Below are 57,671 nucleotides of genomic sequence, written 5' to 3'. Positions count from 1 at the left end.
CAGTTCTTTTGATTCGATTTCAGCATTATAATCCAGCGTGACAGGGCAGAAGCTGAACTCACCTGTCAGCCGTGAAAGAACCATATACAGATCCACGGATTCCTCATGCAGATCATGGACGCTGCTCCGCACATTGGTCATAGCATCATCCAGTGTGGTTTTTACAGAAGCAAGCTGTTCGGAAAGTTCTTTCTGACTTTTCCATATAACCTGCATGGCTCCTATCTGGAATAGGGAACGTGTCAGGAGATGCCCCACATTGTCGTGTATTTCTCGGGCAATCCGGTTTCTTTCCGTCAGGGTGGCAAGCTGGATTTCATATTCCTGTTTCTCCATCAGCTCTCTGTTTTTCTCTTCCAGATGGAGCGATTCTTCCCGGGTGCTGTCCTGGGCAAGATGGAACTCTGCCATCATATTTTCATATTCCGTTGTCCGCCGGGATATGTACAGTGCCAGCAGACCTGTAAAAAGAAACATGAAAAATGATGAGACCGTGAAGCTGTGGAAATGGTACAAATAAAGGGGAACCCAGGCAAAACGCAGATACCATTTCTTTGATCTGAAGCAGTCGTAAAAAAACAGCGGAAGAAATAAAGCCAGATCAGGGAGAAAAAGGGAGAGAACAAGCCCTCCTGCACAGAGATATTCCATAGGCCGTTCCCTGTCAATATAGGAAATAAAGGAGGAGGCGCTGACGGATAATAACAGCGCTGAGATAAGAGGAATATCAATAGGATGTCCAAAAAGATTTAATGTACAGAGTATGAAAATAATGGCTTTATCCTGTAGCTGCCTCATACATTCCCTCCTTTCCCGTTCCTATCACATCAAAGTTTGTATATAGAGTGTATCACAGGAAGGTGTAAAAAGTAAGGTGCAGCAGAAAGAAATGACAAATGTCATATACAGAGGCAGGTATTTATGACACTGCTCACTGTCTCGGACAGAGGATCATTGCTAAAATGGTATCAGATAAAAAAAGACTAACTATTAAAGAAAGTCAATAAATAGTTTCAAAAACAGAGATGTTTTGAGTATAGTGGCGATGACTTATTCATCGCAATCAGTACCTTGAAAATTGCATGACAAATAGAGCATCGAGTATGATGCTCTGACAAGAAGATATGATGTTGGAAGAATTAGATTGCTTTTTGGTATTGCTGTCCAGTGCGTTCGAGATGATAAATTAGCCGAACTAGTTTCTTGGTCGCGTGAGACATTGCAACATAGTAATGCTTGCCTTCAGCTCGTTTCTTGGCAAGATAAGCCTTGTAGGTTGGATCCCATAGACAAACATATGCGGTTGCATTAAACAGAGCATATCTAAGATATCTAGAACCACGTTTTTCCATTCTGGCATAACAGTTATCTAACTGGCCGGATTGATAGGTAGAAGGCGACATTCCTGCATAAGCAAGGATCTTATCTGGAGAGTCGAATTGGCTAAAGTCACCTATTTCAGCAATAATCATGGCACCCATTCGATAGCTGATTCCAGGAATGCTAAGGATTGGAGAATTGATTTCATCCATGATGACTTTAATCTCGTTTTCAATCTCTTCGATTTCAGAATCTAGCTCTCTAATGAGCTTAATGGTGTGCTTTAATTCAAGCGATTTAGCTGGCATATTTGAACCGATAGAGGTTCTTGCAGCCTCTCTAAAAGCGATAGAGGTTTCTTTTGTGTAGTGGCCTTTAGATGCGGTTTCAAGAAGATTTGAAAGTCTTGTGAGATGTGCATTAGCTACCTGTTTTGCACCAGGAAATTCGTAGAGTAACTCATAAACAGAATTCTGATGAAGTGTTGGAACAAGCTTTTCTAACTCAGGGAAAAGGATACATACAAGACGGGATATAGATGTTTTAAGCTTCGCGCGTTCTTTAACTTTATCAAAACGATAGCGAGTAAGTGACTTAAGCTCTTCGTTGTGATACGATGTGTCTGAGTAGGACTTTAAGTTCACGTCAGACATTAGCATAGAAGCAATTGTATGGGCATCAACTTTATCCGTTTTCGTCTGTCTAAGGCTTAGACTTTTTCTGTACAGATTAGTATGTAACGGGTTGATAACAAAGGTGGCCAGACCTTTATCAAGCAGATATCCGAGAAGATTGTAACTATAGTGTCCAGTGGCTTCTAGGCCTACTTTTACTTTAGAAGCATCTTCCATAACGGATTCTATTTTCTGATAAAGCTCGTCGAACCCATCGAGATTGTTTTTGATGGTAAAAGCCTTGAAAAGGACTTCGCCATCAGAGTTTGTGATAAAGCAATCATGCTTATCTTTTGCGACATCAATTCCTACGTAAATCATATAGGACCTCCTGATATAAAGTATTGATACTGTCTTAAGATCCACAGGGCTCCTTGCAATCGTAACCTACTTCTTGATAAACCGTCATGCGGTAACTAACTGATTAACAAATAAACAAAGAGACTGTGGTTGGAGCCTTTTTTAAACCATCAAGTGGTAGGAGGTGATAACCAATCCACAGTATCTTAAAATAGCATAGTCAAACCTGTAGAAAAGGTAAAGAAAGACTATGACTTTATATAATAGTAGGAGAGGATAACTTATGATCATAGAAGTAAACAATCTTGTAAAACGATATAAAGACCTGGTAGCTCTGGACCATTTTAATCTTCAGGTAAACAAAGGTGAGATATACGGCCTGTTAGGACCAAACGGCAGCGGCAAGACCACAGCTATCAACTGTATGCTGTCTCTGCTGAAATATGACAGAGGTGAGATCAGGCTTTTCGGTGAACCCATGGTACCTGACAACCGCGCAGTCAAGCAGCGGATAGGAGTTGTCATGCAGAATGTGGCTGTCTTCAATGAACTGACCGTATATGAAAACATTGACTATTTCTGCGGTATGTATGTACCTGAAAAAGTGAAAAGAAAAAGTTTGATAGAGGAAGCATTGGAATTTACAGATTTAAAAGATTTCAGAAAATTTCTGCCTAAAAAACTCAGCGGCGGTCTTCTGAGACGTCTGAATATTGCCTGCGGCATAGCCCACAAGCCGGAGCTGATCTTTATGGATGAACCAACAGTTGCCGTTGACCCTCAGAGCAGAAACAGTATTCTGGAGGGCATCAAAAGACTGAATAAGAACGGCGCCACTATTATCTATACCACGCACTATATGGAAGAAGTGGAACAGATCTGTTCCCGCATCATGATCATGGATAAAGGCAGAGAGATCGCATCGGGAACAAAAGAGGAACTGAAAGGCCTGATCCGCACAGGGGAAAAGGTGACTGTGGAGATTTCAGAACTTCCGCCGGATCTTATGGTTAAAATGCGGAGTGCGGAAGGTGTTCTTCATGCAGAGTATGAGGACAGTCTTTTGAAAGTGCAGTGTGAGAGCGGCGGGCACAGCCTTATAGCTCTTTTGGATATTCTCAGGAAAAACAATATATATTTTGGCAGGATATTTTCTGAGCCGCCTACATTAAATGATGTATTTCTGGAAATTACAGGAAAAGAACTGAGGGATTAGGAGGGATTGATATGTTTTGGAATATTTACAGCAAACGTTTACTCAGTTCCATACGAAACAAAGACCAGCTCATATGGATCTGGGCGTTTCCGCTGATCCTGGCAACTCTGTTTTATTTCTGCCTGTCATCCGTGGCGGAGGCGGATCATCTGGAAGCGGTACCCACAGGTGTGGTCACAGATGCGGCGTATGAGGAAAACCCTATATTTGACCAGGTTCTTGACCAGGTGGGAAGCGGGAAGGATGCCCTGTTGAAAATAACAAAATATACACAGGAAGAGAAAGCGGACACCGCTCTGGAAAAGGGCGACATTGACGGATATATTCGTTTAAAGGATAATGCCCCGGAACTTGTGGTAAAGCAGGAGGGCATGAACCAGACACTCCTTAAGAGTTTTCTGGACCGTTATGTGCAGACAGAGGGCAATATAAGGGCGGTCATGGAAAAAAATCCCGGGTACGCTTTTGATGCAGAGGAGATCATGGAGGGGATTTCCCTGACGGAGAATATGTCCCTCTCCTCGCAGCCCAACAACCCTACACTGAACTATTACTATGCATTGATCGCAATGGTGTGTATGTATGGAGGGATGCAGGGGCTTATGAGTATCACATATCTCCAGGGAAATCTGTCATCTCTTGGAGCCAGGCGGATGATGGCGCCTCTGGGAAGAATGGGTGTGATCTTCTGTGACATGCTGGGAAGCATAACTGTTCATATGATGAGTCTGTTGTTCCTGCTGTTTTACATCACAGTGATATTAGGCCAGGATTTTGGTGACAGGCTGCCACTTCTTGTCCTGACCTGTTTGGTGGGCACCATCTTAGGCGTGGCGTTCGGCACAGCGGTGAGCTGTCTCACTAAGTTAGGTGAGGGGATGAAGGTGGGAATCCTGGTATCAGTCACCATGTTCTGCTGCTTTGGGGCGGGCATGATGACATCAGGCATGAAATACCTGTTGGATCAGAACGCGCCGGTTGTCTCCTGGCTGAACCCTGCCGCAAGAATATCAGATGCTTTTTACTGCCTGTATTATTTTGACGACTATCAGAGATACTGCCGGAACATAGTCGTAATCCTTGCTATGGCAGCGGTATTGTTTCTGGTGTCAGGAATATTTTTGAGGAGGCAGAGTTATGAGAGTATTTAAAGCATGTCTTTTGGTAATAAAACGCAGGATGGTTATGTTTGCCACCTATTTTTTCATATTCATAAGTTTGTCCATTTTACTCTCACAGTTTTCCAGTGAGGATCATACGGGCGGGTTTGAGGAGAGCCGCCCCACATTTACTGTGATAAACAGAGATAAAGAAACACCATATACAGAAAAAATGATGGATTTTTTAAAAGCTCACGGAACCTGGGTGCCCTTGAAAGATGATAAGGAAGCTCTTCAGGATGCCAGATTCAATGATGCTGTCAGTTATATCCTGATCATACCAGAAGGGTTTCAGGACGCCCTGCAGAGCGTAAAACCTGTGAAGCTTCTGGAAAATATGACGCAGGATTCCGCCTCAGGCTATCAGATGAGTAGTTATGTTAACCAATACTGGGAGTATATAAGGACCTGGGAAAAAATAGAGGGAAAACCGGACAGAGAAAAGACGGCGGATGAAGTTTTAAAACTGCTGAGCAGCAGTGTAAAAGTGGAAAAGCGGCAGTATTTAAAAACGCAGCCTGTTTCCCAAGGCTATGGAGCACAGTATCAGGTAGCGCCATATATTATCCTTGTCATCTGTGTGTTGTGCATTACATCTATTTTTCTCAGTTTCCAGCGTCCGGATATCAGGATGAGGAATTTGTGTGGGCCGTTAAAGCCATTTACGCGGCTGTGGCAGATGGGGCTGGGATGTGCCTGTGTGGGTATTGTATTTTGGATTCTGCTTACCCTGGCTGGGTTTGTCATCTATTATGATTCAGTGAAGAATATGGATATCAGGATAACGGCATTGATCCTATTGAACAGCTTTATCATGCTCCTGTTTGCAATGGCTGTCTCCGTGCTGGCATCACTTTTTGTAAAGGATTCCAATACCCAGAATGCTGCTGCCAATATACTGGCGCTGGGCCTGTCCTTCCTGGGCGGAGCCTTTGTGCCAACCAGCATTATGGGAGAAAGTGTTTTGAAGTTTGCCAAATGCCTGCCTGTGTACTGGTATGAGGAATGTCTCAGCAAGATCAGCGGACTGACCGGGTTTGGCATGGAAAATCTGCTCCCGGTGTGGAAATGCATGGGCATACTGCTGGGCTTTACCGCCGCGGTTCTCTGTGTCACTTTAGCGGTCAATAAGCAGAGAAGCGGGGCAGAGGAATCCTTTGGAAGTAACAAGACGGAAATAGAATGGTAGCGGTTAAGCTGCCGGACTTCATTTTCAAGAGTCTGTGAGTATGACCTTGATATTATGAAGTCCGGCCGGGCCGTGACTCCGGCTTAAAAAATACAGGAAACAGTCAAAAGAAGGAGCAGTCCCACTGTATTCAGCAACAGAAACAGCAGCAGATAGGATTTTAAATCCGCCTGTTCGGTTTTCAGATAAAATTTCAGAGATATCAGACTTGCAAGGGAGGCAATGGGAGTTCCAAGGCCTCCCAGATTTGTCCCGAGAAGAAGCGCTTTCCAGTTATCCGTAAAAGAAGATAAAAGCACTGCGGCGGGAACATTGCTGATGATCTGGCTGGACAGTACAGCCGTCAGCATTCCGTTTTTTTCCATAAGCGCTGATAAAAAGGTGCGCACAGACTCCATTCTTCCCAGATTTCCCGAAAAGATAAAAAAACACACAAAAGTAGCCAGCAAAAAGTAATCCACATTCCGAAATAAATCCCGGGAGAAAAGCAGCAGGCATACAAGAACGCATAAGGTCAATGCCTGATAAGGCAGAACGTGAAAGATAGTCAGCAGGCACATAAGGAAAAGCACTGCAAAGACTGCCAGAAGCCGTGGCTGTTCCAGGGGTGAGGACTCTTTAAAGTACACCCTTATGGGTTCCCGGCGCACAAAAAAGATACAGATCAAGAGAAGTGCCAGGCTTAGGGCCGCAAAGGGAAGCATGGTGAGGAAAAAACTGCCCATTCCCAGGTCATATCTGGAACAGAGGTAAAGGTTTTGCGGGTTTCCCGGAGGTGTGGCCATACTCCCCAGGTTCGCGGCAATAGTCTGCAGCACAACAACAGGTGAGGTATACTTATCCTGCTTTATAATATGCAGTACCAGTATGGTGAATGGTACAAAAGTAAGGAGTGCCACATCGTTTGTGATCACCATGGAGCTGAAAAAGGGGAGGAGGACCAGTACAAGGACAAGTCCGCGCATATGGTTCTGGGCACCCAGAAGCTTTTCTGCCAATATACGGAAAATGCCGCATTTCTGGAAACCTGCTGTTACAGCCATCAGACAGAACAGAAGGCATAAGGTGCGCAGGTCAATATAGCCGGCATATGCCCCGTCCGGTTTTACAACAAGCATGGAGAGCAGAGCAAAAAAGAAAGAGATACAGAATACGGTCTCTTCTTTGATAAGTCTATGTAGTTTGGATTTCATGATCATCAGCCTCACAAGAAAAGCCGTCTCTTGTCGGAGACCAAAGTAATGGTCTTCGGCAGGATGCGGCTTTTATTTTATACTTTGATATTCAAGCTTATGCATTCTGTGCTTTGATGGATTCCAGAGCCAGGGCAAGCTGATCCGGGCAGGATGTGCCGCGTCCGCCGCAGTCAGTTCCTTTCAGGCGTTCAATGACTTCGTCCACCTTCATTCCTTTTACAAGGCTGGCAATTCCCTTTGTATTGCCGTTACAACCACCATTGAACTTCACAGATGCAATGGTATCTCCGTCCAGTTCAATTTCGATGGAACGGGAACAGACACCTCTTGTTTTATATACTGTCATGATATATTCCTCCATTCGTATTATCCTGCGGATAATTATAGCAGATATGCGGGGAAAAGAAAATAGGTGATTTTGCAGAGAAATCTTGTCAGGGGTCTTCTGAACAGAGGTGAATCGCCGATCATTCCAAGACTTAAAAGCCATAGAATCCGGAGGTGATGCATATGACAATATTTTTATAATTGCATGCTAAATAAAAATTTGCCAAAATAAAGGAGAGATATGTATAAATAATATTGCCTATCAAAACAAAGACATTGTATCTAAAATCCTCGGAGAAGGAATGAAGGAAAAATCATTCTCAGTGATAGTGCAGTTATTTAATTTGCGATGTACTAGTGAAATGGCGACAGATAACCTTTTTAAATTGGAAGACAGCAGTTATGCGGTTGTGGACTACGAAAGCTCATTTTCGGAAAAGTGCAAAATTAAATATGTAAGCCACATAACCCGGATTCTGAAAAAGTACGGGAGCAGAATCCGTCTCAGGATGACCGTCCTGTGTACATCTGATATGAGCCGTATCAATACGGTACTGAACGTTGGATGTCTGCGGCTCAGTATTGAGGCGGGATATCTGTCTTCCATAGAAACGGACAAAGTGCTGGAAACTGTCAGGAAACAATCATTACCTTTTCAGATAAGATCATTGAACCGGAGTACGCAAGAAAAGTAGAGGAGTGGATCAAGATGACAAAATAAATAAATCCCCTTGCATTTCACAAGGCACTCTGCTAATATAATACCAACAAAGCACAAAACATCGACGGAGATGAATCTCCCACTGTTTTGTGCTTTTTTCTGTTTACTCAAAGGAAAGCAGCTTCCGGGGAAAATGCAGCGTCACTGCGGCTCCGCAGTCCGGTTCTCCGCTTATAGATACGGAGCCTCCATGTGTTCGCATGATACGCTCAACGATGGTAAGCCCTACGCCGGTCCCCTCAAACTCAGAGGCATCGTGCAGCCGTGAAAATACCTGAAACAGCCTGCCGGAATTTGCAGGATCAAATCCTACTCCGTTGTCTTTGATGGTTATTATAAGCCCGGCCGCGTCTGTTGTACAGGAAGTGGTTATCTCAGCAGTCTCCCGGTGCCGTGTGAATTTAACAGCGTTGCTGAAAATATTCTGGGCCAGCAGCTTCATGAGAGCGGGGTCAGCGTTCAGCATGGGCATCTCCTCCACAGAAATGCGAAATTTCCGTTCAGGTTCCAGTCCGGCCAGCTCTTCAACGGTCTTGCGAAAAATCCCGGCAAGATCCACCGGCTGGAGGTGGGATTCTATCTGTGCTGTGTGGGAAAGCTCCAAAAGCCGCTCCACCATTTCCAGGAGCTGGCTGCATTTTTCGTCCAGCAGACCGGAAATAGTTTCCGTTTCTTCATTTTTCCTGTCTGAGCAGGTGCCCGTCAGCATAGCGGCAAGCTGCCGAAGTACCAGAAGCGGGGACTTTAAGTCATGGGAAACGTTGTGGCAGAACAGGTCTAGTTCCTGATAGGCGTCCTTTAGTCTCTCTGACTGGCTGACAATGCGAATCTGGTTTTTTACTCTTGCCAGCAGTTCTAGAGGCCGAAAGGGTTTGGACACATAATCCTGTCCACCTGCCAAAAACCCCTCCTGTATACTGCGCTCGTCATCGCTGGCAGTGACAAAGATAATGGCAATATCCTCATATTCCTTCTCTGCGCGTATGGAGCGGCATACCTGGAAACCGTTCATGCCTTCCATGGACACGTCAAGAAGCACAACTGAGGGTCTCTGTCTCCGGATAAGACGCAGAGCATCCTTTCCGTTCAGGGCCACGCGGATAGGATATCCCAGCTCCCGGAGAATATTTCCGGCATTTTGCAGATGTTCCGGTACATCATCGACGATCAGAATATTTACGGGGGTCATAGGCCGGACCTTCTTTCCTTAAAATAATAGTATTTATAGTAACGATTCCACGGACTTTTGATTTATCAACCGTTACATATTATAGATTGAAGAAGGAGAAGATGCAACTGTGAAAAAGAAATTAGTAAAACAAAAGACTCTCAATGTCATGATATTTTCTGCCATGTTTCTGGTACTGGTATTTGTCATAATCAATACGGTTATCCTCAGGCAGTACATGCACAGGGAAGTGAAGGCAGAAAGGCAGAAGTCCCGCTGCGAAATGCTGTGCCGTGAGATTCTGGATGCATCCGACAGTATGACCAATGAGATGCGGTGTTTTGTAGTTACAGGAAATGCAAAATACCTGGAAAACTACTGGAAGGAGCGATACGTGACAAAATCCCACGACAATGCCATAGCCCGTCTGGAGGAGACAAACCTGACGGGAAAAGAGAGGGAAATGCTCACAGATATCAAAAGGAATCTGGATCTTCTCATGGATGTGGAGATACGTGCCATCCGTCTGGCAACAGACGCGGGCCATATAGAAGCTGAGATTCCCGGAGCAGTGCGCAGTTATGTGCTGAATATAGAGGACAGCCGCATGAATGAGGAGGAGAAAGCGGACAAAGCAAAGGAAATCCTTTTTAACGGAGACTATACCTTTGAAAAAGAAACCATACGGCAGAGAATAGAAAAATTCCAGGAAGTGATCAAGAACCGCCAGGAGGGAGAACTGGCCGTGGCAGAGCATCAGACAGACATTGTGCTTGGCATACAGGAAATACTGCTTCTTGTCATTTCCGCTATTCTGATCATGATTTTTATGTTGGTATACCGGTACTTTACCCGGCCTGTTGTACACTATTCCCATCAGCTTGAAACATACCGCGCCGACAGTGAGGAAACACCGGTGCTGCTGATACCCGAAGGATCCGCGGAGCTTCGCATGTTTGCCGGGAAATTCAACGAGGTCAGCCGCAGAATGCAGGAGGCATCCAAGGCGAAAAGTGAGTTTCTTGCCGGCATGAGCCATGAGATCAGAACTCCTCTCAATACTCTCTCGGGATACCGTTTCCTTTTGGGACAGACAAAGCTGGATGCAGAACAGCAGGAATATGTGGATGCCATGGAAAAAGCGGACCTGCTTCTGCAGCAGAATATCGGAAATGTCCTGGATTATTCCAGATTGTCGGCAGACATGTCTCGTCTGGAGCGCACAGAATTTGATATACGGGAACTGTTTGACAGCCTGGAAACTGTTTTCAGGTACCGGGCAGAGGAAAAAGGCCTGTACCTGAAAATGATCATAAGTGAGGAGCTGCCCCGGTATGTAAAGGGCGACATGGGAAAAGTCAGACAGGTGCTGACAAATCTCATAGGCAATTCCGTCAAGTTCACAGCAAAAGGCGGCATTACAGTACAGGCAGACAGATCCTCCTCCGCCTCTTTTCACGCAGAGGGAGAAACCCTTAAATATTATAATTTTCTCAATGAATCCATGAAAAAAGACGAAAGGTTGTTCTGGCTCACGATCACAGTGGCGGACACAGGGATCGGTATAGCAAAAGAGGATTGGGGACGTATCTTCCGGCCTTTTGAACAGAGCGAGAGAAATACTTCCAGAAAATACGGCGGAACAGGCCTTGGTCTTTCCATATGCAGAAAACTGACGCAGCTCATGGGCGGGCAGATTTATCTCACTGAGCGCAGTGTGGGGAGCTGTTTTGTGGTCAAGATACCGCTCAGGACTGCCGATACAGACTGCGTACCCTGTATGATATCGGATGACGGCACGTTGTTCCCCCAATATCCCAACAGAAAAATCCTCCTGGTGGAGGATAATCGAATAAACCAGAAGATGGAGAAAAAAATCCTGGAATTCTTCGGTCTGCAGGTCCATACAGCTTCGTCGGGGAATGATGCAGTAGAAAAATGCCTGGATGAGGAATATGAACTGATTTTTATGGATATCCACATGGAGGATATGGACGGCTATACAGCAGTGGAAAAAATCCGCGGCTGCGGCAAAAATATGATCACGCCGGTGGCAGCGCTGACTGCTGATGTGGAGAAGGAAAATCTGCGAAGATGTCTTCTGGAGATGGATGGCTATGTGCTGAAACCCATGCGTGCAGAAAAACTTCCCGCTGTCCTGAAGGAATTTCTCGGAGCACCTGCTGCTATCGTCCGCTCAGGGTCGGATTCCCGCAAAGAGGAAACAGAGATGCTGCTTAAAATGAGAGGGCAGTTTTCAAAACGCCATGAAACGGACATACAGGCACTTGTGTCCCTGGCGGCAGAGGGAGACCGGGAGGAGTTGAAAAAGAAAACACATATGCTGAAAGGTCTGACAGCCACACTGCAGATGGGATCTCTGAATGAAAAAATAGTCCGGCTGGAACAAATGCTGGAGGATCACGCAGATAAAAAAGAGCTGGAAAAACAGGCAGAGGACATTGAGCAGGAATACAAAAGTTTCGTCCGAATACAAAACCGCCGGCAGGATGCAGCAAAAAATATCACGGACAGACCCGCGGATATACAGCAGTCATATGATTCTGCGGCTTTTGAGCTGTGCGGACTTCTGGAATTTGCTGATTTTACAGCTCTGGAGTTCTGGGAACAGAAAGAAGAGATATTCAGAAACCATATGGATAAGGATTCATTCAGCAGTCTTAAAAGTAAAATAGAAAACATGGAATTTCAGAAAGCATTAGAGATACTGGATAACTGTGAAGAGAGAAAGGCAGGGGAAAACAATGCAGAAATATCAGGTCCTTTTTGTAGATGATGACAGGGCTGCCGGCTATATTGTATCGCGGTTCAAAGTATGGGAGGAATCGGATTTTACTCTGAAAAGCATAGCCAGCAGCAGCACAGAGGCATTGAAACTCTTAGAAAAGGAGTTTTATGATCTTGTCATAACAGATATACGCATGCCGGGGATGGACGGTCTGGAACTCATACGCGTCATAAGAGAAAAATACCGAGGGACCGTCTGCGTTATTTCCAGTACCTACAGCGATTTTCAGTATGCCAGGGAGGGAATGCGCCTGGGAGCAGCAGACTACATATCCAAACCCCTCACAGACAGGAAAATGGAGGAGGGCCTTGCGCTTGTAAAAAACATACTCGACGAGCAGCGCAGCCGGAATCTCACAGGCGCTGATCTTCTGATGACCATTGATCAGGGACTGGAAAACAGGCTGTTGGAGAAAATACTGAAAGGGGAGGAGATACCGGATGAGCTGCTGGAAGACGCAGCAGCAGGCGCTGAGGCCCGATATCCGAAAGAGCCGGAGAAAATCGCCGGTATCTTAGAGTGCCTGATCCAAAGGATAAAAGAACAGATGCAGAAAAAATATCCCTGGCTTCGGCATTTTACAGACAGAGAAAATAAATTGTGCCCGGAAAGCTGCAGGGAAGATTTTGCAGCCTCACTGGGAAAGCTTTCCGCCCTGTCCCGTCGTTTCCAGCTCTCCGTCCAGGACAACACCCTGAACCGGATCTGCACCTGCCTGTCCGCGTACATAGGGGAAGCCGATGCGCTGGACAGGGCGGCAGAGGAGGTGGAGCTGAGCAAAGATTATATACGTGTGCTGTTCAGAAACAAAACAGGCATTGGGTTTAACAAATATATGACCATGATGCGCATGGAATATGCAAAAGAGCTTCTGAAAACATCCAACTTGAAGATTTACGAGATTGCTGAGGCCTGCGGATATTCCACCATTGACTATTTTGCGAAAAAATTCAAAGAATACACAGGCGCAGCTCCCATCCAGTACAGAAAAAACCACTGAGCACAGATTGAAGAATGAGCGGAAAATAGATTTTGTCAGGTAAAATATCAGAAATGTGGGGTAGTGCCCCTTTCCATTTTCCGTTATAGTAAGGGTGTAAGAAAAAAGAGAGAATAACAGCTGACAATGCCGTCATCCCCACGGAGGGAATGGCGGTTTTTTGTTACTTTGGAAAGGGGAAATCATATGAAAAACAAATATCTTAAAAGCGCGGTATCATTTATGCTGGCAGGCACTATGCTGTTCGGCCTGACAGCCTGCAGTGGAGGCGCCATAGCAGAGGCAGGCAGCACCGGAAAAACAGATAAGACAGAAGAGACAGCAAAATCTTCATCCTCCGGAGACACAGTCAAGGTGGGAATCCTGCATTCTCAGAGCGGCACCATGGCTATGGCAGAGAAACCCATGATAGAGGCAGCACAGATGGCCATTGATGAGATCAATGAGGACGGCGGCGTTCTCGGAAAACAGATAGAATACGTTCTGGAAGACGGTGCGTCTGACGCGGCAGTCTTTGCGGAGAAGGCCACAAAACTTCTGACAAAAGACAAGGTGGCAACAATTTTCGGATGCTGGACCAGCGCCAGCCGAAAAGCAGTGCTTCCCGTGGTGGAGGGCAATGACGGACTTCTCTGGTATCCGGTGCAGTACGAAGGGCTGGAATCCTCCCACAATATCATGTACACAGCACCCTGTCCCAACCAGCAGGCCATCCCGGCAATGGATTATCTGATGGAGAACTGCAAGGGAGATGACGGAACACTTAAGATTTTCCTGTTTGGTTCCGACTATGTATATCCCAGAACCACCAACACCATCATCAAAGCCATGCAGAAGGATTACGGCTATGAGATCGTAGGCGAGGAGTATATTCCTCTTGGTTACACAGACTGTTCCACAGTCATAACAAAGATCCAGGAGACAAAGCCCGATGTGATCATCAATACCATTAACGGTGATTCCAATGTATCTTTTTTCAAACAGTACAAGGACGCAGGACTCAGTCCCGACCAGATCCAGACCATGTCTTTTTCCTGCTATGAGGAAGATATCCGGGGTATGGGGGCTGAATACGCGGAAGGCCATCTCTTTGCATGGAACTACTTCCAGTCTGTTGACACAGAGGAGTCCAAAGCTTTCACGGAAAAATTCAAAGAGCTGTACGGTGAAGATAAAGTTACAGGCGACCCGGTGGTAAATGCGTATGAAGGTGTCTACCTGTGGAAAGCAGCAGTGGAAAAGGCGGGAACCTTTGACGTGGAACCTGTGATCGAGGCCTGCGAAAGCGGGGAAATTGAGGCTGAGACACCGGAAGGCCTGGTAACCATCGCAAAAGGAACTACCCATCACTGCCTCCAGAAAGTATTGGTTGGAAAATGCGATGCGGACGGACAGATCCAGACACTCTGGGAGACTGAGGACAGAGTTGAGCCGGATCCGTGGTTAAAGAGCTATGACTGGGCAAAAGACCTGAGTGTAGATACGGAATAACATGGCCCGAAACGGGAGAGGAGGGAGAAAAATGGATTTATTCTTTATGCAGATGTTCAACGCCCTGAGTGTCAGCTCCATACTTTTACTGGCGTCTCTGGGACTGGCGATCACTTTTGGGTTGATGGGCGTCATCAACATGGCCCACGGCGAGTTTATAATGATTGGCGCCTATGCCACTTATGTGGTTCAGAATATATGGAAACAGATTTTTCCGGAGGCTATGTTTGACTGGTACTTTCCTGCAGCGATTCTGGTATCCTTCCTGTTCACGGCACTGCTTGGTGTTCTGTTGGAGCGTGTTATCATATGCAGGCTGTACGGCAGGGCACTGGACAGCCTTCTGGTCACCTGGGGGATCAGCCTTGTGCTGCAGCAGTTGGTTCGGTCCGTCTTCGGGCCGGCCAATGTGAGCGTATCCTGTCCGTCATTTCTGGATAAGAACATCCATATCTTCGGCATGTTCTCCATGTCCTGCAAACGCCTCTTCATCTTCGGCCTGGCGGTTGTGTGCTGTGCACTCATTGGGTTTCTCATGTACCGGACCAGACAGGGGCGGAATATCAGAGCGGCAATGCAGAACCGTCCCATGGCAGCCAGCCTTGGCGTCAATACAGCAGCCTGCGATATGATGACCTTTGCTGTAGGCTCCGGATTTGCCGGAGTAGCGGGATGTGCCATTACATTTTTGGGCAGTATCGGGCCTACTGTGGGGCAGTCTTACATTGTAGACAGTTTTATGACGGTGGTAGTCGGCGGTGTGGGAAGGATCGTGGGCTGCATTACAGGCTCCACTGTCATTGGCGTGGGCGGGCCTGTGTTTGAATTCTTTACGAGTGCGTCCCTGGGAAAAGTCCTGATCTTCATTGTTGTGGTCATCATTCTTCAGTTCAGGCCCAAAGGTATCTTTTCCATCAGCAGCAGAGTACTGGATGAATAAAATGTCAGGAATATTTGGAGGTGACAAAATTATGGCGAATCACGCAGCGGCGAAAAAGCCGCGGTTTAAAGTAAAAGGAGACACAGTATTGATCACTTTGATCTGTGTATTTCTGGCATCTGCACCCTTCTATATGTCAGCATTCCGAACTAATATGCTGGGAAAATATATGTGCTTTGCCCTCATAGCTCTGGGGATCGGCATGATCTGGGGGCAGACAGGAATCCTGAGTCTTGGACACGGAGTATACTTCGGGCTTGGAGCTTACTGTATGGCAATGCACCTGAAGCTGGAGGCATCCGGCGGAGCACTCCCGGATTTCATGGCATGGAGCGCGTTAAAGAAGCTACCTGTCCTCTGGAAACCATTTGCCAGCCCCGTTTTCACTATTTTCTGTGTCATAGCAGTACCTATGCTGGTGGCAGCGGTAATCGGGTCCCTTACTTTTCTGAACAGGATACGGGGTGTGTACTTTTGTATCCTGTCCCAGGTACTTGCCTACGCTCTGGCCACTTTCCTCATCGGAAGACAGGAGTATTTCGGCGGCTCCAACGGCCTGACTAATTTTACCACAGTCTTTGGCATGACCATCAATTCACCGGGGACAAAGCTCATACTCTTTTATACGACGCTTGCGGTTTTGATACTGGCCTTTTGTCTATGCCGTTTTCTGGTCAACAGACGTGTGGGCAGAGTGTTTCTGGCTGTGAGGGATGCGGAGAACCGGGCAAGATTTACAGGGTATTCCCCGGCAGTGTATAAAGTGTTTGTCTATTGTCTGTCAGCAGTTCTGGCAGGTGTGGCGGGGGCGCTGTATGTCCCCCAGGTGGGAATCATTTCCCCATCTGATATCGGTATCTCCCCGTCCATTGAGATGGTCATCTGGGCAGCCGTGGGCGGCAAGGCATCCCTTGCGGGACCTGTTCTGGGGGCGCTTGTCATCAATTTTTTGAAAAGCCTTATATCAGAACAGTTTCCGGCCTTCTGGCAGTTCTTCATGGGTGGTATCTTCATCCTTGTGGTACTCTTTCTTCCTGAGGGACTTGTCTCCATTAAGGATGTTCCGAAGAGAATCAGGGCTGGTGTGCAGGCAGCCAGGGAAAAACGCGGCGGTGCCAAGCTGAAAGAGAAGCAGGAAAAAAAAGAAAAGGTTACAGTCTGAGACAGGAGGTGCAGAAAGATGGCAAAACCGGTTCTGGAAATTCAGGACGCTAGTATTTCCTTCGGGAATTTTAAGGCAGTCAAGCATGTGTCCACCACGATCTGTGAAAACGAGATCCGTTTTCTCATAGGTCCAAACGGTGCCGGCAAGACAACACTGCTTGATGCCATTTGCGGGAAAAACAAGCTTTCCGGCGGCGATATCGTCTATCACAACAAAGGGCGCAGTTATGACCTGCCGAAGATCAGGGAAAATAAAATAGTAAATATTGGTGTGGGGAGAAAATTCCAGGCTCCCAGCGTGTTTTCCGGTATCACAATTTACGAGAACATGGAACTGGCAGCAGTGGAGAACAGGGGACTTTGGGCATCCCTGGGCAGCCGCCTGCCGCCTGAGACGAGAGAGAGGATAGACGAACAGCTTCAGTTCATCGGTCTGTATGAGCTGAAAGACGAGTACCCTTCTATCCTGTCACACGGACAGAAACAGTGGCTGGAGATCGGAATGTTATGTGTCTCCCGCCCGCGGCTCATGCTGCTTGATGAACCTGTTGCCGGTATGGGAAGAAGAGAGACGGAGCGGACCGCAGAGCTTTTGAAGATCATACAGAAGGACTGCACCATTATCGTAGTGGAACATGATATGAAGTTTGTGAAAGAGGTGGCATCCTGGGTAACAGTGCTCCACGACGGGGAAGTGCTCTGTGAGGGAACTATGGATGAGGTGCAGAATAACCAGCAGGTAATTGATGTGTATCTGGGAAGGGGAGGTGAATGATATGCTGGCATTAGAACAAGTGACAGCCTCCTATGGGGGCAGCCGTGTCCTGTTCGGCGTTGATATAAAAGCAAAAAAAGGGGAAGTCACCTGTCTTGTGGGCAGAAACGGCGTGGGGAAAACCACCACAGTGAAATCCATCATGGGTCTTGTGAGTACACCGTCGGGCAGCATTACCCTGGACGGGAAAAGTATTTTTAAGATGCCTGTCTATGCAAGAGCAAAATCAGGCATCGGCTATGTCCCCCAGGGAAGAGAAATTTTCCCCCAGCTCACAGTCCGGGAAAATATTCTTCTGGGGATGGAAGCCAACAAAAAAGTCCGAGAGATTCCGGAACACATCTATGAGATTTTCCCTATCCTGAAAGAGTTTCTGGACAGAAAAGGCGGTGACCTCTCCGGCGGCCAGCAGCAGCAGCTTGCCATTGCAAGAGCCATTGTTTCCAATCCCAAGGTGCTGATCCTGGATGAGCCTACAGAGGGGATACAGCCCTCTGTCATTCAGGAGATTGGCAGAACTATCACAAAACTGAAGGAATATATGGCGGTCCTGATGGTGGAGCAGTATCTGGAGTTTGTATTGGAAGTCTCTGACAAATGCTATGTTATGGAAAAAGGCCGTATTCAGATGAGCGGAAAAACAGAGGATCTGGATAAGAAAAAACTGCAGGAAATGCTTGCCATGTAAGACAGAGGGGAGGCGCGGCATATGAAAATGATACGGGCGGTCATTAGGCCGGAGAAGACAAGAGAGGTGCTGGACGCACTGGAGGAACAGGGCTTTGTATCCGTTACAGAGATGGATGTCTATGGAAGGGGCAAACAAAAAGGAATCACCATAGGTTCTGTAAACTATGATGAACTGCCTAAGACCATGCTTTTTATGATCATAGAGGATGAAGATGAGAGGCAGGTATGTACCACGATCATGGATGTGGCCAGAACCGGCTACGGCAATAACGGAGACGGGCGCATCTTTGTCCTACCTGTGGAGCGGGCTTATACCATAAGCACCAGGCAGGAAGGTCTGTAGTTTACCGGGAGGGATTCATATGAAAGAGATCATTGCCATCATTAGGCCGTCCATGGTTGAGGATACGAAAAAAGCCCTGGAAGCTGTAGGGCTTCCTGCCTTTACCGGCAGAAAAGTCGTAGGCAGAGGAAAGGCAGCAGTTAACATAACACAGAGCAACCTCACAATGGTGAAGTCGGATATGGTGCCGAAACGCATGTTCATCATTGCAGTGAAGGACGAAGACGTGGATAAAGTGATCCATGCGGTTACTTTGGTCAACAGCACGGGAATGCCCGGAGACGGCAGGATCTTCGTGCTGCCTATAACAGACACTTACAGGATAAGCGCAGGGCGTAAGCTCTGACACACAGTGAATTTTAAGGAGGAATCAACATGGGAAGTATTGGAAGCATGAACAAACCAGGCAATGGATTTTTAGCAGCAGCGGTCCAGTTTCCGGCACCGATCGTCAACTCCAGGGCAGACATTGATCGGCAGATACAGGAGATCGTGCGGACCCTTCACGCCACAAAAGCCGGTTATCCGGGTTGTGAACTGATCATTTTCCCCGAGTACAGCACCCAGGGCCTGAACACTTCAAAGTGGCTGACCGATGAATTTTTATGTGACATTCCGGGAAAGGAGACTGAGATTTTCGGGCAGGCCTGCCGGGAGGCAGGGGTTTACGGTGTTTTCTCCATTATGGAGAGAAATCCGGATCCTGACAAGAACCCATATAATTCGGCGGTCATTATCAATCCGGAGGGAGAAATCTGTCTGCATTACCGCAAGCTCTTTCCGTGGAATCCCATAGAACCCTGGTATCCCGGGGACCTGGGCATGCCGGTATGTGATGGACCGGGCGGTTCTAAACTTTCCGTATGCATCTGCCACGACGGCATGATACCTGAACTTGCCAGGGAGGCAGCCTACAAAGGATGCAATGTATACATCCGCATTTCCGGTTACAGTACCCAGGTAAATGACCAGTGGATCCTTACAAACCGATCCAACGCATGGCAGAACCTCATGTACACCGTATCCGTGAACCTGGCCGGATATGACGGAGTATTCTACTATTTTGGCGAGGGACAGATCACCAACTATGACGGGACTGTGCTGGTACAGGGACAGAGAAATCCCTATGAGATCGTCACGGCTGAGATCTTCCCCGAAAAGGCAGACGCGGCCAGAAAAGAATGGGGACTGGAAAACAATATCTACAATCTGGGACATCGTGGTTATGTGGCATACCCCGGCGGACAGCCGGATACCCAGCTCACCTACATTAAGGATCTGGCAGAGGGCAGATACTGCCTGCCGTGGGAGGATGAGGTGGAGATAAAAGACGGCTCCATCTATGGCTATCCCACAACCGGCGGAAGGTTTGGAACAGAGCCGTATGATGATCCGCATGGAATACACACCTACACAGGAAAATAGGGAATTCAGCATAAAGCCCGCCTCAGTCTGTCTCATGTACAGACCGAGGCGGGCAAATGCGTTTTATTTCAATCTACCATATGACCGGGTATCATTACCTTCCAGGTCCCGTAATCCTGTGAAAACAGGAAATCGAAATTTTCAAAAACAACAGAAAAAGGTTATAAAATGTTTATTGACTTCAATACACATTTCATGTAAGCTCTAATAACAGCGGAAACATGACCGCTGGTATCTGAATTTTTCTACATTGCAGGTTCGTTCTGCAATCCGGCATTTCGCCGTTTGTTTTCCCAATATTTAAATTTTAAAAGACTGAATTAGAATCCGGGGGTGATGCCAATTACGGTGTTTTTTTGATTGCATGTTAAGTAAAAATTTGCTAAAATAAAGGAGAGGTATGTATATGGGCGACGTTGCATATCAAAATAAAGACATTGTGTCCAAGATCCTTACAGAAGGAATGAAAGAAAAATCCTTCGCCGTTTATGGTGTGCCCATGTCAAGAATCACAGAAGTGCTTCCTGTAAATTTGCCGGTGATCGAGGCGAATGAGATGGCCACGGATAATCTATTCAGGCTGGAAGATGACAGCTATGCCATTGTGGATTATGAGAGCTCTTTTTCGGAAAAGAGCAAGATAAAATATGTATGCCACATAGCCAGAATCTTGAAAAGATATGGACGTGTTATTAAGATCAGAATGATAGTTCTGTGTACTTCCAGCGTCCGCCGCATTAATACGGTGTTGGATGCAGGGTGCCTGCAGCTCAGTATTGAACCCGGATATCTGTCTTCTATCGAAACAGATACTGTACTAGAGAAAGTCAGAGGACAGATAGAGGAGGGACAAAAGCTCAGTGATACAGAAGTTATGCAGCTGATCGTTCTTCCCCTGACAGTAAAAAAACGGGAAGAGCAAAAGGAAATATTGGAAGAGGTCATAAACCTGGCAAAGAAGGCCAAGGAGGAAGAACAACAGATGTTTATCTTGTCAGGAGTGATCACCTTTGCGGATAAGATCATAGAACCGGAGTATGCAAGACGAGTAGAGGAGTGGATCAAGATGACGAAAGTAGGAAGACTGTTTGAAGAGGAAAAGCAGCAGGCCGTGGCAGAGGTAAGGGAATCCCTGCAGAAAACCATAGCAGAAAAAGAAAAAGCTGTATCGCAGGCCATGGCAGAAAAAGAAAAGGCCGTAGCACTGGCTATGGCAGAAAAAGAAAAGGCCATAGCATTGGCCGAAAAGCAGTATGAGTCACTAAAATTTGTATCTGTGAAACTGCTGCTCAAAGGCAGCTCCCCGGAGGAAGTCTCCAAAACGACGGGACTGTCCATTCAAGAGATAGAAGAATTCCTCCGGTGAAATTACAATACATATTGACACATAAAACTTTTTTGTGATAAACTCATAAAGTAAGGCAAAGACGCCGTCAACAGGTGTCTTTGCCTTTTTTTATTTAAAAACGCAGTAAAAGGAGGTTCCTGAAATGCGATTAACACCAAAAGAGCAGGAAAAACTAATGCTCCACACAGCCGGAGAGCTTGCGGCGAAGCGGAAAGCCCGGGGAGTAAAGTTGAATTATACAGAAGCTGTTGCCTATATAAGTTCTCAGCTTCTGGAATATGCCAGAGACGGCAGAGATGTGGCAGAGCTGATGTCTCTGGGCAGAAAACTTCTCACCATTGATGATGTCATGGATGGTGTAAAGGATATGATACATGAAGTACAGGTAGAAGCCACTTTTCCTGACGGGACAAAGCTGGTCACTGTACACAGTCCCATACAATAGAGAGGAGCCAAATAGTGAAGATAGGAGAGATCATACCGAAAGACAGAGATATCATTCTGAATGAGGGCAGGCCGTCACTGGAGATATCTGTAACAAACACAGGAGACCGGCCCATTCAGGCAGGTTCCCATTATCATTTTTTTGAGGTGAACAGATATCTGGTATTTGACCGTGAAAAGGCATATGGATTTCGTCTCGACATCCCTTCCGGTACTTCCGTCAGATTTGAACCGGGGGAGACAAAGATGGTTTCCCTCACTTCCATGGGCGGTTCCGGGCGCATTTTCGGTTTCAATGACCTTACCTGCGCGCAGATTACAGAGATTAGTAAAAGAACGGCCTTGGACAACGCCGCGAAAAAGGGATTCCTGAAGGAGGCAGAAGAATGAGCAGTATCATATCCGGTAAAAAATACGCAATGATGTACGGGCCCACAACCGGTGATAAAGTAAGGCTTGCAGATACCAGTCTGATCATTGAAGTGGAGGAAGATCATACCCATTACGGAGATGAAATAAAGTTCGGCGGCGGCAAGACGATCCGTGACGGCATGGGACAATGTGTGAAGGCATCCAGAGAGGACAGCTGTCTGGATCTGGTCATTACCAATGCTCTGATCGTAGATTATACAGGGATCGTAAAGGCTGATATTGGCATCCGTGATGGGAAAATAGCAGGCATAGGCAAGGCGGGAAACCCGGATATTATGGATGGCGTCACACCGGGGATGACAGTGGGCGCATCTACAGAAGCTCTGGCAGGAGAGGGGATGATCGTCACAGCCGGCGGCATTGACAGTCATATTCACTTTATCTGCCCTCAGCAGATCTTATGTGCCCTGTATTCCGGTGTGACCACTATGATCGGAGGAGGTACAGGGCCTGCAGACGGGACAAACGCAACCACCTGTACCCCAGGCCCCTGGAATCTGGAAATGATGCTAAAAGCAGCGGAAGAATATCCTATGAATCTTGGATTTTTGGGAAAAGGGAACTGCTCTGACGAAAGACCTCTTATAGAGCAGATAAAAGCCGGGGCAATGGGGCTGAAGATTCATGAGGACTGGGGTGCGACCCCGGCAGTGATAGACCACTGTCTGAACGTTGCCGACCTTTATGATGTGCAGACGGCCATCCACACAGATACCCTCAACGAGGGGGGATGTGTGGAGGACACCATACGTGCCATTGCAGGCCGTACTATACATACCTATCACACAGAAGGGGCAGGGGGTGGTCATGCGCCTGATATCATCAAAGCGGCTTCGATGCCGAATATTCTTCCCTCATCCACTAACCCAACCATGCCGTTTACGGTAAATACATTGGATGAACATTTGGATATGCTGATGGTATGTCATCACCTGGATAAGAAAATACCGGAGGATGTGGCATTTGCCGACTCGCGTATCAGACCAGAAACCATCGCCGCAGAAGACGTACTGCATGACCTGGGCGTATTCAGCATGATGAGTTCGGACTCTCAGGCCATGGGACGCATCGGTGAGGTGATCACAAGAACTTGGCAGACCGCAGGCAAGATGAAGGATGAACGCGGCCCTCTCCCGGAGGATGTGAAGAACGGAAATGACAATTTCAGGGTAAAACGTTACATAGCCAAGTACACCATCAATCCGGCAGTCACACATGGAATATCTCAATATGTGGGGTCTGTGGAAAAAGGAAAGATGGCGGACTTGGTTGTATGGAATCCTGCCTTTTTCGGAGTAAGACCGGACATGATCATCAAAGGGGGGATGATCATTGCATCAAAAATGGGTGATGCCAATGCATCCATCCCCACAACAGAGCCTGTGATGTATCAGCCTATGTTTGCCGCTCACGGGAGAGCCAGATTTTCCTGTTGTGCCACATTTGTCTCAAAGGCAGCGGTAAAAGAAGGGATAAAAGAAAAATACGGACTGGAAAAACAGATCCTTCCGGTTTCCAACTGCAGGAATATCGGCAAAAAAGACATGATCTTTAACGACAAAACACCACAGATCACAGTAGACCCGGAGACATATGAGGTTACCGCAGATAAAGAGCCGCTTACCTCAAAACCGGCCAAAACACTTCCGCTCACACAAATGTACAATTTATTTTAATGCAGCTGTTCAGTATCCTGGAGTGTATTTGAGAATTCATTCCGACAATCTGCTCAGAAAAGGAGGATAAAAGACATGATGTTATGCCAGCAAATATTAGGTAACATAGAGAATTCCCGTATCCGGGACAAAAAAATCGACTATGTAGACATTGAGTGGCATGAAGCCTTCAAAAAAATCCATCGCAAGACAACAAGGGACGGCGCCGAGATAGGCATCCGTCTGGATGACGGAATCTTAACGAAAGGTATCCGTCAGGGAGATATTCTGTGGGAGGAAGGAGAAAATGTAATTGCAGTCAACATCCCCGACTGTGATGTCATTGAAATATGGATATCCAGAAATCACCCGGAGATGACAGCAAAGGTATGCTATGAAATAGGAAACCGCCATGCGTCCCTGTTCTGCGGCAGAGACAGGAACAGCTTCATCACACCGTACAGTGAGCCTATGCTGCGTATGCTGAATCAGATACCGGGTATAAGTGTCACTGTAAAGCAGTCAAAACTGGACTTCGACAAAAGAATCTCTGCCGGGGTCAGTGCACATGCCCATTGAGCGGGGTGACGGATTTTCTGCTGCTGCAGATCAACGATGCCCTGTTTCCGATTGGAGGATACTCCCATTCCTATGGGCTGGAGACATATATACAAAAGGGGATTGTCCGGGATGCTGATACAGCAGAAAAATATATCCTGCAGAACATAAAGACAAACCTTTTATATAATGAACTGCTGCTCATAAGACTGGCCTGGGAGTACGCGTCTGAGGATAATTTGGAGGCCATTCTGGAACTGGAGGAAATTGCGGAGGCCAGCCGCAGTCAAAAGGAAATCCGGGAAGCCAGCCGCAAATTAGGTTCCCGTTTTTTAAAAACCACAACAGGACTGGATATCCAGTATGCAAGCGGCATCTTTTTGCGGTATGCAGAGGCGGCAGGGGAACGTGTCTGTCACCCCTGCGCATATGGAGTGTTCTGTTTTGCGGCAGGGATAGAAAAGGAACCGGCAGTATACCATTTTCTTTATTCACAAATATCGGCTATGGTTACCAACTGTGTAAAGACCATTCCTTTAAGCCAGAGTATAGGACAGAAACTGCTGAACCACATGACGGGCTTATTTGACGAGACCCTGGGCAGGCTGGAGGAACTTACTGAGTCAGAACTGTGCATATCCGCGCCCGGCTTTGCAGTCCGCAGTATGCAGCATGAGTGCCTGTATTCAAGGATTTACATGTCATAGATAGGAGAAAGAGATATGTCATATGTGAAAATAGGGGTAGCAGGGCCGGTAGGCTCAGGAAAAACTGCGCTGATCGAGGCCTTGACCAGAAAACTGGCCTCGGAATACAGCATTGGGGTCATTACAAATGATATTTATACAAAAGAGGATGCGGAATTTTTAAGCAGAAATTCGGTTCTTCCCAGGGAGCGCATCATAGGAGTTGAGACCGGCGGCTGCCCCCACACTGCCATCAGGGAGGATGCTTCCATGAATCTGGAGGCAGTGGATGAGATGAAAGAAAGGTTCCCTGACATTAACCTGTTGTTCATTGAAAGCGGCGGGGACAATCTCTCAGCGACGTTCAGCCCGGAGCTGGTGGATGCGACCATTTTTGTCATAGATGTTGCGGAGGGGGATAAAATCCCCAGAAAAGGCGGACCCGGAATTACACGCTCCGATCTGCTTGTCATCAACAAGACAGATTTAGCCCCATATGTAGGTGCCAGCCTGGAGGTTATGGAACAGGACTCCAGGAAAATGCGGGGAGAACGGCCTTTCCTCTTTACAAATATCAGGTCAGGTGAACATGTGGATGAAGTGGCTGCCTGGATCAGGAAAAACGTATTTTTGGAGGAGTAAAATATGGCGGAGGCACCTCTTACGGCGACAGGATTTTATGAAGGCAGCGGGGGCGGAAGCTTTGGACGCAGGTCTGAACTGTTCCTTTCTACCATATTGCAGGGGGAGGAGGCTGTTTTAGATGAAGTACAGTTTACAGCACCCTTTAAGATCATGGAGCCGTTTCGGGAAGAAAAAGATTATTTGAAGGTCATGATACTGAGTGCCTCCCCGGGGATCATGGAGGGGGATATACAGGAACAGCGCATACATGTGGGCAGAGGAACAAGGCTGGAGGTCTGCTCCCAGTCATTTGAGAAAATACACAGGATGAAAAATGGATGTGCCAGACGATATATACGCATCTGCCAGGAATCAGATTCCTTCTTATATTATGTACCTCAGCCTGCAATCCCTTTTAGGGATTCCGCGTTTGACAATATTGTGGAAGTGGAACTGGAAAAGGAAAGTTCACGGTTTATTTTTCAGGATATACTCTCCTGCGGCCGGACTGCATATGGGGAATGCTTTGATTATAAATATTACAATTCTCTGGTTCAGGTGCGGCGGGAGGGAAGACTGATCTACAGGGACAACACCAGATATGATCCCCATACATTATGTATGGAAGAAACAGGTATGTATGAAGGGTATACGCATCTTGCGAGTCTGCTCCTGTGCGGCCTGTCAAAAGACAGTAAGTGGGCAGATAAGGCCAGAGAAATACTGGAATATACAGGGGAAGTGGAAGGCGGTGTCTCCTTTCTGGAATCAGGAGATGCTGTAGTGCGTATTCTGGGCAGACAGGCGCAGAAGTTGGAAATGTTATGTAAACAGATTATTGAGCCTTAATAAAATATTAAGAATTTCAGAAACAGGCATTTTGGCATAAAATCCCTGTTTTTTACGTTATATATACAGATATATCATTGACAGATGCAAACCTTTAGTAATATGATGGGAATATAAAAAATTTTGGCTAAATGCGCCTGTCAGAGGAAAGGCAGAAAATAAAATGCTGCAAAAGAAGAATAAAAATCAGAACCGGTGTCAGGGATTTACTCTGGTGGAACTCATTGTAGTGATAGTGATCATATTAATACTTGCTGCAGTGGCAGTGCCTTCCATTACACGTTATGTGCAGAAATCCAAGGTTGCCAAATGCGCGAATCAGAGACATGAATTAGCGACGCAGTTTCAGATCATGGGGACAGATGTTCCGGAAATCGCTTTGTGTAAAGATACAATTGAAGTGAAAAGCGTTCTTAACAGTGGGATTATTGATTATATGGTTAAGGGAGGATATTGTTCTGAAGATATTACCGTTTGTCCCGTATATAATACCCAATATGAAGTTGAAATCACCAGTAAGGACGGGCAGCAGCTAGTGACTTTTTCCTGTCCATGTATAGACAGCGTTAAAGGATATTTAGGACAGTGTGAGAGTTATTATAAATATTTGCTGGAACATAAGGAAGAGTGGGGAAGCGGCAGCTTTGACAGAAAGGATTTGCTAAAAAAGGTGGCTGATGAGAGAGGATTTATGAAGGTATCTGATTCCATGAAGAGCGGCACATCTTTTGGGGATGAAACTTTATACTGGAAACCTTACTTTTTAGCAGATGGTACAATGGTACTATACGGTACAGTTGAGGGTAATAATGCCTGGTCTAATTGGGATGCGTATCTTATATATTACGATGGACAAGTGTATCAAAGTACGAATAAAAACGGTAATAAACCGGATAAAACCAATATAGCGGGTATGAGTAGTACTAATTCAAATAGTATGGATGAATACCTTAAGAGCAAGAATTTTGAAAAGGTCCCTAAATAATATAGCATTTCAATAGTAATAGGGTTTGATAAATGGTACACATATAATGTTTTATGGGTGACTCAACTGCTGTTTTGTCGACGTATAAAGCATTGACAAAAAATAGGACAAATTATAAAATTAAGATTAATGATATGATAGGGCTATAAAACGAGCGGAGGCGTGCAGACAAATGGGAGAGAGTATGATAGAAGAAAAATTACCGGTGTTAAAAGTGCACATGTTAGGAGGCTTCTCCATGGAGTATGGAGATAAGCCCATATCCTTCCGCAGGAATACGGCAACCAAATCTATGAAACTGCTTCAGATTCTGCTCCACTGTGGTGAAGGCGGAATAGCCAGGGGCAAACTGCTGGAAAGTTTATATGGCAGAGAAGAACTGGCTGATGTTGCCAATAATCTAAGAGTAACTTCTCACCGCCTCAAGAAAATGCTGGTGGATGCAGGTCTTCCGGAGTATGATTATATACAGATAAAGTCAGGCATTTACCGCTGGTCCAGCCCTATGGAAGTTGAAGTAGATGTCCATGTATTTTCAAATCTTGTGGATTCAAGTAAAACGGAAACCAGTGAAGATAAGAAGATTCAGCTTTTGAAAAGTGCATGTGAGGTGTATCACGGAGAATTTCTCCCGGGTCTTTCCGGTGAGGATTGGGTACTTCTGGAGAGTGTACAGTATAAAAAGAAATACACACAGGCATTGAGTCAGATCTGTGACTCTCTCATGAAACAGCGTGAGTATGAGACAGTGCTGGATTTATGTGAAAAGGCCAGTGAGCTGTATCCTTTTGATGAATGGCAGTCTGTTCAGGTGGATTGTTTAATGGCTCTAAACCGTTATAAGGAAGCAATTCAGCTCTATGAGGATACTGCCAAGCTGTTTTTTGAGGAGTTGGGGATCAGCCCCTCAGAAAAAATGATGAACCAGTTTAATGAAATGAGTGCCAAGATGAGCCACAAACCGCAGGCGATCAATGAGATCAAAGGCGGTTTGAAAGAAGATGAGGAAGAAGACGGAGCCTTTTACTGTAACCTGCCGAGCTTTCGGGATGGCTATCGCTTGGTAAGGAGGATCATTGAGCGCAGCGGCCAATCCGTGTACCTTATGCTGTGTACAGTGACAGACGGAAAAGGACGTCCAATGGAAAACAAAGAAAAATTGGCGGCTATGACGGATGAGCTGTACGATGCGGTCAAACATTGTCTGCGCAGAGGGGATTTCTTTACAAAGTATAGTCCCACACAGTTTTTGATTTTACTGGTAGGCACGAATCAGGAGAACTGTTCCATGATTTTTGATCGTATTTCCCGCTATTTTGCCAGAGAACATAAATCATGGGAACAATATCTGGAATACTATGTATCATCTATAGCTGATGTGGAGAATGATAATTCCAGAATAAGTTTCCGAAGCAACGGGTTCCACTGGAATTAACAGAAAAGACCCGGAAATGACTGGAGAGTGTGGACTATGAATAAAGAAGAGGGTTTAAATATTAATATATCAGCGCCTAACCTGATCAGCGTCTGTGTAGATGCCAGTGACCGGGGCGAGTTCTCCGGTCGTCTGTACCAGTGTTATAGTCAAGAGCCGTGGCTCTTTGAAAATGTGGTGCAGCTTCTGCATCTCATGGATAAGCTTTATGACTGTATCTGCTATCCGCAGGCATCCACAGAAAGCCGCAGCTTCGTAAAAAAGCCAAAAGAGCCATCACACAAGCTGCAGAAGAAGATACCTCAGAAAAACATTTTAGAGCAGAAGGGCAGAGTTGCCACATTTGCAATTTATGTCCAATACAGACAGAATGCTACATGGCAGGGTGAGATACTCTGGCTTGAGAATAAAGTAAAGCAGCATTTCAGCAGCGCATTAGAGCTGATCAAACTCATAGACAGTGCGCTTGGAGAATATGATATCTGACACAATTGTGCCGCCGGTAAACCGGCGGTATTTTTTTGCCTTTTTTCATAAACTTCACGGAATCTTCACAGAACCATTACACAAGAAGAAACAACGAAAATTATTTTGAAAAAAGTAATGCATGTAATGCTTTCCGTAATGCTTCTTTAAGTACAATAAGTTCATAGTTAAGCGAGAGTGCAAAAATACCCCAAAGGAGGCGAAAATGTTGTGAGTGGCAAAATGATGAAAAAAGATAAAGGAACCTTCATAGTAAAAATACATGAATGTCAGAATGCCACATGGCAGGGCAGTGTCCTGTGGGTGGAAGAACAGCAGGAACAATATTTTCGCAGTGCCTTGGAGTTATTGAAACTGATAGATGGAGCGATTTCCGGAATAGAAGAAAATATAGCAGAGGGAGGAAGCCATGAAGAAAAATAAGAGTAATATAAATAAAAGAGTTTTAGCAATTGTGTTGTGCATGGCCCTGATGCTGAGTTCCGGTATATCTACTATGGCGGATAATGATGCAGGAACTCCAGTACCGGAAAATGGTTCAGGTCAGGGAACAGTAATGGACAATACTGATGGTGAAGCGGCTGGATCGGAAGATCTGATCGATCAATTATCAGAAGAAAAGTTATCTGAACCGGAGAAAGAATTATCAGATGATACTCAGGAAGCAGAACCTCAGGTGGAAGAGACAGAACCTAGTAATCAGGAAGATAACCAGAACACTTCTGATAATGAGCCGGAAGGCACAGAGGAGATTGAAAAAGTAGAATGGAGCCAGCAAGTAGGAAATTCTATTATAAAGGTTTCAGCTGATAAAGGGGCACTTCCGGAAGATGCCGAACTTCAAGTGACTGAGATTACAAATCAGAATGAAGTAGAAAATATCGAAAAAGCGGTAGAAGATAAAGCAATTGAAGAACAGTTTGCAATTGAAAATATTATTGCATATGATATTAAGTTTATGGTGGGAGGAACTGAGGTACAGCCTAGTTCGCCAGTGCAGGTTACTGTTAATACTTCTGATATAGAAACAAGTAAAAACACAGCAGTACTCCATGTAGACCAGGACAACACTGTTGAAGATATGAATGGTTCCGTGGATGAAGAAGGAAATGTTATCTTTGACGCACCGCATTTCTCTACATATGTAATAGTACAGCAAGGCGGTTCTGCAGTAGATATAACAGTTGAGCATTATAATATCTTAAATGGACAGAAGATTTATTCAAATGATGAGCTGACACTTCCGGTAGGTGGTAAAGTTAACGACTATGCAAAAGCAACAAATTGGGAAGTGCAGAGAGTCAATATAAATGGCAAAGATTTTTATGATGAGGCTGATTATAGTGAAATAAAAGTAGCCAGTGATACTGTAATTAAAATTTACTATACTCCTGAAAAAACAACGGTAACAGGAGCAACTACTTTTTATGATTATACAGTAAAAGCGGGTACTTCTGGTTCCGGCAATAAAACGAAATATTATTCAATCAATGCTCCGGAGAATTATGGAGAAGGAGTGAATAGTAATAAAAAACTTTCGGCTGGAACAGTAGGGCAGAATTATTCCACATATAAATATTCGTGGAAACCGGATGGTAGTAATAAGGAAGCAAATGTCTGGACCGGCAATGCATCAGTGGTAAAAGGACTTCTTAGAGGTTTGGATGAGAATGGAAATGTGGTTTTTAATTATGCAGACCCAGGTTTCTTTGATAATGATGATTTATCGGTAACGGTTGGTACTGGTTATAAAGCCGAAAAAAGAAATTTAAGAAAGGTATATAAAAACTATACATTAGAATTTAACCAGACAGGTGATTCTTACGAACTTAGTAAAGTGAAAAACGGAACAAATGTTGTAGCGTCAAGCGGAAATAATTTCTTCCCCCTGGATTCAGTAAAAGATGCAAATGAGGAAGCGGAGAATGCACATAATTATTACTTTGGTATGCGATACGATGTGACATTTCAGATTGGCGATTATGTTGGACCTTTGAATTACTCCTTTACCGGTGACGATGATCTGTGGGTTGTCCTTGACGGAAATCAAGTAGTTATTGATTTGGGAGGTATACATGATGCGGCGACTGGTTCGGTTGACTTGTGGAATTATATCGGCAATCCGGAAAATTTAACCAGTGAACAGAAGCAGCAAGAACATACATTGACTATACTCTATATGGAGCGAGGAGCTGCTAAATCTAATTGTAAGATGAATTTCACTCTTCCTTCAGCCAGAATTTCTGAGGTAACAGAAGTGCCGATGACAAATCTGTACCTGAATAAAGTGAATAAAGCTGGAGAACCATTGGAAGGAGCTAAATTTAAACTTGTCAACGATGATACGAATGAGACATTTACGGCAAGTTCATTAGAAAATGGTGCAGTTCAGTTTACAAAGCTTCGGGAAGGTGAGTATACATTAACAGAAACACAGGCTCCAACCGGTTACATTCCTTCTGTAGATACCTGGAAGGTAAAAGTTACTTTAGATAAAGATGGAAGAGCTGTAGCCAATTTATATTTGCATGATGGTGAAACAGAGGCAAAAATCGACCCTGATGAGGATGGTATCTATAAAATCCTAAATGTAACAGAACAGGAACTGATAGATAGTTCTATGAATTATGATAAGACAGCAACGGTAAAAGATTGGGATGAGCGTACATATGATATTAATATTACTGCTTCTTCAAAACTAACAAGTACAACGACGGAAGAAAAAGGCGGCGTAGCTGATATCATGATGGTTCTGGATAAGTCAGGTTCTATGAACTATGTTCTGAATGAGAAATCAACTCCTTCCTTTGTATATGCGGGAACAAGCCAGAATGCAAGTAAATTTTCTTCAGTCAAAGACAAACTGGATACAACTAAAATATATTACTATGGAACTAGTACCGGTTATGCCAGTTCTTCCGAGCATTATTATGCTAACAGACCAATGATTTATATAAATAGCGCATGGCAATATTGGGATGGAAGTAGTTGGAATAAAATTAATGCCACTGATAACAAAGTTATATACACATATGCATCACGTTTAACTGGTTTAAAGGAGGCATCAAACGCATTTATAAATTCTACATCGACTTCTTCTCCTGAAAGTAGAATTGGTGTTACTGCATTTAGTACCAGTAATTCGAGCGTTAATTCCTTAACTGAGGTTGGCAGTAATCCGGAAGGATTATTGAAGAATGTTAATAAACTTTTTGCCGATGGAGGAACTTCACCTGGAGAAGGATTAAAATATGCATACAATAAGCTGAAAAGCAGTAAAAGAGAGGATGTACCTCAATATGTAATATTGTTTACGGATGGTGAACCTACAGGAAACGGCGGTTCATGGAGTAATGCGGCTGCTGGCGAGGCAAAAACACAGGCAGAAAAATTGAAACAAGAAGGAGTCATTATCTATACAGTTGGCCTGGGATTGACAAGTACGGCGAAAGGCTGGCTTGATGGTTCACAACCAATCTGGGATGGCAATAAAAATATTTCTGGCATTGCATCGAAAGATTGTGCGCTTACGGCTGAAAGTATTGATGAGTTAAAAGAAATATTCAAAAGGATTCAAGAAACAATAACGAACAACTTGGATATTAAATCGGCTCAGATTAAAGATGTCATTGATCCCAGATTTGAAATATTAGATGATGAGGGGCAGCCTATCACAAAAGATTATCCCGGAATAAAGGACGGCATTAAACTGAAAAATGGAGGAACGGTATTTTACGATTCTGAAACCGGATATCAGTATATTGTTTGGAATGAGCAGACAATACCAAATGCTGAAAAAGGGAAATGGAATAAAACTATTACAGTGAGGGCCAAAGATACATATATCGGCGGTAACAATGTTACAACAAATATTTCCCCTGACTCTAAGATTTCTACAGGCTATGGCGATGCAGTACTTCCGCAGCCTCCGGTCAATGTAAAAGCGGAGCTGCAAGTAGGTAATAATGAGGTTACTGTTTATAAAGGTGATACAATTCCGACAGATGATAAATTGTTAAACACCTTATTCGATGTCAACCAGATGTTAGAAAAATATGAAGGTGTTATAGCTGACGATTTTATACTGGAATGGTACACAGATGCAGCTTGTACGGAAGAGAGTAAAATAACTAAAGAAAGCTTAACAAGCACAATCGCAGAATCTGGCGTCAGTTATTATTTGAAAGTGACTTATGATGCGGGACCAGCTAATTATAGGAGTACTCAAAATACTAAAGGGCATATCGCCGGTGGTGAGGATCATATAGTCGAGGCAGTTAACACAAAAGATGCAAATAAGCTTTACGGTATCTACAAAGTTAATGTGGTGGCTGGTGAAATACAAATTACTAAGAAGTTAGAGAGTCCGATCAATAAAGAACAAACTTTTAACTTCAAGGTTACTAAGAAAAATGATTCAACATTTGTTAAAGATATTAAAATTGTTATTCCCGCGAACAGCACAGATGCAGCCGTATATGATGGCCAGGATTTGAAAAATCTGGCAAGGGGCGAGTATATGGTAACTGAAAGTTCTGCAGATGGTTTTGCAGTAAAAGATGTTAGCATTAATGAAAAGACAGACTGTGCCAACAGCGCATCAGAGGAATCGGCAACATTCATCTTAGGTAGTGACAAGAAAAATAAAAATGTTATCAGCGATAAATGGGAATATACAGGCGGTGGTGTTCTGGGTGTTGTTGCTTATACAAATGAAAAGGTAATAACTAACTGGGATATTTTAAAAGTAAGTTCAAGCAATAATAATTTACAATTACCAGATGCAGAGTTTGAACTGAAATCCACTGATAAGACTTATTATGGTAAGACTGATAATACAGGTAAATTGATTTGGTATGAAACTAGTGATTTTAGTGAAAGCTCCATTGTCGCAACGATAGTTGCAGGATCTTACACTTTATCAGAAACAAAGGCTCCTTTAGGGTATGCGGTAAGCAATGAAAAATGGACCTTAGTTATAAATAAAAAAGGTGAATTAAAGTCCATTGAATCAAACAGCGGAGAAGTGAAAAAGAGTGAAGCCACAGAGGGAAACACAACGGTTCATTTCTACTTTGAAAATACCGCGGTATACGAACTGCCAAGTGCAGGCGGCCCTGGAATCTTCTTGTATATGGTTGGCGGAATACTGCTGATGATGGCAGCGGCCCTGCTTCTATATAAAAATAAAAGTAGGGAGGTGCTGGAAAGGTAAAATATGATTACATTTTTCAGCGGTCCCGGCACCGCGGAAGTGCGGAGAGCATTTAAGAACAAATGCATTAAAATAATGGGTATGTCCCACAAAAAGAAAAGGAGATAGAATTATGAAAAAAATCAGAAAGATTTTTGCAGTGTTATTATCACTGGCAATGGTGCTCGGAATGAGCATGACGACGTTTGCTGCAGAAGAAACAGGAAAAACAGAAACAACGAACGCAAAAGTTACGGTGTCTGGAAATGGTATCACAGATGTAGGAACAGGTGGAACAGCCGCAACAGTAAAATATTTACAGATTGTAGAACCTAATAGAACGTCAGTAGATGGTTATGCAATTAAGAATGAATTCGCAAGTTACTTTGGTGAAATAACAGTTAAAAATTTAATTGAGATGGCAAAGGGAGAGTCAGTAAATGAGAATGCAGCTGCTGGAAAATTAAATTCAAATAAAGATTTAGCTACAATTTTGCAGAGTATTGCTTCAGCAAAAGCAAGTGATATGATAACGGCAGATGAGGCGAGTTTTACAGCTGAACAGGGTGGCTTATATTTAATCACAGCATCCCTGACCGGTTATACCTATTCACCAATGCTTGTATATGTTCCGGTTAACTCAACAGATAGTATTAATGTAACTGCAAAAGGTGCTCCAGATGAGATTATTAAAGCTGTAGAAGAGGGTGGGGAATCTGTAGAGGAAGGTCAGGAAGTTCCTTATACAATTGATTCTACTTATCCATATTATGGACCACAGTACGAGAATGTAAAATATGTCATTACAGATAAATTGACAAATGCAACATTCATGCAGGATACTCTCCAGATTACAGGAGCAGGAACTGATAAAGACGCTTATAAAGTTGAATATAATACAGACAACAATGTAATGACAATCACTTTCAAGTATAATCGCACATTAGCAGGAAACGCAGTAAGAATTACATATAAAGCAAAGGTTGGCAAAGTATCTGTGGCAAATCCTTTGACAAATACTGTTGACAGAGATACAGCAACTGGAGAAGATGGTGATTCAATAACCAGAACAAGATATGAGGTAATTTCTAATCCAGTTAAATTGGTATTTAATAAAGTTGATGCATCTAATGTAGAACATTTACTTAATAATGCAGAATTTAGTTTATATAATGCGTCAAATGATAAATTGATTCGTGAAAAGATTACAGGTGTTGATGGTGTGTTTACTATTGATGGTTTAGATGCACAGGAAAAATATTATGTAGTTGAGACAAAAGCTCCAGACGGATACAAATTGGATACAACTAAGTATATGTTAGAAAGATCAACTAAAGACGATAAACCAGATGTTAAGCACGAAACAGTTACAGATACCGATGGAGTTGAGGTTAATGTTATAACTACAACACATATATTTGCGGATGATTTCCATGTAAATGCAAATAAGGGTGATGCGGCAAATACAATCCCTAATACTACACTTTCTTCCCTGCCATCCACAGGTGGAATCGGTACAACAATCTTCACCATCGGCGGATGCCTTATCATGATTGTAGCAGCAGGCCTGTTCTTCGCAAGCCGCAGAAAATCTGCTAAATAATCATTCCTAACAATATGCAGTAAATCTAAGCAACATCTAATGCCGGGGCGGTCGGCCCGCCCCGGCATTTTAGAAAAATACAACAATAAGGAGAGTCCGGATGAAAAAAAGAACACACATAATCATTGTATCCCTTCTGTTTTTAGCCGGTTTGTCCTTGCTGCTGTATCCCTTCGTATCCAATCAATGGAATAACTACAGACAGAGTAAACTGATCAGCAGTTATGAGGAAACGGTAAATGAAAAAAACGCAGCGGGTGAGATAGACTACAAAGTCGAAGAAGACCGGGCGGAAGCCTACAACAATGCTCTTCTTCCCAGTATCCTCCCAGACTCCTTTGCCGTAGCAGAAGCTTCCGAGGAAGACGAGGAATATATGTCTTGTCTTAACCTCACAGGTGATGGTATGATGGGATATGTAGAAATCCCTAAAATCAATATCAAAATCCCTGTTTTTCACACTACGGAGGATGAGGTACTTCAAAAAGCAGCAGGCCATCTGGAAGGAAGTTCCCTTCCCATTGGAGGAGAGAGCACACATGCTGTTATTTCCGCTCACAGAGGACTGCCAAGTGCTACTCTGTTCACAGATCTTGACAAGTTAAAGGAAGGCGACCATTTCCTTCTCTATATATTAGATGATATCCTCTGCTATGAAGTGGATAAGATATCAGTAGTAGAACCTGACCAGACAGAAAGCCTTGCAGTGGAGGAAGGAAAAGATTTAGTTACCCTTTTTACTTGTACACCATATGGTGTGAACAGCCAGAGACTTCTTGTCCGTGGACATCGTGTTCCTTATGAGGAGGCTGAGATGGAAGAAACACCAACTTCCCTTCTGACCGGTGTAAGTATGCACACAAGCTATTTGTTCTGGGTAATTGTTGGTCTGACAGTGACAGCAGCCTTTGTTATTTTCCTCTATATCCGTGAAAAGAAATTAAGAGCAAAACTTAATGAAAAGGAAGAACAGGAGAATGAGGAGCTGACGGACAAATAAATTATGAAGAGAAAAATTTCAACGATTCTGTTCGCGTTATTATTTCTGGCAGGGTTCGGAATACTGATCTATCCGACTGTTTCCGATCAATGGAACACATACCGCCAGAGTAAGCTGATAAGCAGCTATGAAGATGTTATCAATGAAATGACACCTGAAGACTTTACAAAAGAATGGGAGGCCGCAAGAGCCTTTGATGAATCCCTGACACAAAACAATCTATATGGCGATGTGTTCGGCGAGGACAAAGTAGAACTGGAAAATACAGAATACTGGAAAGTTCTTAACGTTAACAACGACGGAGTGATGGGATACCTTTCCATCCCCAAGATCAACATAAAAGTTGCTATTTACCATGGCACAGGAGATGACGTTCTCCAGACCGGAGTAGGCCACCTAAACGGAACAAAATTACCGATCGGAGGCGAAAGTACACATAGTGTGCTGGCCGCCCACAGGGGACTTCCAAGTGCCAGATTATTTACCGATATTGACCAGTTAAAACGCGGAGATTTGTTTTACATCCACGTGCTGGACGATACATTAGCCTATGAGGTTGACCAGATCCTCACCATGATAGACAAAGACGACAGGGAAACCCTGGATGGTGCAATGGCGATCGAAGAAGGTCAGGATTATGTAACATTGTTTACTTGCACTCCGTACGGTGTAAACTCCCACAGACTTTTAGTCCGCGGACATCGGGTACCGTATACCGGAGAGGAAGAAATAGAAAGCACACCGGTCCAGTCCATGCTGAAAGCAGTACAGAATTATTATATGCTGTATCTGATACTTGGATTGTCGGTAACATTACTAGTGATACTTTTAATGAGATTCCTGTTTAAACCACGGAAAAAGAACAAAAAGGAATAAGGTGGTCAAAGGGGAATGAGTTTTCAGAGGAGGGTAAAATGTGAAGATGAAAAAGACAATAAAAAAAGGAAGTGCATTGGCTCTGGCTCTGGCATTGATGCTTTCCGCAACCATACTGCCTAAGGTATATGCAGCCTTTGGCATTGATACAGAAAAAAGCTGTTCCCTGACCTTTGAACTGGACGGAACATATCAGGAGCTGAATGGTCTGACCATCCCCATTCATTTATACAGAGTGGCAGATGTAGAGGAAAATGGTGAGTACAAAGTATTACCCGGATATGAAGATTTGGATCTGGCATCCATAAATGACAAGACAACTGCTGAGGATTGGGAAAAACTTGCAGGAAAAGCATCTGAACTAGTGGAGAATCAGTCCGCTGTTCCGGACGCTGAGGTACAGATGCAAAAACCCGATGGTGGAGACAAATCCACAGTAACTGCAGATAATCTTTCTACAGGCATGTACCTGGTGATCGCAGAGTCGGTGCAGTCGGCAGCGTACACATATGATTTTATACCGTATCTGATTTCTCTGCCAAACAACTACTACGGCCAGACACAGGATGATACCTGGGTATATGATGTGACTACAGGATTAAAACCGTCACAGACACAGAGGTACGGAGATTTAGTCATAGACAAAACACTTACTGCATATAACGCCACATTAGGCGGAGCTGATTTCATTTTCCAGGTGGAGGCAGAAAGAGATTTTGAAGTGGTGTACAGCAATGTGGTATCTATTTCCTTTGATGCACCAGGAACCAAAAGTGTAAAAATTGAGCATATCCCGGCAGGAGCTGCTGTTACAGTAACTGAAGTGTACAGCGGTGCAAGCTATGAATTGACTTCCGACGGGACACAGCAGACAGTGATTGCCGCGGATGACACAGTGGGTGTCTCATTTGAAAACACATATGACCACCGCAATAACGGCGGCAGCAGTGTAGTCAACCGGTTCACATATAATGATGGCGACTGGGATTGGGAACAGCAGAAAGACAGTACAGGTGAGCAGGAGTAAAGGAGGATGGAGCGATGAAGAAGAAATTCAATAAGAAAAGCCTTTGTCTGGCAGCAGCAGCTCTTGCCCTCACTGCAGGTTTATCAGTGAACAGCGCTATGGCTTATTTCACTACCTATACGACTGCAGCAGGTGATGTGACCATTAGCCTTGGTTCTACCGTGACAATTCCGGAAGAGACAGTCAGCGACTGGACAAAACATATTGTGATCAAGAATACAGGAGATTATGAGTGCTATGTCCGTGTGAAAGTTTTTGCAGGAGAGAAATATCAGGACGGACTCCAATATCAGGGGAGCCAAAAGTGGTCTCCCGGAGAAAATGATTACTATTACTACAGTGATATAGTTCCGGCAGGCGGTGAAACGGAGGAACTCCAGGTTAAAATTGATTCTAAAGACAGTGAGGAAGAATTTAATGTTATCGTAGCCCAGGAGTGCACACCGGTATTATACGACAATGAAGGTAAGCCATATGCAGACTGGAACGCAAAGCAAGAGGAGGATGGTAAATAATGAAAAAGAAGAAAAAACCCTTTTCTGTTAAACCAGTTATCCTTCTCTCGGCATCAGCACTGCTTCTGTTGGGAAGCACCGTTGGAAGTGCACGGGCAGCGCTTACATATTACAGTGAAAATTATTCTGTCCAGATGAGCACATCCAATATTGGTGTGAGTCTGTTAGAAAATGGTGACAAAATAAGCTACAGGGATTATAATGAAGACAATGAGTGGAATGAAAATACAGGAACTCTCTTGTCAGATTTAAAGGATGAAAAACTGGTACTGGGCAAAACATATGATGAGAAACTCAGTGTCACAAACAGCGGATCCATTGACAGTTATGTCAGAGTCATTCTCTATAAGAGCTGGTCAAAAGCCGATGGTGAAAAGGTGGTCAAAGATACAACACTTTCTCCGGCCCTTATCGATTTAAACCTTACCGGCAATGGCTGGACAGTAGATCAGAATGCTTCTACAAAAGAACGTACGGTCCTGTATTATAACAGCATTCTTCCCGCCGGGGAAACCACTCCTGAGTTCGCAGATACACTGCGGATCGACCCGGCATTAGGCAAGAAGGTAACAGAACATGAGACGGTAGATGAAAATGGTTACAAGACGATCACCACAGTTTATGATTATGACGGCTACAGTTTCCAGGTGGAAGCCGAAGTGGATGCTGTTCAGACACATAATGCGCAGGATGCCATAAAAAGTGCCTGGGGCGTGGATGTAAATGTTGCAGCAAACGGAGATATCAGCTTACGATAGGAGGTACAGAATATGAAAAAGAAAATTTTGTGCCTTGTCATGGCAGCGATCATGACCGTAGGCACAGCGGCGACTGCATATGCAGAGGATTTTAAAAGTGATAAAAACTGGCAGGTAGATTTTGACGGAGACAAAATGAACAGCAATTTCAGTTCCAAAGATATGGCTGAGGAGATATACGGAATCCTTCCCGGTGATACCATGGAGCTGCAGGTAAAGATAAAGAATTCCGGTGAAGAACAGACAGACTGGTATATGTCCAATGAAGTTCTGGAAAGTCTGGAAGAGGGAAGCAAGGCAGAAGGCGGAGCTTACACATATGTATTGACATACTATGATCCATCCGGTGAAGAGGCAGTCTTGTTTGACAGTGAAACTGTAGGCGGAGAGGGTTCATCCCGTGTGGGTAAGGGCCTTGAGCAGGCTACAGATTCCCTTGATGATTTCTTCTACCTGGACAGACTGGATGCAGGAAAAGCAGCTTCTGTTCACCTGAGAGTTGTCTTAGACGGTGAGACACAGGGCAATGGCTACCAGGACACACTGGCTCGTCTGCAGATGAATTTTGCAGTAGAGAAGGTAGCGCCATCCACTGTCACAGTGAAGGGTAAGGATACTGTCATAAGAAAGACAGTTACAGGCGAATCCAATACCGTGAAAAAGACCATCACCCGTCCTAAGACAGGAGATACCACCAATATTCTCCTTTTCAGCACAGCAGCATTAGTCAGCGGATTGGTACTGCTGCTTCTGGGAGTTGCCGCAATGAAAAAACGCCATGAGAAAGGGGAGCTGAAGTCATGAAGAAGTTGAAAATGATTCTGACATCTTTGCTTACTGTCTGCATGCTCTTTGGTTCATCTGTGATCAGCGTTTTTGCAGCGGAGGAGGAATATACCTATACAGCAACCTTTTTTGCGGGCAACCAGGGCACGTTTTCCGGAATTGACGGGTTATCTGTGGAGAGTACAGGGACACCGGTTATAGATACGCAGAGTGACAAGGTTGTAGTGAGCGGTTTGAAATTAGGCGATAAAGTATCCTTTGATGTCCAGAACGGTGCTGTAGCACTGGGAGATTCCAGCAAGTATTATGTGAAAGGTGTCCGGATAAGCGGGCGTGACAATAATTCTCTTGAAACATCTGCATTTCACGTAAACGGAGACAGAGATTTTGTCGTTGCTTACGGAATCCAGGGCGATATGGTTGGCTATACTGTAAACTATCAGGATGAGGAAGGCAACCAACTGGCTCCCAGCCGTACCTATTACGGCAATATAGGCGATAAACCGGTGGTGGCATACCTGTATGTGGAAAATTACACGCCGCAGGCTTTAGCACTGACCAAGACGCTTTCTTCCAATGAATCTCAGAATGTATTTACATTCGTATATACACCGGTAACCACAGAAACCGTAACCGTACCCGGCGAGACAACAACTGTGACAACTGTTGTGCCAGGAACTACCACTACAGAGACAACTGTTGTGGAGACACCGGCGGCAGGTACTCCTGCAGCAGGAACAACAGGAGCAGCCGGTACTGAGGGCGCCGCAGGAACAGCCGGAGCCGCAGGTGAAGCGGGAACAGCCGGTGCTGAAGGAACCGCAGGTACAGCAGGAGCAGGTACCGAAGAGGGAACACAGGTTATAGAGCCGGAGGAAGTTCCCCAGGGTAATCAGGATGTTGTTGACTTAGATGAGGATGAAACACCTCTGGCAGATAATCCTGAAGAGACCAAAGAAAAGGTGAAAAAAGGTCTTCCCCTTGCAGCCGGTATTGCGATCGGAGTCGGAGCAGTTGCAGCCCTTTCGGGATTGGCAGTATTTCTGATCAGACGCCGCAGATGATTTGTAAGAAAAATGCATAGGTAACAGAAAGGATATCCTGTTTTGAGCAAGAAGAAGAAAAAGGATAAAAAAAGCCCAGTGTCTGTGATTTGCAGTGCACTGGGCACTGTTTTATTAGTAGGTCTGGTGCTTGTTTGCCTTCCCATTACAGCAACCAGGCTTTTTGGCTATGATGCTTATTCCGTGGTGAGCGGAAGCATGGAGCCTGCAATTCCTACGGGAAGCCTGGTATATGTACAGGAAGCAGCGCCGGAGGATATGGAAAAGGATGATGTAATCGCTTTCTACGGCGCAAAGGATTCAAACGCCATAATCACCCATAGGGTCGTAGAAAACAAAGTTGTCATGGGTGAATTTATCACCAAAGGCGATGCCAATAAGACGGAGGATATGAATCCGGTACCCTATAGTAATTTTATAGGTAAAGTGGTGTATTCCATTCCTGTTCTGGGAAGTATTGCGGAGGCACTTACCAGCACAATGGGAAAAATCATAGCAGGTGGTGTGATCGCCGCGGCCTTGATCCTGGAAGTTATAGCATCTGCTGTCCGAAGGCGTGAATAATATGAGTATAAAAGATGCAGCTGAGCAGCCGGAATTCAAGGATTCTAGCTGCGCTTTTTGCTGTTCTGCTGTATATTTATACCATTACAGCGTTTTGCTTTGCAGAAATAAAACTTCAATATAGTAATGATGTAATGCTTTTTGTAATGCTGTTTCAAGTACAATATTCTTATAATATTATAGATAGTCGCGATTCAGCAGCCAGTCAAAAAGCCCCGATACCAAAGGCGGTTTCGGCCGTATTCTTCTCTTTCACTGTAAGGGCGCTGAACCGTTATTTACCATAGATCATTAATCTAGATTGTAACAATACCTACCGGGTGTAATAAAATGTTGTGAGGGATAAAATGGCAAAAGACGCAGAAACCTTTGTGATCAAAATAGAAGGCAGTAAAGATGCCACATGGCAGGGTGATGTTACATGGGCGGAAGAGCAGAGTGAAAAGCATTTTCGCAGTGCACTGGAATTGATAAAATTTATTGACGGAGCCTTGATACAGGCGGAGAAAAGTAAGGATTAGTTATGGAATAGTTATATGACAAGGGAAAGGAGTGCATTATGAAACATAAAAGATTAACAAAGATAATCTTGCCGTTCACATTATGCATAGCAATAGCTCTTGGCAATATAACCATTGTTCGAGCAGAACAAGACTTGTCCGGTGAAAGTAATGTGAACAGTCAGCAGTCAAAACAGACAGACCGGACGAATCAGGCAGACCAGACAAATCAGACAAATCGGTCAGGGCAGACAGACCAGATAAACCAGACAGATCAGGAAGAAAGCACAGTCATAATAAACGGTGAAGAGGTGCCGCTGAGTGAGGGTGAAAACATAACAAAGAATGATAACACAGGCCTTTTGTGTGTGGGCGTATTTGCAGGAGTTCTTGTTCTGGCAGGAGCCAGGGAATTTAAGATCCGAAAACATATCAAGTAATTTTGTTAAAATACCTCCCTATATAGTCAAGTGTTTTTTCCTTATTTTTCAAGGAATTTTTAGTTACATATCTCAGATGAATGAGCCGTGAAGATGGGTATTTCTGTGTATCTGGTACGAAAATAGCTGATTTTGGGCATACAAAATAAAACGTCTCATTATTCCGCTTTATATGGCCTTGTGTATGCCCCTCCATCTATGGCAGCTTACCTCCCGTGTCTACCAGGATCATCCCACCTGTCGGTGTGAGTCCTAACTTCCTTCGTTCTGCCTGCCCATATCCAGGGTGTCAGCTTAGCTCCTTTGCAGGGTCTTGCCCTATGGTATTTATTTCTGCCGACTACTGGCTCATTCTTTATTTTAAGTCTTACTGACCTGTTAATATCCTTCCTGTACCGGCACCTTTCGGTGGACGTTTTTCCGGTCCATCCCTGATATTTCCAGCTTTTCTGTCATAGCTGGATTCAGCTTTCAATCCTCTTTGAAAGTTCAATCCAACCATGACAGAGCAGTGCTTTTAGTACTTGGATCGTTTGGTTTCGTTATGCTGTCTGCATCTGCGGATGCTTGATATCACCCAGCAGCCTTGCAGCGTCATAATCGACTCCTTTTGTCAGGATCGTATAAAACACCCTGATCACCTTACATGCCACTGCCACTACTGACTGCATCTTTTTCAGCGGATTCTCTTTTCTCGTCCGATAGTATTCATGGATCTCTCGAAATTCCGCATTCTTTCCGACTAGTGATATCGCCGCTTCATACAGTACATATCTCAGTCGTTTTCTTCCTCGGTAGCTGATACGGCTCTCTCCATTATGCTTGCCTGAATCGTTCGCCACGATCGCATAGCCTGCAAGCTTTTGCAGCTGTTTGGGGTTGTCAAAACGTCTAATGTCGCCCACCTCTGCAATAAATCCACTTACTGTCACCATACCGATCCCTTTGATCTCCAGCAGCTTATCTATATATGGTATTTCTTTCAGCTTACCTTCTATCTTTTGCACCAGTTCTTCCAGTCTTGATGTATATACATCCATGTCGTCCAGCAGATTTTTCAGTTCCATTCTCGCTGCCTCCGGTGCTTCCTTACTGCCTACGCTGTGCTCTGCAGCTGATACCAGGGTCTTTGCCCTCTTCATTCCAGCCCCTCTCAGCTTTGCGTCTCTCCAGATCTGGTTTACACCTTCCACGCCCAACTTCCCGATGTCCTCCGGCAGCGGCGCTGCCTTCAGTATCATCCGCCCGCTGACTGCCTTTAAATCCCTATAAACGTCTTTGTATTCAGGAAAGTAAATGGCAAACCATCTGGCAATGCGGTTCTTGATCCGGGTAACTTCCTCCTGTGTCTGGAAGCGTAGATTGGATAAGCTTCTCATCTCTGCATAAATCCCGGTTGGTATATAAGGGTAGGAAAAACGTCCCTCATTCACCAGTGCGGCAATCGTCTTTGGATCTTTGCGGTCATTTTTATTAGGATTGTTATCATCCAGTTCCTTGGATTTCTTGACATGATGGGGATTTACATGCACAGGTTTCATTCCGTTGTCCTGCAGGAACTTTCCTAAAGCGAACCAATAGTGTCCTGTTGGCTCCATTCCGGGAATTACAGCGGTTTTACCATTCTTTTCTTGTATTTCCTCGATCCATGCCTTAAATGTAAGGAACCCTGCTTGTGTATTGCTGAAAATCAAAGGTTTTCTGGTAAACTCGAAATTTCTCCAGTCAAATGCTCTCGCATAGTGCGTTTCGCTTCCGACATCAATACCAACGATCAAAGTTTTTTCAGTTATGGATGCAATTTTTGTGTTCTGTGTGTTACAATTCATTTTAGATACCTCTCTGTTTAATAAGATTTTATACTAACCGCCAAAGTCAGTAATCTTATTTTACACTGAGGTATTTTTTTCTCAACCTTCTTTCTTGGAATTCCCTATATTTGAATTATACAGGAAGCTCCTTTATGAAACAAGTACAAGAGCCGCAGAACAGAGTAATCTCTTTGTTCCGCGGCTTTTGTACTGTCATGATCCAATTTACAGTAGTCAAATCCGTTAAAAAGTTGTAATATGAAAGCATCAAATAATCTATAAAGAAGGGGTAACTGTTCAATACCCTCACGGTTACAAGAAAGGATACATAAACACTATGAACCACAAACAAAAAAGTGCTCCCCAGCGTCTCCTTTGGTCCCAGTTCGACGCCCTGCAGATGGGCTCCGGATGGGATGAGGAGGACGTTAAGAAACCTCAGATCCTGCTGGAAGATGTCTTCGGCGACAGCCACCCCGGCAGTACACACCTGTCGGGCCTCATGGAACAGGCAAAATACGGAGTCTTTGAAAAAGGCGGTTATCCGGCCCAGTATCACACTACAGATATCTGCGACGGATGTGCCCAGGGTCATGACGGCATGAACTATATCCTGGCCTCACGTGAAGCTATCTGCGACATGATAGAGGTGCACGGCTCTGTATACCCTTGGGACGGGATGATACTCTCTGCGTCCTGCGACAAGTCCATTCCAGCCCAGCTAAAGGCAGCGGCACGTCTGGATATGCCCACGATCTTCATTCCGGGAGGAAGCATGCGCCCTGGCCCGGACATGACTACATCCCTGGTTGCCGGCGATATTTCTCTTCGTCAGAAACGCCAGGGTGCAGTCACAGAGCAGGAGATCAGGGATTACAAACTGACAGGATGCCCTTCCTGTGGAGCGTGTACATTCCTTGGAACTGCCAGCACCATGCAGTGTATGGCAGAGGCCCTCGGCATGGCTCTGCCGGGTACTGCTGTTATGCCGGCTACCATGCGGGACATTTTTGCATATTCCAGAAAAGCAGGACGGAAGATCATGGAACTGGTTGAGAGGGATATCACGGCAGGTGCTGTTATGACAAGAGAAGCATTTGAAAATGCCATTATCATTCACAGCGCTATCGGCGGTTCCACGAATGCCACCATACATCTCCCATCTATAGCAAGAGAGCTTGGAATCATACTGGAACCGGAACTCTTTGACGATTTGAACCACAAAGTTCCCCATATTGGCAATATTAATCCAAGTGGACAGCATCTGACAGAATCCTTCTGGTTTGCCGGCGGAATACCTATGGTCCAGTTGTACTTAAAAGACATGCTGCATCTGGATGTCATGACTGTGACAGGCAAAACTCTGGGTGAAAATCTGCAGGATTTGGAAGAGGACAATTTCTTTGCCCGTAATCTGGGATATCTGCATAATTATGGTCTGGAGCGTGATCAGGTCATCTTCCCTGTGGAAAAAGCAGAGGAGAAGGGTTCTATTGCTGTTTTAAAGGGTAACCTTGCACCTGAAGGGGCAGTTATCAAATACTCAGCCTGCATCAGCACTATGCGGGAACACAAAGGCCCTGCGAAGGTCTATAACCGTGAAGAGGATGCCTATCAGGCTGTTGTGGACGGTAAGATAGACCCGGGTGATATTCTCGTTATCCGCTACGAAGGCCCAAGAGGAACCGGTATGCCGGAAATGCTCATGACTACAGAGGCGATCGTCTGTGATGAACGTCTTAACGGCACTGTTGCCCTGGTAACAGACGGACGTTTTTCAGGGGCGACAAGAGGAGCGGCGATTGGCCATGTTTCCCCCGAAGCTGCAGCAGGAGGCCCACTGGCTTTTATTGAGACAGGTGATATCCTGGAATACAGCGTAGAGAACAGGCGCCTGGATGTAGTGGGAATCCAGGGAAAAGAACTCTCTCCGGGAGAGATAGAGGATGTCCTTAAAAAACGTTCCGAATCCGGCATTCTGCCCCGCCCAAAACGGAAAGGGCTGTTTGGCCGCTACACAAGCCATGCGATGTCAGCTATGAAAGGCGCAGGTTACGAAGAAGCATAAAAATCGGCAGCGGCAGATATTCTGCCGCTGCTAAACATAAAATCAACTCAAGAATAAAATCAATTCAAGAATTAAATCAACTCAAGAATTAAACCAACTCAAGAATTAAATCAACGTAAGAATCAAATCAACGTAAGAATCAGATTAACTCAAGAATCAGATTAACTCAAGAATCAGTTCAACTCAAGATAATCCCCATAGCCAAGAGAATAGTCAAACAACCGGTCCAGCGGTCTGTTCTCATACAGGCACAAAAGACTGCGTATTACCCCTATATGAGTTACAAACAAAATCGTGTCATTTGCATCCGCATCTGCTGTGGCCCGGCAGACCATGGCATTTGCCCGTGTCTGCACCTCCCGGAACGTTTCTCCGCGCGGAGCCGGATGATCTGCCATTGCGCGTCCACGCTCCTCATAATGAAGGGGATATCGTTCTTTTATGGCAGAAAAGGTAAGATTCTCCCATTCTCCCATATGAATTTCTGCCAGACCTTCTGCAAAATAAATACCACAGCAGAAAAACTGACTCAATATGCAGACACTTTGTATACAGCGCAGAAGTGGACTGCAGTAAATGATATTGGGCATGTAGATGTTTTTCAGCCGTACTGCGCTTTCTTCCATTTGTTTTCTTCCGTAAGGAGACAGGGGATAATCCGTCTGGCCAATACATCGTCGGGAGTCCGGTTCAATATCAGGCATACCATGCCGCATGAAGATCAAATTCATATTTACCTCTAATTTTAACTTTCCGTTTCCCTGCACGGCAGTCTAAAATATGACTCAGACCGGAACAGGAAATACATACCTCGTTGAAATAGATATCTAATCCGGCGTCACTAAGAAGTTTATTTATCGTTATGTCTATATCGTTTCTATCGATATAACATCTATTCATACGGTTTCTGTAGTTATAGTTTTTGTAGTTACAGTTTCCGTCGCTGCAGTTTCCGTTGCTATAGATTATATTGTTACAGTTTCCATCAGCACAGTTTCCGTCGCTACAATTCTCATCGCTGCAGTTTTTGTGGTTACAGTTTTCGTCACTACAGTTCTCATCGCTACAGATTCCATCACTACAGATTCCATCGCTACAGATTCCGTCGCCGCAGTTCCCATCGCTACAGCTCCCATCGTTACAGTTTTCACTAGTAAAGTTTCTATCCATACAGTTTCCATTCGCACTGCTTATATCTATGCTATTTTTATCTGCACAGATCCTCTCCACACAAAACCTATCGTCCATAAACTTTAATCCAAGGGTAAGCCTTTTAACATCAGGTTCATACTCCGCATTATAATCGACCAGTAGATCCATGGAAAACAGGGCTTCATCCAGTTTTGCTATCATACCTCCAAAGCCCAGCCGTCCTCCGCATTCCAGCCGCTTTAACCGGCTGCCGCAGGCGCAGGTTCCCGGAAGCAGCCTGGCAAAATCGCCGGTCCGGTAACGCAGAAGCGGCATTCCTTTTCTGGTAAGTGTGGTGACCACAAGCTCCCCCCACTCACCATCTTCCAGAACCTCATGAGTCACAGGATGCACAATTTCCGCATAGATATCATTCTCCCGGATATGCATTCCATCATGCGCGCCGCATTCAAGGGCACATCCCAATCCGGTCTCCGTCATGCCAAAATGATTGTATACTTCACATCCAAGAGCAGATGCAATTCTTTCCCGCACCGGCAGAGCCAGATAGTCCGTACTTAAAAGTACAGCTTTTAAGGGCAGGTGTATCCCCCGTTTTCTGCAGTATTCACCAAGCGCGAGGAACTGTACAGGGATTCCCACTGCACAGGAAATCCGGTTTTCCAGTATGGCTTTTGCGCAGTTCGCCAAATCATCCATCAGTCCGTATCCAACCGGCTGCACACCCAGCCTTTTCAGTCCCCGGATCAGCAGATCTCCCACACACCCTTCTGCTTTGAATGGAAGAAATACCATCACGGCTTCCCCCTCTGAGGTCAGTTCAGACATTCCGTGATGAAAAAAGCTGACGGTTAATTCCTGGTCCCCGGCAGTATAAAAAATACGTTTGGGACGGCCTTCCGTTCCTGAAGTCTGTAAAGTCACCACCCGGCTGATATCTCCCTGAGAGACGCACAGCATAGAAAGTCCGGCATCTGCCAGGTCCTGCCCGTCCATCAGGGGAAAGGACGCAAACTCTTCCAGAGATTCCGGTAGTGCGTGACCCGAGAGTCTTTTCCGGTACCATGGGCTGTTTGCGCCTGCATAGACCAAAAGATTTCGGATTTTTTTGAGCTGCCAGTCAGACAGAGCTTTTCGGGAGGAGAGAGACAACATTTCTTTTTTCTCTATCCAGGTATCCAGTACACTTCTTTTTACGGGCATTTATGATATCCTTTCTCGTGTCCTCGGTATTTACAGGTGCCGTCCTCGGCGGTCAGGTTATAGGCACAAAATGGGATGAGACGTACATTTTCTTCCCCGGTAACCACGTGGATATAACATTCCTTCAGCCTTTCAAGATCCAGTGTCCAGGCGTCCATAAATCCCATGGCGGAGACTGCCAGGCTGTATTGCTCCAGACGATCAAGAAAGTTGTCAAGAGAACTGGTATCGCAGCAGGACGAAGTGCTCCGGGAGGGGGAATCCGTACAGCAGCAGTCCTTTTGAGGCGCTGACCACTGCTTTGCCACAAATTCCCGGGCCTTTTTAGAGGAATCGGCTGTTCCGCACCCGCATGATGTTCCAGTACGCCACGGCTGCAGTTTCCCGTCGGCCTGAAGTATAAAATTTCCGCTGAAAGAACAATAGGGATTTTCCGCGTTGCCAGGTGAAAAATCTTTAGCCTTCATCTGCCCTTTTGTCTGGACTTCAATTGCCCGAAGAAGTTCAGGAAGCGTATAACGGTCTTTGGGCAGCCGTTGGTCATACCTTCCGAAATGACTTGCAGGCTGGAAATGCACGCCTCTCACCACTGGCATATGCTCCAGGGCAAAGTCGAGGATATGACCGATCTCACCGTCATTGACACCCGGTACGATGACAGGGACAAGCACAACTCCCACACCTGCCCTTTGGCAGGCTGCTATGGCATCCAGCTTTGCCTGAAGAAGCTCCCTTCCCCTTAGCTTCCGGTATGTCTCCTCACTCAGCCCGTCAAACTGCAGAAATACACAGTCAAGGCCGGCATCAGCCAGGTTTTTCAGATAATCAAAATCTTTACCGATGCGTATGCCGTTGGTATTGAGCTGGAAAAAGGGAAATCCCATCTCTTTTCCCATACGGATAATGTGGGCCAGATCATCCCGCATGGCAGGTTCCCCGCCGGATAACTGTATATTAAATGGACCGCCCATGTGCATCATAGCCTGAAAACGATGTCTGATATTTTCCAGGTCAGGCTCATTCAAAGAAAAACTCTGTTTGGCAGAGTTCTCAGCCTGTGAAGCTGCAAAGCATACGGGACACTCAAGATTACAACGGTTCGTCACCTCCAGCAGCACACAGCAGGTGCGCTGCCGGTGTTCCGGACAAAGCCCGCAGTCATCGGGACATCCCTTGTCTGATGCGACCGCGGGTGCCACAGGCGCCGTAAAACAGCGCTCTCTGTCAAAGGTCCGGTATGCCGGAGGTCCGTTCCAGATGAGAGCGCGGAAATCTCCGTGTTCGGGGCAGGACTTCTCCAGATATACCTGATCCCCCACTTGGACCTTCTGCGCGTCCAGCCGTCTGAGGCAGACAGGACAGACACTTTCTGTTTTCCCCATAACTTCCGGCTGGTCCGTACCGCCGCATAACCGTCTTTCAAAATCCGATTTCTTCTCTTCCCATGTATCCTCAGGAAACCCGGCTTTGATCACATTTTCATTGAGGACCCCTTTTAGCTGAATCCCTTCATCTGTATCCAGCATAAAGAAAGGCCTTCTGAAATCCCGCCTCACCTTCATCCTGCCCCAGTATGACATTTTTTCCAAAAGAGCATCATTTACAGGTGAGGAGAGTGTATAGATGTATGATTTTGCATTGGCGAAACAGTTGTCCGCCTTTTCACAGCCCAGTATTTTAATTTCCATTGAAAATCTCCTTTAAAGCGCTGATGACCTGGTAAACCTCCTCTGGTGTGGTGAACCTGGACAGGCTGAACCTGACCGTTCCGTCCCTGCCGGCCCCTATATACGGGAAAATGTGGGGCGCGCAGTGAAGCCCGGTACGGCAGATAATGTCAAAACTGCCGCTCAGCATATCCCCGATATCTGCGGGGGCGTAATCCGGTGAGGTGAAGGTAAGCACAGGTGTACGGCCGCCGGTTACAGGTACTACAGAGCATCCAAGGCCTTTTAAAGTGTCCTCCAGCATATAGACATATTCCAACAGCCTGTGTAGATCAAAAGGATGATCTTCCGCCCATGCAAGCATTTCGCCCAAAACCTCCATGCCCTGTTCGTTTTGTGTGCCTGCCTCCAGACGGATGGGATAATCCACAGGCATTTCATCCAGATCAGAATAGATTCCGGTTCCCCCTGTAAAGACAGGAGCAAGCTCTATATCCGGTGAAACATACAGCGCTCCGGTACCCTGAGGGCCAAGCAGGTATTTATGTCCGGTAAAGGCTGCCATATCCACATTCCACAGGGCCGGCAGGACAGGGATTACACCCGCGGTCTGTGCGGCATCCAGAAAAACAGCAGCACCGGCTTTTTTAGCCTCATCTGCGATCACTGCGGCGTCATTTACCGCGCCTGTCACATTGGACGCATGGGTAATGATTACCATACGAGGATGAAGACTTGCCAGCGCTTCCCGGTAAACACCCATATCCAGACGCCCGCTTTTGTCGGTATCCAGCTCATAGTAGCGGATCATCCCGCGTTTTTGGAGGCTGTATAAGGGACGCAGCACGGAATTATGTTCCGCCCGGCTGGTCAGTACAACATCACCTTTTGACCAGGGGAATCCGAGAAGCCCCATATTAAGGGCATGTGTGGCATTTGGTGCATAGATGATACGCCTGCTGTCATCTATATGCAGCAGCTTTGCCAGCCGCTGACGGCAGGAAATAGGTACCTTTGCCTCCCGGTAAGTGGAGCGTGTTCCGTGCCCGGGTATTTTGACTGACGCCCGCTGCCAGGCATCAGCAAATATGGGCGGCTTCGGAAAAGAAGTTGCAGAGTTGTTCAGATAGATCATGGTTTTTCACCCCTTATCATTTCATACAGATGTTCTGCGGTTTTCCTGTCTCTCTCCAGACATGCCAGCGCATCCGGATTTCCTGCAAACCTTTCTGCCTTCTGCCGGAAACGCTCTGATAGATCTACCCTCCGGTCTTCGATCACCAGGCGGTCAGCCAGATAGAGCAGAGTAACTTCGTTGACAGTGTCCCATAACTGCGGCGGCAATTGTCTGTGATATCTTATACACTCCGCAATACGGCAGCAGCCCATAAGCTCCAGGATATCTGCCGCTGCCTCAGCGTGATGCGGCTGTCCCTTTTGCATATCGTGCAGAAGCGCGGCCCGGGACAGTATCTTTTGGTCTATATGGATGTTGTGTTTCGCGCTGTACTCTTCTGCAAGCTGCCGTGCCGTTTCTTCCACAGCTATACAGTGTGCGCGTACGCGGGAAGGGGTCTTGACGTAATTCCAGATATCCTCGCACACCTGAGTGTTGGGAATGCCCCTGTTTTTTGCCGCTTCTTTCAGACGTTCATAGTCCTTTGGCAGATCGGCGTCCTCCAGGATCTCCGGGTCCGGCACCTCCAGGATTTTTGTGTCATCCCTAAAAAGCTCCAGGACACCGTGCATTCCGTTATCTCCTCTGTAATCCGCCAGTGCCTCTATGACAGGTCTGGTAAAAAGAGGAGGATGTCCTGTTTCTCCATGGTAGGAGGGTAGAAGGACTGCAGACGGAAATGCCCTGTGATGTGCTATGAGTTCCCGTATGGTGAAAGGGGACACAAGCGCCACATCAGCAGGGCATAAAAATACGGCATTGGCCCGGGGCGGGAGAGACTGCAGTCCAAGACGGATGGATTCCAGCATATCAGTCTCGTCATAGGCATTATTTTCCACAATAAAGACACCGGCCTTTTCCAGAATTGGAATCATCTTCTGCTTCCGGTATCCGACAACAGTTATAATGTTGTGCAGCCCGGCATCCTGAAAATTCTTCAGGGTGGATTCCAGGATGCACTTGTCACTCAGCGGCAGCAGGGGTTTAAACTGCTTCATGCGCCGGGAACATCCGGCGGCCGCGATCACTACATAAATATCATCATATTTTTTTTGACTCAATCAATCACACCATTCTCGCTTAAAAGCATTGTCAATTTTTCCTGGCATGCTTCCAGTAGGGGAAGGCATACAGCAAATGTTTTAGAAAAGTCATGACCCAGTATGGAGCTGCAGTCTGTGCCTCCGTCCGGGGTTCCGAATTCTTCCTGAAACCAGTTTACATAATCTTGGACGATTTTTTGAAACTGATTGTGTTCAATCTCTTCCGTGCTGCCTCTTCCGGCGAAATACCCCAGTACGCAGCAGCCTCCAGTGAGGGCACCGCATTCCTTTTGACAGTGGCCCATACCGCCTGTTAGTCCGCTCATGGCCCGTATCAGATCAGGGTTTTCACACCCGTCTGTCTCCAGTGCCAGCATCATGAGGATCTGGCTGCACTCAAAGCCCTGCATGCCCAGTTCCATCAGATATTCCCTGAGTTCCACAGATATCCTGCCCCCTTTCTTTTTTTCGCAGTATCGCGTAATAGTAACTAAGATTGTCGGGAGTGATTTTTCTGCCCTCCAGACAGAGCGGAGGACAGGCCCGTTCATTTTTCCAGATCCACTGGCTGATGTAACTTCTCAGACAAGGAGTGGCGTTTTCCAGATACAAAAGTTCAAAATTATAGGTTTCAGGCCAGGTAGGCCGGCGTCCGAGTTCAAATATATCGGATACCAGAAAGATACCGCCCGGCTCCAAGATCCGCAGCACTTCAGGAAGTACCTTACCTGTGTCCATAACAGATAAGGTACACTCTGCCAGGACACCCTGAAAAAAGTGTTCCTTCCACGGGAGAAGGGAGGCGTCTCCTTTTACCAGATATGCCTCATGCTTGTCTGTTCTTAAGTCAATGCCCTCTGCCTGAAAATCCATGCTCCGCAGCAGTTTTACGGTCTCCCCGCTGCCGCAGCCCAGATCCAGAAGACGGCTGTGCTTTGTCAGCCATCCGCCCTGGAGTGCCCTTTGTATCATTCTCTTTGTCAGCATTTGGCCTCCCGGATGGGAGGCCGCCTGGTCTGCCCAGATGTCATTTTCCATTAATTCTGTCATTTAGTCATTTGTCCTCCAATGCCTGTTCTACCTGCAGGATTTTCCCCATAGCCAGTTCCTCCGGAATGAAGGCCTGTCCGCAGACAGGACATTTCGGCATTTCAATGGGGAAATCGTTTCCCATATAGTGCAGTACAACTTCACCCGGCACAAGCGCTGTCCTGCACCTGTCACAGATAAGGCTGCCGGGTTCAAATGCGTAAGTTTCGTAGTATTTTTCTGACATTACATATCCCCTTTGATCTCCATGCGGTGTGCGTATACGCGGCTGATCTCATATCCATCCTCCCGGGGCAGGTACCACACCCAAAACGTGACGTTTCCCACCATTTTGTGGGCTATGTACAGCCCGCTGCGGGTATCACGGATCCGTTCCCGGGTCTCTTCAGCCGCTGTGATGACAGAACAGATATCCCGCTCTAAGATCATGCGCCTCTCAAGCAGGTCAGCTGTTTCACTGTCATAATATAACTTCAAGGGCATCTCTCCTTCCGTATCTTCTCCCCACAGTTCCTTTGACAGTCTCCGCTTTAGATCCATACGGTTCTGCTGTCTCACGGAGTATGAGGGCCATCGGTGCTCATCTTCCGAAGAAGAATAGATAAGTTCCAGTATATGATAAGCCTCGGCTCCCTGTTTCAGGAAGCGGTCCCGGCAGTTGATACAATATGTAAGAAAGGGAGACGCAGTATCCGAGATACACTGCCCGGCCATTTCGTCGGCCAGGGAGGGGTTGGAGAACTGCGTCAGACCGCCGTAACCGCAGCAGCCGGAGGACGTTCCCGTATAATTGCCCTCTGAGATACTGAACCCGCAGGTGTGGGCAAGCTGCCGGATCTGTTCTCTGATCTCGGGTGAGTTTCTGGCCTGACAGGCATCGTGGATCCTCAAAGGAGAAGACTCCGGCCAGGCTGTGTCTGGCAGGCCAAACGTATGCAGTACTTCCCAGATACCTGTGCAGTGCATCCGGGGAATTGATTCTGAGAGGGATGTAAGGCAGGCCGGGCATGCGGTGACCACCTCAGGGCAGCCCAGGCTTTCCCATGATTTTTTAAGCTGTTCGATTGTCTCTTGGTATAAATCCATTCGCCCGGCCCATTTTGCCATGATTCCGCAGCAGCCCAGCATAATGCCCGTACCGCCGGGAAGGCGGGAACGCAGGTCATGGTAAGACCGCCATACGATATTTGGAGTGGAGGCTGCAAGCTGGCACCCCGGAAAATAAAGATAAGAGGGCTGCGCTTGATCGGGGTCAGGTTTCACAAGAAAACAGTGTTTCGAGTTGGAAAATGCCAGGTCGTTCAGCGCAAATTCAAATGCCGACGCCGGCATTTTATTCTGGGAAACCATAATATTTCTGGCCTCCTGTATGACTTCCCCCAGATCCAGTCCATGAGGACACACGGAGGAACACTGCCCGCAGAGGCTGCAGGAATTTATCATTTTGTTTGCGTGTCTTGTACCCATGGCAATGGCCAGATTGTTGTATACTTCCCGGAGATATTTCTTCGGCCAGGCTTTGTAGCGGCGCATAAAAGCGCAGGCGTCTATACAGTCTGTACATGTGCATTCCAGGCAGCGTGAAGCTTCCTGTATGGCCTCCTCCTTTGAGGGGAGGCCTGAGGAAAGGACGGAGCTTACGGTTTTCTCATCCTTTAAGGTTACATGAAGTGTGGTGGAAAACCCTCCTTCCGCTTCACGTCCCGCTGTAAGCGATACCTTTTTCAGATAACGGTCTATGGAAATGGCTGCCCGCCTGCCTTCCGAGAGTGCGTCCGTTATGGTTCCGCTGTTGGTTCTGCGGGCGTCTCCTGCGGCAAAGAGCTTTTCCTCATTGGCGTAAAAGGTCATGGGGTCTGTCACCACAGGTTCGGTATGAAGCCCCCAGGCCAGCAGGACAGCGTCAAACTGTTCTGTGAGTGTCTCTATCGTATCAACCCTGTACAGGGTATGGATTTCAATCTTATATTCCTTCAGACGTTCCAGGTCCTTTTGCAGGACCTCTTTGGGCAGCCGCTTTTCCGTCAGCAGAAAACCGCCGGGTTCGGCAGCTTTTTCAAATACGGTGACAGAGTATCCTTTCTTACCCAGTTCAAGGGCGGCGGATGAACCGGTCAGACCGGCGCCCACAACTGCGGCTTTCTCGGGCCTTTTGGAAAGAAAAGTCCTTCTTTTTTTCAAGGAACCGTAAGCTTGTGCGGCGCTTTCCAGCAGGCGGAGCTGCATGGGACCGCCATGCTCTGTTCGGATACAGGCACTTTTGCAGGGTTCCTCACACAAATGGCTTAAAATGCCGGGAAAAACAGCGTTTTTTTCGTACAGCTCCCTGGCTTTGGAAAAATCAGAGGCGGCTATGGCCCTGCAGATTTCCCGGCAGTCCACATGAAGAGGACAGGCAGCCATGGCGGCAGGCGGCTGTTCCTTTGTGCATTTCGCTTCCAGTTCATGTAATTTTTGCTGGTTCAGTTCAAGCATGGAATCCCTCCTGCGTTTTGTCAGGAAGGCGCCGAAGCGCCCTCCCGCTGATATCCTTTATTTTTTCAGAGCGTCAATTGCTTCCTTTACTTTTTCAGGACGAGCCGGGATCTCCAGTACCCTTGCACCTGTTGCGTTATAGATGGCGCTCAGGATAGCCGGGTGTCCTGCAGTGAGCGGGCCTTCTCCGCAGCCGGATGCCCCAAAGGGACCAAGAGGCCTTGGAGTTTCCGTATATATAATGTTAAAGTCATCGGGCACGTCCTCAGGATAAGGAATTCCACATCC

55 protein-coding genes and 1 pseudogene (2 of these 56 only partly in view) are annotated in these 57,671 nt (G+C 45.8%); 40 read left to right on the top strand and 16 right to left on the bottom strand.

Going from position 1 to position 57,671, the window contains the following annotated elements; translation table 11 throughout:
• Both BLCOC_RS25300 and BLCOC_RS25295 read right to left on the bottom strand, forming a co-directional pair.
• Positions 1–798, bottom strand: partial view of a sensor histidine kinase gene (locus tag BLCOC_RS25300; RefSeq protein WP_115623758.1) — the 5' portion only. The gene continues 276 nt to the left of window position 1, outside the view; only the first 798 of its 1,074 coding nucleotides appear in the window; it begins with the start codon at positions 796–798; its stop codon lies off the left edge, out of view.
• A 341-nt stretch (positions 799–1,139) separates the two neighbouring features.
• Entirely contained in the window at positions 1,140–2,315 is a 1,176-nt protein-coding gene (locus BLCOC_RS25295) for an IS110 family RNA-guided transposase (protein WP_115622538.1), read from the bottom strand.
• Between the two features lie 262 nt (positions 2,316–2,577).
• Between BLCOC_RS25295 and BLCOC_RS25290 the strand changes: the two genes are divergently transcribed.
• From BLCOC_RS25290 to BLCOC_RS25280, 3 genes are read left to right on the top strand one after another with little or no spacing between them, the layout of a single operon-like run.
• Positions 2,578–3,510, top strand: a complete 933-nt coding sequence (locus BLCOC_RS25290) for an ABC transporter ATP-binding protein (RefSeq protein WP_115623757.1) — start codon at positions 2,578–2,580, stop codon at positions 3,508–3,510.
• An 11-nt stretch (positions 3,511–3,521) separates the two neighbouring features.
• Positions 3,522–4,661, top strand: a complete 1,140-nt coding sequence (locus tag BLCOC_RS25285) for an ABC transporter permease (protein ID WP_029471338.1) — start codon at positions 3,522–3,524, stop codon at positions 4,659–4,661.
• Positions 4,648–5,859, top strand: coding sequence for an ABC transporter permease (locus BLCOC_RS25280; protein ID WP_115623756.1), 1,212 nt, complete (start codon positions 4,648–4,650; stop codon positions 5,857–5,859). The genes BLCOC_RS25285 and BLCOC_RS25280 overlap by 14 nt, the downstream gene beginning before the upstream one ends.
• An 83-nt stretch (positions 5,860–5,942) precedes the next feature.
• Here the strand turns inward: BLCOC_RS25280 and BLCOC_RS25275 are convergent, their stop codons facing one another.
• The 3 genes from BLCOC_RS25275 to BLCOC_RS25265 all read right to left on the bottom strand — a co-directional run bounded on the left by BLCOC_RS25275 (position 5,943) and on the right by BLCOC_RS25265 (position 9,292).
• Positions 5,943–7,052, bottom strand: a complete 1,110-nt coding sequence (locus BLCOC_RS25275) for an SLC13 family permease (protein WP_242999005.1) — start codon at positions 7,050–7,052, stop codon at positions 5,943–5,945.
• 97 nt (positions 7,053–7,149) lie between these two features.
• Positions 7,150–7,401, bottom strand: a complete 252-nt coding sequence (locus BLCOC_RS25270; RefSeq protein WP_026255281.1) for a TIGR03905 family TSCPD domain-containing protein — start codon at positions 7,399–7,401, stop codon at positions 7,150–7,152.
• An 805-nt stretch (positions 7,402–8,206) separates the two neighbouring features.
• The gene (locus tag BLCOC_RS25265; protein WP_115623753.1) at positions 8,207–9,292 is read right to left on the bottom strand and encodes a sensor histidine kinase; all 1,086 of its coding nucleotides are present in this window, start codon (positions 9,290–9,292) and stop codon (positions 8,207–8,209) included.
• A 109-nt stretch (positions 9,293–9,401) separates the two neighbouring features.
• Between BLCOC_RS25265 and BLCOC_RS25260 the strand changes: the two genes are divergently transcribed.
• From BLCOC_RS25260 to BLCOC_RS25090, 36 genes and pseudogenes are all read left to right on the top strand, one after another.
• Positions 9,402–12,068 (top strand): ATP-binding protein, encoded by a 2,667-nt coding sequence (locus tag BLCOC_RS25260; RefSeq protein WP_115623752.1) that lies wholly within the window; start codon positions 9,402–9,404, stop codon positions 12,066–12,068.
• Entirely contained in the window at positions 12,037–13,080 is a 1,044-nt protein-coding gene (locus tag BLCOC_RS25255; RefSeq protein WP_115623751.1) for a response regulator transcription factor, read from the top strand. The genes BLCOC_RS25260 and BLCOC_RS25255 overlap by 32 nt, the downstream gene beginning before the upstream one ends.
• Positions 13,081–13,266: 186 nt before the next feature.
• A complete protein-coding gene (gene urtA, locus BLCOC_RS25250; RefSeq protein ID WP_115623750.1) occupies positions 13,267–14,571 on the top strand; it encodes an urea ABC transporter substrate-binding protein in 1,305 nt (434 codons plus the stop codon).
• A gap of 31 nt (positions 14,572–14,602) precedes the next feature.
• Positions 14,603–15,511: an urea ABC transporter permease subunit UrtB gene (gene urtB, locus BLCOC_RS25245; RefSeq protein ID WP_115623749.1), complete on the top strand. Its 909-nt coding sequence runs from the start codon at positions 14,603–14,605 to the stop codon at positions 15,509–15,511.
• A 31-nt stretch (positions 15,512–15,542) separates the two neighbouring features.
• Positions 15,543–16,673: an urea ABC transporter permease subunit UrtC gene (gene urtC / locus BLCOC_RS25240; protein WP_242999004.1), complete on the top strand. Its 1,131-nt coding sequence runs from the start codon at positions 15,543–15,545 to the stop codon at positions 16,671–16,673.
• 18 nt (positions 16,674–16,691) lie between these two features.
• Positions 16,692–17,450 (top strand): urea ABC transporter ATP-binding protein UrtD, encoded by a 759-nt coding sequence (gene urtD, locus BLCOC_RS25235; RefSeq protein WP_018593411.1) that lies wholly within the window; start codon positions 16,692–16,694, stop codon positions 17,448–17,450.
• A 1-nt stretch (position 17,451) separates the two neighbouring features.
• Positions 17,452–18,138 carry an urea ABC transporter ATP-binding subunit UrtE gene (urtE, locus tag BLCOC_RS25230; RefSeq protein ID WP_029471331.1) on the top strand — a complete coding sequence of 229 codons (687 nt, stop codon included), beginning with the start codon at positions 17,452–17,454 and terminating at the stop codon, positions 18,136–18,138.
• Between the two features lie 21 nt (positions 18,139–18,159).
• Positions 18,160–18,483, top strand: coding sequence for a P-II family nitrogen regulator (locus BLCOC_RS25225; protein ID WP_018593409.1), 324 nt, complete (start codon positions 18,160–18,162; stop codon positions 18,481–18,483).
• Between the two features lie 19 nt (positions 18,484–18,502).
• Positions 18,503–18,829, top strand: coding sequence for a P-II family nitrogen regulator (locus BLCOC_RS25220; RefSeq protein ID WP_018593408.1), 327 nt, complete (start codon positions 18,503–18,505; stop codon positions 18,827–18,829).
• A 29-nt stretch (positions 18,830–18,858) separates the two neighbouring features.
• Entirely contained in the window at positions 18,859–19,908 is a 1,050-nt protein-coding gene (locus tag BLCOC_RS25215; protein ID WP_115623747.1) for a formamidase, read from the top strand.
• 406 nt (positions 19,909–20,314) lie between these two features.
• Complete coding sequence (locus BLCOC_RS25210) at positions 20,315–21,274, top strand: cell envelope integrity TolA family protein (protein ID WP_115623746.1); 960 nt, start codon at positions 20,315–20,317, stop codon at positions 21,272–21,274.
• A 124-nt stretch (positions 21,275–21,398) separates the two neighbouring features.
• Positions 21,399–21,701, top strand: coding sequence for an urease subunit gamma (gene ureA, locus BLCOC_RS25205; RefSeq protein ID WP_018593406.1), 303 nt, complete (start codon positions 21,399–21,401; stop codon positions 21,699–21,701).
• A gap of 14 nt (positions 21,702–21,715) precedes the next feature.
• Positions 21,716–22,090, top strand: a complete 375-nt coding sequence (ureB, locus tag BLCOC_RS25200; RefSeq protein WP_115623745.1) for an urease subunit beta — start codon at positions 21,716–21,718, stop codon at positions 22,088–22,090.
• Positions 22,087–23,808 carry an urease subunit beta gene (gene ureB, locus BLCOC_RS25195; protein WP_115623744.1) on the top strand — a complete coding sequence of 574 codons (1,722 nt, stop codon included), beginning with the start codon at positions 22,087–22,089 and terminating at the stop codon, positions 23,806–23,808. The genes ureB (BLCOC_RS25200) and ureB (BLCOC_RS25195) overlap by 4 nt, the downstream gene beginning before the upstream one ends.
• 75 nt (positions 23,809–23,883) lie before the next feature.
• Entirely contained in the window at positions 23,884–24,366 is a 483-nt protein-coding gene (locus BLCOC_RS25190) for an urease accessory protein UreE (protein ID WP_115623743.1), read from the top strand.
• Between the two features lie 5 nt (positions 24,367–24,371).
• Positions 24,372–25,052: an urease accessory protein UreF gene (locus tag BLCOC_RS25185; protein ID WP_320960276.1), complete on the top strand. Its 681-nt coding sequence runs from the start codon at positions 24,372–24,374 to the stop codon at positions 25,050–25,052.
• 15 nt (positions 25,053–25,067) lie between these two features.
• Positions 25,068–25,673 (top strand): urease accessory protein UreG, encoded by a 606-nt coding sequence (ureG, locus tag BLCOC_RS25180; protein ID WP_115623741.1) that lies wholly within the window; start codon positions 25,068–25,070, stop codon positions 25,671–25,673.
• Positions 25,674–25,676: 3 nt separating this feature from the next.
• On the top strand, positions 25,677–26,504 hold the full coding sequence (locus BLCOC_RS25175) for an urease accessory protein UreD (RefSeq protein WP_115623740.1): 828 nt from the start codon (positions 25,677–25,679) through the stop codon (positions 26,502–26,504).
• 163 nt (positions 26,505–26,667) lie between these two features.
• Positions 26,668–26,739 (top strand): annotated as a pseudogene (locus tag BLCOC_RS27690) (type II secretion system protein); the annotation flags it as partial.
• 117 nt (positions 26,740–26,856) lie between these two features.
• On the top strand, positions 26,857–27,489 hold the full coding sequence (locus tag BLCOC_RS25170) for a hypothetical protein (RefSeq protein WP_242999003.1): 633 nt from the start codon (positions 26,857–26,859) through the stop codon (positions 27,487–27,489).
• A 238-nt stretch (positions 27,490–27,727) separates the two neighbouring features.
• Positions 27,728–28,924 (top strand): AfsR/SARP family transcriptional regulator, encoded by a 1,197-nt coding sequence (locus BLCOC_RS25165; protein WP_242999002.1) that lies wholly within the window; start codon positions 27,728–27,730, stop codon positions 28,922–28,924.
• A gap of 36 nt (positions 28,925–28,960) precedes the next feature.
• Positions 28,961–29,410 carry a hypothetical protein gene (locus BLCOC_RS25160; RefSeq protein ID WP_018593397.1) on the top strand — a complete coding sequence of 150 codons (450 nt, stop codon included), beginning with the start codon at positions 28,961–28,963 and terminating at the stop codon, positions 29,408–29,410.
• 210 nt (positions 29,411–29,620) lie between these two features.
• On the top strand, positions 29,621–29,833 hold the full coding sequence (locus BLCOC_RS25155; protein WP_330369544.1) for a hypothetical protein: 213 nt from the start codon (positions 29,621–29,623) through the stop codon (positions 29,831–29,833).
• Complete coding sequence (locus tag BLCOC_RS25150) at positions 29,820–34,625, top strand: SpaA isopeptide-forming pilin-related protein (protein WP_115623738.1); 4,806 nt, start codon at positions 29,820–29,822, stop codon at positions 34,623–34,625. Before BLCOC_RS25155 ends, BLCOC_RS25150 begins: the two co-directional genes overlap by 14 nt.
• A gap of 112 nt (positions 34,626–34,737) precedes the next feature.
• Entirely contained in the window at positions 34,738–36,207 is a 1,470-nt protein-coding gene (locus BLCOC_RS25145) for a SpaA isopeptide-forming pilin-related protein (RefSeq protein ID WP_115623737.1), read from the top strand.
• Positions 36,208–36,307: 100 nt separating this feature from the next.
• Positions 36,308–37,207, top strand: coding sequence for a class C sortase (locus tag BLCOC_RS25140; protein WP_115623736.1), 900 nt, complete (start codon positions 36,308–36,310; stop codon positions 37,205–37,207).
• A gap of 3 nt (positions 37,208–37,210) precedes the next feature.
• Positions 37,211–38,083: a class C sortase gene (locus tag BLCOC_RS25135; protein ID WP_115623735.1), complete on the top strand. Its 873-nt coding sequence runs from the start codon at positions 37,211–37,213 to the stop codon at positions 38,081–38,083.
• 46 nt (positions 38,084–38,129) lie between these two features.
• A complete protein-coding gene (locus BLCOC_RS25130) occupies positions 38,130–39,110 on the top strand; it encodes a DUF5979 domain-containing protein (protein WP_242999106.1) in 981 nt (326 codons plus the stop codon).
• Positions 39,111–39,124: 14 nt separating this feature from the next.
• Positions 39,125–39,625, top strand: coding sequence for a hypothetical protein (locus BLCOC_RS25125; protein ID WP_018593389.1), 501 nt, complete (start codon positions 39,125–39,127; stop codon positions 39,623–39,625).
• A complete protein-coding gene (locus BLCOC_RS25120) occupies positions 39,625–40,383 on the top strand; it encodes a hypothetical protein (RefSeq protein WP_018593388.1) in 759 nt (252 codons plus the stop codon). The genes BLCOC_RS25125 and BLCOC_RS25120 overlap by 1 nt, the downstream gene beginning before the upstream one ends.
• A 12-nt stretch (positions 40,384–40,395) precedes the next feature.
• Positions 40,396–41,187: a sortase B protein-sorting domain-containing protein gene (locus BLCOC_RS25115; protein WP_115623733.1), complete on the top strand. Its 792-nt coding sequence runs from the start codon at positions 40,396–40,398 to the stop codon at positions 41,185–41,187.
• Positions 41,184–42,233 carry a MucBP domain-containing protein gene (locus BLCOC_RS25110; protein ID WP_115623732.1) on the top strand — a complete coding sequence of 350 codons (1,050 nt, stop codon included), beginning with the start codon at positions 41,184–41,186 and terminating at the stop codon, positions 42,231–42,233. Before BLCOC_RS25115 ends, BLCOC_RS25110 begins: the two co-directional genes overlap by 4 nt.
• 42 nt (positions 42,234–42,275) lie before the next feature.
• Complete coding sequence (locus BLCOC_RS25105) at positions 42,276–42,797, top strand: signal peptidase I (protein ID WP_115623731.1); 522 nt, start codon at positions 42,276–42,278, stop codon at positions 42,795–42,797.
• Positions 42,798–42,811: 14 nt separating this feature from the next.
• Complete coding sequence (locus BLCOC_RS25100; protein WP_115623730.1) at positions 42,812–43,084, top strand: hypothetical protein; 273 nt, start codon at positions 42,812–42,814, stop codon at positions 43,082–43,084.
• 60 nt (positions 43,085–43,144) lie between these two features.
• Positions 43,145–43,318 carry a hypothetical protein gene (locus BLCOC_RS25095; protein ID WP_018593383.1) on the top strand — a complete coding sequence of 58 codons (174 nt, stop codon included), beginning with the start codon at positions 43,145–43,147 and terminating at the stop codon, positions 43,316–43,318.
• 38 nt (positions 43,319–43,356) lie between these two features.
• Positions 43,357–43,737 (top strand): hypothetical protein, encoded by a 381-nt coding sequence (locus BLCOC_RS25090; RefSeq protein ID WP_131918418.1) that lies wholly within the window; start codon positions 43,357–43,359, stop codon positions 43,735–43,737.
• A gap of 542 nt (positions 43,738–44,279) precedes the next feature.
• Here BLCOC_RS25090 and BLCOC_RS25085 read toward each other — a convergent pair.
• Entirely contained in the window at positions 44,280–45,566 is a 1,287-nt protein-coding gene (locus BLCOC_RS25085) for an IS110 family RNA-guided transposase (protein ID WP_040198432.1), read from the bottom strand.
• Positions 45,567–45,885: 319 nt separating this feature from the next.
• Between BLCOC_RS25085 and ilvD the strand changes: the two genes are divergently transcribed.
• Positions 45,886–47,616 (top strand): dihydroxy-acid dehydratase, encoded by a 1,731-nt coding sequence (gene ilvD / locus BLCOC_RS25080; RefSeq protein ID WP_115623728.1) that lies wholly within the window; start codon positions 45,886–45,888, stop codon positions 47,614–47,616.
• A gap of 173 nt (positions 47,617–47,789) precedes the next feature.
• On the opposite strand, the gene BLCOC_RS25075 is transcribed toward ilvD, so the two are convergent.
• The 10 genes in view from BLCOC_RS25075 to BLCOC_RS25030 are tightly spaced (at most 57 nt apart) and all read right to left on the bottom strand, a layout consistent with a single transcriptional unit that may run on beyond the window.
• Entirely contained in the window at positions 47,790–48,347 is a 558-nt protein-coding gene (locus BLCOC_RS25075; protein ID WP_115623727.1) for a histidine phosphatase family protein, read from the bottom strand.
• The gene (locus tag BLCOC_RS25070) at positions 48,313–49,971 is read right to left on the bottom strand and encodes a DVU_1553 family AMP-dependent CoA ligase (RefSeq protein WP_115623726.1); all 1,659 of its coding nucleotides are present in this window, start codon (positions 49,969–49,971) and stop codon (positions 48,313–48,315) included. The genes BLCOC_RS25075 and BLCOC_RS25070 overlap by 35 nt, the downstream gene beginning before the upstream one ends.
• Complete coding sequence (gene trsS / locus BLCOC_RS25065) at positions 49,962–51,659, bottom strand: radical SAM (seleno)protein TrsS (RefSeq protein WP_115623725.1); 1,698 nt, start codon at positions 51,657–51,659, stop codon at positions 49,962–49,964. The genes BLCOC_RS25070 and trsS overlap by 10 nt, the downstream gene beginning before the upstream one ends.
• Positions 51,649–52,773, bottom strand: a complete 1,125-nt coding sequence (locus BLCOC_RS25060) for an aminotransferase class V-fold PLP-dependent enzyme (RefSeq protein ID WP_115623724.1) — start codon at positions 52,771–52,773, stop codon at positions 51,649–51,651. The genes trsS and BLCOC_RS25060 overlap by 11 nt, the downstream gene beginning before the upstream one ends.
• Entirely contained in the window at positions 52,770–53,876 is a 1,107-nt protein-coding gene (locus tag BLCOC_RS25055) for a DVU_1551 family NTP transferase (RefSeq protein WP_115623723.1), read from the bottom strand. Before BLCOC_RS25055 ends, BLCOC_RS25060 begins: the two co-directional genes overlap by 4 nt.
• Positions 53,873–54,301, bottom strand: a complete 429-nt coding sequence (locus tag BLCOC_RS25050; RefSeq protein ID WP_162149892.1) for a DVU_1555 family C-GCAxxG-C-C protein — start codon at positions 54,299–54,301, stop codon at positions 53,873–53,875. Before BLCOC_RS25050 ends, BLCOC_RS25055 begins: the two co-directional genes overlap by 4 nt.
• Entirely contained in the window at positions 54,255–54,908 is a 654-nt protein-coding gene (locus BLCOC_RS25045) for a class I SAM-dependent methyltransferase (protein WP_115623721.1), read from the bottom strand. The genes BLCOC_RS25050 and BLCOC_RS25045 overlap by 47 nt, the downstream gene beginning before the upstream one ends.
• A 4-nt stretch (positions 54,909–54,912) precedes the next feature.
• Positions 54,913–55,134: a DVU_1557 family redox protein gene (locus tag BLCOC_RS25040; protein ID WP_018593374.1), complete on the bottom strand. Its 222-nt coding sequence runs from the start codon at positions 55,132–55,134 to the stop codon at positions 54,913–54,915.
• Positions 55,134–57,383, bottom strand: coding sequence for a pyridine nucleotide-disulfide oxidoreductase/dicluster-binding protein (locus BLCOC_RS25035; RefSeq protein ID WP_115623720.1), 2,250 nt, complete (start codon positions 57,381–57,383; stop codon positions 55,134–55,136). Before BLCOC_RS25035 ends, BLCOC_RS25040 begins: the two co-directional genes overlap by 1 nt.
• Before the next feature lie 57 nt (positions 57,384–57,440).
• A protein-coding gene (locus BLCOC_RS25030) for a molybdopterin-dependent aldehyde oxidoreductase (RefSeq protein WP_115623719.1) crosses the window boundary here: on the bottom strand, positions 57,441–57,671 show its 3' end. It continues 2,508 nt past the right edge of the window; 231 of the gene's 2,739 nt are visible here — the last part of the coding sequence; the start codon falls outside the window, past its right edge; it ends in the stop codon at positions 57,441–57,443.

Origin of the sequence: Blautia coccoides (genome assembly GCF_034355335.1) — a bacterium.
Taxonomy (GTDB): domain Bacteria; phylum Bacillota; class Clostridia; order Lachnospirales; family Lachnospiraceae; genus Blautia; species Blautia producta.
This window is presented reverse-complemented; position numbering and strand designations above follow the sequence as displayed.

Bases quoted from the DNA above. Each gene is read 5' to 3' on its own strand.
- BLCOC_RS25150 (WP_115623738.1), top strand. From the start codon at position 29,820: ATGAAGAAAAATAAGAGTAATATAAATAAAAGAGTTTTAGCAATTGTG.
- BLCOC_RS25265 (WP_115623753.1), bottom strand. From the start codon at position 9,292: ATGACCCCCGTAAATATTCTGATCGTCGATGATGTACCGGAACATCTG.
- BLCOC_RS25100 (WP_115623730.1), top strand. From the start codon at position 42,812: ATGCAGCTGAGCAGCCGGAATTCAAGGATTCTAGCTGCGCTTTTTGCT.
- BLCOC_RS25075 (WP_115623727.1), bottom strand. From the start codon at position 48,347: ATGAATTTGATCTTCATGCGGCATGGTATGCCTGATATTGAACCGGAC.
- BLCOC_RS25275 (WP_242999005.1), bottom strand. From the start codon at position 7,052: ATGAAATCCAAACTACATAGACTTATCAAAGAAGAGACCGTATTCTGT.
- BLCOC_RS25110 (WP_115623732.1), top strand. From the start codon at position 41,184: ATGAAGAAGTTGAAAATGATTCTGACATCTTTGCTTACTGTCTGCATG.
- BLCOC_RS25035 (WP_115623720.1), bottom strand. From the start codon at position 57,383: ATGCTTGAACTGAACCAGCAAAAATTACATGAACTGGAAGCGAAATGC.
- urtA (WP_115623750.1), top strand. From the start codon at position 13,267: ATGAAAAACAAATATCTTAAAAGCGCGGTATCATTTATGCTGGCAGGC.
- urtB (WP_115623749.1), top strand. From the start codon at position 14,603: ATGGATTTATTCTTTATGCAGATGTTCAACGCCCTGAGTGTCAGCTCC.
- BLCOC_RS25270 (WP_026255281.1), bottom strand. From the start codon at position 7,401: ATGACAGTATATAAAACAAGAGGTGTCTGTTCCCGTTCCATCGAAATT.
- urtE (WP_029471331.1), top strand. From the start codon at position 17,452: ATGCTGGCATTAGAACAAGTGACAGCCTCCTATGGGGGCAGCCGTGTC.
- BLCOC_RS25115 (WP_115623733.1), top strand. From the start codon at position 40,396: ATGAAAAAGAAAATTTTGTGCCTTGTCATGGCAGCGATCATGACCGTA.
- BLCOC_RS25145 (WP_115623737.1), top strand. From the start codon at position 34,738: ATGAAAAAAATCAGAAAGATTTTTGCAGTGTTATTATCACTGGCAATG.
- BLCOC_RS25085 (WP_040198432.1), bottom strand. From the start codon at position 45,566: ATGAATTGTAACACACAGAACACAAAAATTGCATCCATAACTGAAAAA.
- trsS (WP_115623725.1), bottom strand. From the start codon at position 51,659: ATGGAAATTAAAATACTGGGCTGTGAAAAGGCGGACAACTGTTTCGCC.
- ureG (WP_115623741.1), top strand. From the start codon at position 25,068: ATGTCATATGTGAAAATAGGGGTAGCAGGGCCGGTAGGCTCAGGAAAA.
- BLCOC_RS25130 (WP_242999106.1), top strand. From the start codon at position 38,130: ATGAAAAAGACAATAAAAAAAGGAAGTGCATTGGCTCTGGCTCTGGCA.
- ilvD (WP_115623728.1), top strand. From the start codon at position 45,886: ATGAACCACAAACAAAAAAGTGCTCCCCAGCGTCTCCTTTGGTCCCAG.
- BLCOC_RS25165 (WP_242999002.1), top strand. From the start codon at position 27,728: ATGGAGTATGGAGATAAGCCCATATCCTTCCGCAGGAATACGGCAACC.
- ureB (WP_115623744.1), top strand. From the start codon at position 22,087: ATGAGCAGTATCATATCCGGTAAAAAATACGCAATGATGTACGGGCCC.
- BLCOC_RS25290 (WP_115623757.1), top strand. From the start codon at position 2,578: ATGATCATAGAAGTAAACAATCTTGTAAAACGATATAAAGACCTGGTA.
- BLCOC_RS25090 (WP_131918418.1), top strand. From the start codon at position 43,357: ATGAAACATAAAAGATTAACAAAGATAATCTTGCCGTTCACATTATGC.
- BLCOC_RS25285 (WP_029471338.1), top strand. From the start codon at position 3,522: ATGTTTTGGAATATTTACAGCAAACGTTTACTCAGTTCCATACGAAAC.
- BLCOC_RS25070 (WP_115623726.1), bottom strand. From the start codon at position 49,971: ATGCCCGTAAAAAGAAGTGTACTGGATACCTGGATAGAGAAAAAAGAA.
- BLCOC_RS25040 (WP_018593374.1), bottom strand. From the start codon at position 55,134: ATGTCAGAAAAATACTACGAAACTTACGCATTTGAACCCGGCAGCCTT.
- BLCOC_RS25210 (WP_115623746.1), top strand. From the start codon at position 20,315: ATGGGCGACGTTGCATATCAAAATAAAGACATTGTGTCCAAGATCCTT.
- urtD (WP_018593411.1), top strand. From the start codon at position 16,692: ATGGCAAAACCGGTTCTGGAAATTCAGGACGCTAGTATTTCCTTCGGG.
- BLCOC_RS25140 (WP_115623736.1), top strand. From the start codon at position 36,308: ATGAAAAAAAGAACACACATAATCATTGTATCCCTTCTGTTTTTAGCC.
- BLCOC_RS25190 (WP_115623743.1), top strand. From the start codon at position 23,884: ATGATGTTATGCCAGCAAATATTAGGTAACATAGAGAATTCCCGTATC.
- BLCOC_RS25060 (WP_115623724.1), bottom strand. From the start codon at position 52,773: ATGATCTATCTGAACAACTCTGCAACTTCTTTTCCGAAGCCGCCCATA.
- urtC (WP_242999004.1), top strand. From the start codon at position 15,543: ATGGCGAATCACGCAGCGGCGAAAAAGCCGCGGTTTAAAGTAAAAGGA.
- BLCOC_RS25160 (WP_018593397.1), top strand. From the start codon at position 28,961: ATGAATAAAGAAGAGGGTTTAAATATTAATATATCAGCGCCTAACCTG.
- BLCOC_RS25280 (WP_115623756.1), top strand. From the start codon at position 4,648: ATGAGAGTATTTAAAGCATGTCTTTTGGTAATAAAACGCAGGATGGTT.
- BLCOC_RS25220 (WP_018593408.1), top strand. From the start codon at position 18,503: ATGAAAGAGATCATTGCCATCATTAGGCCGTCCATGGTTGAGGATACG.
- BLCOC_RS25295 (WP_115622538.1), bottom strand. From the start codon at position 2,315: ATGATTTACGTAGGAATTGATGTCGCAAAAGATAAGCATGATTGCTTT.
- BLCOC_RS25095 (WP_018593383.1), top strand. From the start codon at position 43,145: ATGGCAAAAGACGCAGAAACCTTTGTGATCAAAATAGAAGGCAGTAAA.
- BLCOC_RS25045 (WP_115623721.1), bottom strand. From the start codon at position 54,908: ATGACAGAATTAATGGAAAATGACATCTGGGCAGACCAGGCGGCCTCC.
- BLCOC_RS25225 (WP_018593409.1), top strand. From the start codon at position 18,160: ATGAAAATGATACGGGCGGTCATTAGGCCGGAGAAGACAAGAGAGGTG.
- BLCOC_RS25120 (WP_018593388.1), top strand. From the start codon at position 39,625: ATGAAAAAGAAGAAAAAACCCTTTTCTGTTAAACCAGTTATCCTTCTC.
- BLCOC_RS25175 (WP_115623740.1), top strand. From the start codon at position 25,677: ATGGCGGAGGCACCTCTTACGGCGACAGGATTTTATGAAGGCAGCGGG.
- BLCOC_RS25255 (WP_115623751.1), top strand. From the start codon at position 12,037: ATGCAGAAATATCAGGTCCTTTTTGTAGATGATGACAGGGCTGCCGGC.
- BLCOC_RS25125 (WP_018593389.1), top strand. From the start codon at position 39,125: ATGAAGAAGAAATTCAATAAGAAAAGCCTTTGTCTGGCAGCAGCAGCT.
- BLCOC_RS25215 (WP_115623747.1), top strand. From the start codon at position 18,859: ATGGGAAGTATTGGAAGCATGAACAAACCAGGCAATGGATTTTTAGCA.
- BLCOC_RS25170 (WP_242999003.1), top strand. From the start codon at position 26,857: ATGGGGACAGATGTTCCGGAAATCGCTTTGTGTAAAGATACAATTGAA.
- ureA (WP_018593406.1), top strand. From the start codon at position 21,399: ATGCGATTAACACCAAAAGAGCAGGAAAAACTAATGCTCCACACAGCC.
- BLCOC_RS25135 (WP_115623735.1), top strand. From the start codon at position 37,211: ATGAAGAGAAAAATTTCAACGATTCTGTTCGCGTTATTATTTCTGGCA.